General features: G+C 57.3%; 60 protein-coding genes and 1 tRNA gene (2 of these 61 cut by a window edge). 29 read left to right on the plus strand and 32 right to left on the minus strand.

Annotated elements, in window-relative coordinates:
- Positions 1–270: the 5' portion of a pyridoxal phosphate-dependent aminotransferase gene (locus tag AC2FGE_RS00275; RefSeq protein ID WP_496817223.1), read on the minus strand. The gene continues 852 nt to the left of window position 1, outside the view; the window shows 270 of its 1,122 coding nt (coding positions 1–270); its start codon is at positions 268–270; its stop codon lies off the left edge, out of view.
- A 117-nt stretch (positions 271–387) separates the two neighbouring features.
- Between AC2FGE_RS00275 and AC2FGE_RS00280 the strand changes: the two genes are divergently transcribed.
- Both AC2FGE_RS00280 and AC2FGE_RS00285 read left to right on the plus strand, forming a co-directional pair.
- Positions 388–1,170 carry a crotonase/enoyl-CoA hydratase family protein gene (locus tag AC2FGE_RS00280; protein ID WP_496817224.1) on the plus strand — a complete coding sequence of 261 codons (783 nt, stop codon included), beginning with the start codon at positions 388–390 and terminating at the stop codon, positions 1,168–1,170.
- Entirely contained in the window at positions 1,167–1,538 is a 372-nt protein-coding gene (locus AC2FGE_RS00285) for a VOC family protein (RefSeq protein ID WP_496817225.1), read from the plus strand. The genes AC2FGE_RS00280 and AC2FGE_RS00285 overlap by 4 nt, the downstream gene beginning before the upstream one ends.
- Here the strand turns inward: AC2FGE_RS00285 and AC2FGE_RS00290 are convergent.
- From AC2FGE_RS00290 to AC2FGE_RS00300, 3 genes are all read right to left on the minus strand, one after another.
- Positions 1,535–1,867, minus strand: a complete 333-nt coding sequence (locus AC2FGE_RS00290) for a DnaJ family domain-containing protein (protein WP_480546501.1) — start codon at positions 1,865–1,867, stop codon at positions 1,535–1,537. The genes AC2FGE_RS00285 and AC2FGE_RS00290 overlap by 4 nt on opposite strands.
- Positions 1,868–1,906: 39 nt before the next feature.
- Positions 1,907–3,070, minus strand: a complete 1,164-nt coding sequence (locus AC2FGE_RS00295; protein ID WP_496817226.1) for a benzoate/H(+) symporter BenE family transporter — start codon at positions 3,068–3,070, stop codon at positions 1,907–1,909.
- 140 nt (positions 3,071–3,210) lie between these two features.
- Positions 3,211–6,264: a valine--tRNA ligase gene (locus AC2FGE_RS00300; protein WP_496817227.1), complete on the minus strand. Its 3,054-nt coding sequence runs from the start codon at positions 6,262–6,264 to the stop codon at positions 3,211–3,213.
- Between the two features lie 595 nt (positions 6,265–6,859).
- On the opposite strand from AC2FGE_RS00300, the gene AC2FGE_RS00305 reads away from it, so the two are divergent.
- Positions 6,860–7,936, plus strand: coding sequence for a T6SS phospholipase effector Tle1-like catalytic domain-containing protein (locus AC2FGE_RS00305; RefSeq protein ID WP_496817228.1), 1,077 nt, complete (start codon positions 6,860–6,862; stop codon positions 7,934–7,936).
- 39 nt (positions 7,937–7,975) lie between these two features.
- Here the strand turns inward: AC2FGE_RS00305 and AC2FGE_RS00310 are convergent, their stop codons facing one another.
- Positions 7,976–8,620 (minus strand): NUDIX hydrolase, encoded by a 645-nt coding sequence (locus tag AC2FGE_RS00310; RefSeq protein ID WP_496817229.1) that lies wholly within the window; start codon positions 8,618–8,620, stop codon positions 7,976–7,978.
- A gap of 4 nt (positions 8,621–8,624) precedes the next feature.
- On the minus strand, positions 8,625–9,200 hold the full coding sequence (locus AC2FGE_RS00315; protein WP_496817230.1) for a GcrA family cell cycle regulator: 576 nt from the start codon (positions 9,198–9,200) through the stop codon (positions 8,625–8,627).
- A 125-nt stretch (positions 9,201–9,325) separates the two neighbouring features.
- On the opposite strand from AC2FGE_RS00315, the gene AC2FGE_RS00320 reads away from it, so the two are divergent.
- Positions 9,326–10,129, plus strand: coding sequence for an ABC transporter permease (locus AC2FGE_RS00320; protein WP_496817231.1), 804 nt, complete (start codon positions 9,326–9,328; stop codon positions 10,127–10,129).
- Here the strand turns inward: AC2FGE_RS00320 and AC2FGE_RS00325 are convergent.
- Positions 10,111–11,004, minus strand: coding sequence for a DMT family transporter (locus tag AC2FGE_RS00325; protein ID WP_496817232.1), 894 nt, complete (start codon positions 11,002–11,004; stop codon positions 10,111–10,113). The two genes, AC2FGE_RS00320 and AC2FGE_RS00325, sit on opposite strands and share 19 nt — an antisense overlap.
- A gap of 302 nt (positions 11,005–11,306) precedes the next feature.
- On the opposite strand from AC2FGE_RS00325, the gene AC2FGE_RS00330 reads away from it, so the two are divergent.
- Entirely contained in the window at positions 11,307–12,494 is a 1,188-nt protein-coding gene (locus AC2FGE_RS00330; RefSeq protein ID WP_496817233.1) for an aspartate aminotransferase family protein, read from the plus strand.
- A 76-nt stretch (positions 12,495–12,570) separates the two neighbouring features.
- Positions 12,571–13,497, plus strand: a complete 927-nt coding sequence (gene argF, locus AC2FGE_RS00335; RefSeq protein WP_496817234.1) for an ornithine carbamoyltransferase — start codon at positions 12,571–12,573, stop codon at positions 13,495–13,497.
- On the opposite strand, the gene AC2FGE_RS00340 is transcribed toward argF, so the two are convergent.
- Entirely contained in the window at positions 13,494–14,093 is a 600-nt protein-coding gene (locus tag AC2FGE_RS00340; RefSeq protein WP_496817235.1) for a ferric reductase-like transmembrane domain-containing protein, read from the minus strand. The genes argF and AC2FGE_RS00340 overlap by 4 nt on opposite strands.
- 5 nt (positions 14,094–14,098) lie before the next feature.
- Positions 14,099–14,575: a twin-arginine translocation pathway signal gene (locus tag AC2FGE_RS00345; protein ID WP_496817236.1), complete on the minus strand. Its 477-nt coding sequence runs from the start codon at positions 14,573–14,575 to the stop codon at positions 14,099–14,101.
- A gap of 269 nt (positions 14,576–14,844) precedes the next feature.
- On the opposite strand from AC2FGE_RS00345, the gene AC2FGE_RS00350 reads away from it, so the two are divergent.
- Together AC2FGE_RS00350 and AC2FGE_RS00355 are read left to right on the plus strand one after the other, a co-directional pair.
- Positions 14,845–15,807 (plus strand): pirin family protein, encoded by a 963-nt coding sequence (locus AC2FGE_RS00350; protein WP_496817237.1) that lies wholly within the window; start codon positions 14,845–14,847, stop codon positions 15,805–15,807.
- A gap of 74 nt (positions 15,808–15,881) precedes the next feature.
- Positions 15,882–16,856, plus strand: a complete 975-nt coding sequence (locus tag AC2FGE_RS00355) for a 2-dehydropantoate 2-reductase (RefSeq protein ID WP_496817238.1) — start codon at positions 15,882–15,884, stop codon at positions 16,854–16,856.
- Here AC2FGE_RS00355 and AC2FGE_RS00360 read toward each other — a convergent pair.
- From AC2FGE_RS00360 to AC2FGE_RS00375, 4 genes are all read right to left on the minus strand, one after another.
- Positions 16,853–18,331 carry an inorganic phosphate transporter gene (locus AC2FGE_RS00360; RefSeq protein ID WP_496817239.1) on the minus strand — a complete coding sequence of 493 codons (1,479 nt, stop codon included), beginning with the start codon at positions 18,329–18,331 and terminating at the stop codon, positions 16,853–16,855. The genes AC2FGE_RS00355 and AC2FGE_RS00360 overlap by 4 nt on opposite strands.
- A gap of 91 nt (positions 18,332–18,422) precedes the next feature.
- Positions 18,423–18,881, minus strand: coding sequence for an NUDIX hydrolase (locus AC2FGE_RS00365; RefSeq protein ID WP_496817240.1), 459 nt, complete (start codon positions 18,879–18,881; stop codon positions 18,423–18,425).
- A gap of 158 nt (positions 18,882–19,039) precedes the next feature.
- Positions 19,040–21,490, minus strand: coding sequence for an ATP-dependent helicase HrpB (gene hrpB, locus AC2FGE_RS00370; RefSeq protein WP_496817241.1), 2,451 nt, complete (start codon positions 21,488–21,490; stop codon positions 19,040–19,042).
- A gap of 42 nt (positions 21,491–21,532) precedes the next feature.
- Entirely contained in the window at positions 21,533–22,240 is a 708-nt protein-coding gene (locus tag AC2FGE_RS00375; RefSeq protein WP_496817242.1) for a DUF3108 domain-containing protein, read from the minus strand.
- Between the two features lie 84 nt (positions 22,241–22,324).
- On the opposite strand from AC2FGE_RS00375, the gene meaB reads away from it, so the two are divergent.
- The 5 genes from meaB to AC2FGE_RS00400 all read left to right on the plus strand — a co-directional run bounded on the left by meaB (position 22,325) and on the right by AC2FGE_RS00400 (position 26,315).
- Positions 22,325–23,302 (plus strand): methylmalonyl Co-A mutase-associated GTPase MeaB, encoded by a 978-nt coding sequence (meaB, locus tag AC2FGE_RS00380; protein WP_496817243.1) that lies wholly within the window; start codon positions 22,325–22,327, stop codon positions 23,300–23,302.
- A gap of 143 nt (positions 23,303–23,445) precedes the next feature.
- Positions 23,446–24,636 carry a Hint domain-containing protein gene (locus tag AC2FGE_RS00385; protein ID WP_496817244.1) on the plus strand — a complete coding sequence of 397 codons (1,191 nt, stop codon included), beginning with the start codon at positions 23,446–23,448 and terminating at the stop codon, positions 24,634–24,636.
- 119 nt (positions 24,637–24,755) lie between these two features.
- A complete protein-coding gene (gene rpmB, locus AC2FGE_RS00390) occupies positions 24,756–25,043 on the plus strand; it encodes a 50S ribosomal protein L28 (protein WP_496817245.1) in 288 nt (95 codons plus the stop codon).
- A 395-nt stretch (positions 25,044–25,438) separates the two neighbouring features.
- The gene (locus tag AC2FGE_RS00395) at positions 25,439–25,789 is read left to right on the plus strand and encodes a hypothetical protein (protein WP_496817246.1); all 351 of its coding nucleotides are present in this window, start codon (positions 25,439–25,441) and stop codon (positions 25,787–25,789) included.
- Positions 25,790–25,835: 46 nt separating this feature from the next.
- Positions 25,836–26,315, plus strand: a complete 480-nt coding sequence (locus AC2FGE_RS00400; RefSeq protein WP_496817247.1) for a copper chaperone PCu(A)C — start codon at positions 25,836–25,838, stop codon at positions 26,313–26,315.
- A 94-nt stretch (positions 26,316–26,409) separates the two neighbouring features.
- On the opposite strand, the gene AC2FGE_RS00405 is transcribed toward AC2FGE_RS00400, so the two are convergent.
- Together AC2FGE_RS00405 and AC2FGE_RS00410 are read right to left on the minus strand one after the other, a co-directional pair.
- Positions 26,410–27,018 carry an HdeD family acid-resistance protein gene (locus tag AC2FGE_RS00405; RefSeq protein ID WP_496817248.1) on the minus strand — a complete coding sequence of 203 codons (609 nt, stop codon included), beginning with the start codon at positions 27,016–27,018 and terminating at the stop codon, positions 26,410–26,412.
- Between the two features lie 51 nt (positions 27,019–27,069).
- The gene (locus tag AC2FGE_RS00410) at positions 27,070–27,762 is read right to left on the minus strand and encodes an NAD-dependent deacylase (RefSeq protein WP_496817249.1); all 693 of its coding nucleotides are present in this window, start codon (positions 27,760–27,762) and stop codon (positions 27,070–27,072) included.
- A gap of 28 nt (positions 27,763–27,790) precedes the next feature.
- Here AC2FGE_RS00410 and AC2FGE_RS00415 point away from each other — a divergent pair, with 28 nt between their 5' ends.
- Positions 27,791–28,252 (plus strand): low molecular weight protein-tyrosine-phosphatase, encoded by a 462-nt coding sequence (locus AC2FGE_RS00415; RefSeq protein ID WP_496817250.1) that lies wholly within the window; start codon positions 27,791–27,793, stop codon positions 28,250–28,252.
- Here the strand turns inward: AC2FGE_RS00415 and AC2FGE_RS00420 are convergent.
- From AC2FGE_RS00420 to AC2FGE_RS00430, 3 genes are all read right to left on the minus strand, one after another.
- Positions 28,219–29,181, minus strand: a complete 963-nt coding sequence (locus AC2FGE_RS00420; RefSeq protein WP_496817713.1) for a LysR family transcriptional regulator — start codon at positions 29,179–29,181, stop codon at positions 28,219–28,221. The genes AC2FGE_RS00415 and AC2FGE_RS00420 overlap by 34 nt on opposite strands.
- A gap of 65 nt (positions 29,182–29,246) precedes the next feature.
- Complete coding sequence (locus AC2FGE_RS00425) at positions 29,247–29,555, minus strand: hypothetical protein (protein ID WP_496817251.1); 309 nt, start codon at positions 29,553–29,555, stop codon at positions 29,247–29,249.
- Between the two features lie 119 nt (positions 29,556–29,674).
- Positions 29,675–31,150 carry a hypothetical protein gene (locus tag AC2FGE_RS00430; RefSeq protein ID WP_496817252.1) on the minus strand — a complete coding sequence of 492 codons (1,476 nt, stop codon included), beginning with the start codon at positions 31,148–31,150 and terminating at the stop codon, positions 29,675–29,677.
- Between the two features lie 84 nt (positions 31,151–31,234).
- Between AC2FGE_RS00430 and lepA the strand changes: the two genes are divergently transcribed.
- Positions 31,235–33,034 carry a translation elongation factor 4 gene (lepA, locus tag AC2FGE_RS00435; protein WP_480826715.1) on the plus strand — a complete coding sequence of 600 codons (1,800 nt, stop codon included), beginning with the start codon at positions 31,235–31,237 and terminating at the stop codon, positions 33,032–33,034.
- A gap of 99 nt (positions 33,035–33,133) precedes the next feature.
- On the opposite strand, the gene AC2FGE_RS00440 is transcribed toward lepA, so the two are convergent.
- The 3 genes from AC2FGE_RS00440 to AC2FGE_RS00450 all read right to left on the minus strand — a co-directional run bounded on the left by AC2FGE_RS00440 (position 33,134) and on the right by AC2FGE_RS00450 (position 35,702).
- Positions 33,134–33,307: a hypothetical protein gene (locus AC2FGE_RS00440; RefSeq protein ID WP_496817253.1), complete on the minus strand. Its 174-nt coding sequence runs from the start codon at positions 33,305–33,307 to the stop codon at positions 33,134–33,136.
- 364 nt (positions 33,308–33,671) lie between these two features.
- Positions 33,672–34,142, minus strand: coding sequence for a hypothetical protein (locus tag AC2FGE_RS00445; protein WP_496817254.1), 471 nt, complete (start codon positions 34,140–34,142; stop codon positions 33,672–33,674).
- A gap of 1,422 nt (positions 34,143–35,564) precedes the next feature.
- Positions 35,565–35,702, minus strand: coding sequence for an entericidin A/B family lipoprotein (locus tag AC2FGE_RS00450; protein WP_353006163.1), 138 nt, complete (start codon positions 35,700–35,702; stop codon positions 35,565–35,567).
- Between the two features lie 254 nt (positions 35,703–35,956).
- On the opposite strand from AC2FGE_RS00450, the gene AC2FGE_RS00455 reads away from it, so the two are divergent.
- The 6 genes from AC2FGE_RS00455 (at position 35,957) to AC2FGE_RS00480 (ending at position 39,720) form a co-directional block, all read left to right on the plus strand.
- Positions 35,957–36,589: an ATP-dependent Clp protease proteolytic subunit gene (locus tag AC2FGE_RS00455; protein WP_170530866.1), complete on the plus strand. Its 633-nt coding sequence runs from the start codon at positions 35,957–35,959 to the stop codon at positions 36,587–36,589.
- 134 nt (positions 36,590–36,723) lie between these two features.
- Positions 36,724–37,989: an ATP-dependent Clp protease ATP-binding subunit ClpX gene (gene clpX, locus AC2FGE_RS00460; RefSeq protein WP_496817255.1), complete on the plus strand. Its 1,266-nt coding sequence runs from the start codon at positions 36,724–36,726 to the stop codon at positions 37,987–37,989.
- A 66-nt stretch (positions 37,990–38,055) separates the two neighbouring features.
- Entirely contained in the window at positions 38,056–38,433 is a 378-nt protein-coding gene (locus tag AC2FGE_RS00465) for a RidA family protein (protein ID WP_496817256.1), read from the plus strand.
- A 73-nt stretch (positions 38,434–38,506) separates the two neighbouring features.
- Positions 38,507–38,890: an NADH:ubiquinone oxidoreductase subunit NDUFA12 gene (locus tag AC2FGE_RS00470; RefSeq protein WP_496817257.1), complete on the plus strand. Its 384-nt coding sequence runs from the start codon at positions 38,507–38,509 to the stop codon at positions 38,888–38,890.
- Between the two features lie 12 nt (positions 38,891–38,902).
- Complete coding sequence (gene mlaD, locus AC2FGE_RS00475) at positions 38,903–39,355, plus strand: outer membrane lipid asymmetry maintenance protein MlaD (RefSeq protein ID WP_496817258.1); 453 nt, start codon at positions 38,903–38,905, stop codon at positions 39,353–39,355.
- On the plus strand, positions 39,352–39,720 hold the full coding sequence (locus AC2FGE_RS00480) for a DUF2155 domain-containing protein (protein WP_496817259.1): 369 nt from the start codon (positions 39,352–39,354) through the stop codon (positions 39,718–39,720). Before mlaD ends, AC2FGE_RS00480 begins: the two co-directional genes overlap by 4 nt.
- Here the strand turns inward: AC2FGE_RS00480 and aat are convergent.
- The 4 genes from aat to AC2FGE_RS00500 all read right to left on the minus strand — a co-directional run bounded on the left by aat (position 39,675) and on the right by AC2FGE_RS00500 (position 42,894).
- On the minus strand, positions 39,675–40,307 hold the full coding sequence (gene aat, locus AC2FGE_RS00485) for a leucyl/phenylalanyl-tRNA--protein transferase (RefSeq protein WP_496817260.1): 633 nt from the start codon (positions 40,305–40,307) through the stop codon (positions 39,675–39,677). The genes AC2FGE_RS00480 and aat overlap by 46 nt on opposite strands.
- A gap of 51 nt (positions 40,308–40,358) precedes the next feature.
- A complete protein-coding gene (gene accC, locus AC2FGE_RS00490) occupies positions 40,359–41,708 on the minus strand; it encodes an acetyl-CoA carboxylase biotin carboxylase subunit (RefSeq protein ID WP_496817261.1) in 1,350 nt (449 codons plus the stop codon).
- 9 nt (positions 41,709–41,717) lie between these two features.
- Positions 41,718–42,215 carry an acetyl-CoA carboxylase biotin carboxyl carrier protein gene (gene accB / locus AC2FGE_RS00495; RefSeq protein WP_496817262.1) on the minus strand — a complete coding sequence of 166 codons (498 nt, stop codon included), beginning with the start codon at positions 42,213–42,215 and terminating at the stop codon, positions 41,718–41,720.
- A gap of 142 nt (positions 42,216–42,357) precedes the next feature.
- The gene (locus tag AC2FGE_RS00500; protein WP_496817263.1) at positions 42,358–42,894 is read right to left on the minus strand and encodes a LuxR C-terminal-related transcriptional regulator; all 537 of its coding nucleotides are present in this window, start codon (positions 42,892–42,894) and stop codon (positions 42,358–42,360) included.
- 198 nt (positions 42,895–43,092) lie between these two features.
- Here AC2FGE_RS00500 and AC2FGE_RS00505 point away from each other — a divergent pair, with 198 nt between their 5' ends.
- The 5 genes from AC2FGE_RS00505 (at position 43,093) to AC2FGE_RS00525 (ending at position 49,000) form a co-directional block, all read left to right on the plus strand.
- A complete protein-coding gene (locus AC2FGE_RS00505) occupies positions 43,093–44,382 on the plus strand; it encodes a helix-turn-helix domain-containing protein (protein WP_496817264.1) in 1,290 nt (429 codons plus the stop codon).
- A 78-nt stretch (positions 44,383–44,460) separates the two neighbouring features.
- Positions 44,461–44,841: a response regulator transcription factor gene (locus AC2FGE_RS00510; protein WP_496817265.1), complete on the plus strand. Its 381-nt coding sequence runs from the start codon at positions 44,461–44,463 to the stop codon at positions 44,839–44,841.
- The gene (locus AC2FGE_RS00515; RefSeq protein WP_496817266.1) at positions 44,838–45,146 is read left to right on the plus strand and encodes a hypothetical protein; all 309 of its coding nucleotides are present in this window, start codon (positions 44,838–44,840) and stop codon (positions 45,144–45,146) included. Before AC2FGE_RS00510 ends, AC2FGE_RS00515 begins: the two co-directional genes overlap by 4 nt.
- Entirely contained in the window at positions 45,146–47,824 is a 2,679-nt protein-coding gene (locus AC2FGE_RS00520) for an ATP-binding protein (protein WP_496817267.1), read from the plus strand. Before AC2FGE_RS00515 ends, AC2FGE_RS00520 begins: the two co-directional genes overlap by 1 nt.
- A gap of 156 nt (positions 47,825–47,980) precedes the next feature.
- Positions 47,981–49,000, plus strand: coding sequence for a FliM/FliN family flagellar motor C-terminal domain-containing protein (locus AC2FGE_RS00525; RefSeq protein ID WP_496817268.1), 1,020 nt, complete (start codon positions 47,981–47,983; stop codon positions 48,998–49,000).
- A gap of 20 nt (positions 49,001–49,020) precedes the next feature.
- Here AC2FGE_RS00525 and AC2FGE_RS00530 read toward each other — a convergent pair whose 3' ends face one another.
- From AC2FGE_RS00530 to AC2FGE_RS00545, 4 genes are read right to left on the minus strand one after another with little or no spacing between them, the layout of a single operon-like run.
- Positions 49,021–49,452, minus strand: coding sequence for a protein tyrosine phosphatase family protein (locus AC2FGE_RS00530; protein WP_496817269.1), 432 nt, complete (start codon positions 49,450–49,452; stop codon positions 49,021–49,023).
- Between the two features lie 9 nt (positions 49,453–49,461).
- Positions 49,462–49,893: a DUF6691 family protein gene (locus AC2FGE_RS00535; RefSeq protein WP_496817270.1), complete on the minus strand. Its 432-nt coding sequence runs from the start codon at positions 49,891–49,893 to the stop codon at positions 49,462–49,464.
- Positions 49,893–50,321, minus strand: coding sequence for a YeeE/YedE family protein (locus tag AC2FGE_RS00540; RefSeq protein WP_496817271.1), 429 nt, complete (start codon positions 50,319–50,321; stop codon positions 49,893–49,895). The genes AC2FGE_RS00535 and AC2FGE_RS00540 overlap by 1 nt, the downstream gene beginning before the upstream one ends.
- Before the next feature lie 33 nt (positions 50,322–50,354).
- Positions 50,355–51,218, minus strand: coding sequence for an MBL fold metallo-hydrolase (locus AC2FGE_RS00545; protein ID WP_496817272.1), 864 nt, complete (start codon positions 51,216–51,218; stop codon positions 50,355–50,357).
- Positions 51,219–51,462: 244 nt separating this feature from the next.
- Here AC2FGE_RS00545 and AC2FGE_RS00550 point away from each other — a divergent pair, with 244 nt between their 5' ends.
- The gene (locus tag AC2FGE_RS00550) at positions 51,463–51,678 is read left to right on the plus strand and encodes a hypothetical protein (RefSeq protein ID WP_496817273.1); all 216 of its coding nucleotides are present in this window, start codon (positions 51,463–51,465) and stop codon (positions 51,676–51,678) included.
- Positions 51,679–51,688: 10 nt separating this feature from the next.
- Here the strand turns inward: AC2FGE_RS00550 and AC2FGE_RS00555 are convergent, their stop codons facing one another.
- Positions 51,689–51,907 carry a hypothetical protein gene (locus tag AC2FGE_RS00555; protein WP_170530829.1) on the minus strand — a complete coding sequence of 73 codons (219 nt, stop codon included), beginning with the start codon at positions 51,905–51,907 and terminating at the stop codon, positions 51,689–51,691.
- 173 nt (positions 51,908–52,080) lie between these two features.
- On the opposite strand from AC2FGE_RS00555, the gene AC2FGE_RS00560 reads away from it, so the two are divergent.
- Positions 52,081–52,347 carry a DUF2312 domain-containing protein gene (locus AC2FGE_RS00560; RefSeq protein ID WP_496817274.1) on the plus strand — a complete coding sequence of 89 codons (267 nt, stop codon included), beginning with the start codon at positions 52,081–52,083 and terminating at the stop codon, positions 52,345–52,347.
- Between the two features lie 14 nt (positions 52,348–52,361).
- Here the strand turns inward: AC2FGE_RS00560 and AC2FGE_RS00565 are convergent, their stop codons facing one another.
- Positions 52,362–53,240, minus strand: a complete 879-nt coding sequence (locus AC2FGE_RS00565) for a hypothetical protein (protein WP_496817275.1) — start codon at positions 53,238–53,240, stop codon at positions 52,362–52,364.
- A gap of 174 nt (positions 53,241–53,414) precedes the next feature.
- Between AC2FGE_RS00565 and AC2FGE_RS00570 the strand changes: the two genes are divergently transcribed.
- Positions 53,415–53,490 (plus strand) — tRNA-Thr (locus AC2FGE_RS00570).
- A 436-nt stretch (positions 53,491–53,926) separates the two neighbouring features.
- On the opposite strand, the gene AC2FGE_RS00575 is transcribed toward AC2FGE_RS00570, so the two are convergent.
- On the minus strand, positions 53,927–54,033 hold the final stretch of the coding sequence (locus AC2FGE_RS00575; protein WP_496817276.1) for a primase-helicase family protein. Its footprint extends 235 nt past the window's final position; the window shows 107 of its 342 coding nt (coding positions 236–342); the start codon falls outside the window, past its right edge; its stop codon occupies positions 53,927–53,929.

Raw genomic sequence — 54,033 nt, forward strand, 5'->3', positions numbered from 1 at the left:
GCCAACAACGATGTTTTCGGGGGCGATCCCATGATGATCCGCCAGGGCGTTTCGCAGATCGTGGTTTTCGGGATCACCATACATCCAAATCTCTGCACCGGCCCCACGCATGGCTTCAATCGCACGGGGCGAGGGGCCGAACACGTTCTCATTTGCGCCAAGGCGCGCCGAAAACGGCGCACCGCGCTGACGTTCCTGGGTTTCAGGGCCGACAAACGGCACGGTTGCGGGCAGGGTTTGGGCAAGCGATGTGTAGCGTGGTCCAGTCATAGGCGCAGATAAACGTATGCGCACAGTCGGGGCAAGCATCTGCATTGCCCTGACGTCGCAGTGGAACTGAACCCCCATTTTGGGTCATGTTGGTCCAAACAATGTTGGGAGGCCATCATGGCACGCGTATCCGTCGAATACCGCAATCACATTGCCCATGTCACCCTGACGCGGGGCGACAAGATGAACGCGCTGGACGACGCGATGATCAAGGCCTTGTTGGGTGCCGGGCAAGAGGTCGCCACATCCGATGCACGCGCTGTTGTCCTGTCGGGCGAGGGCAAAAGTTTCTGCGCCGGACTCGACATGGCCAGTTTTGCAAGCATGGCGCATAAAGACCCAACCGAATGGCTGATGACCCGCAGCCACGAAGACGCCAATGAGATGCAGGAGCTTGCCCTGATCTGGCGCCGCGTTCCGGTTCCAGTGATCTGCGCCATTCAGGGCGTGGCCTATGGCGGCGGGCTGCAGATCGCAATGGGTGCAGATATCCGCATCGCGCATCCCGAGGCCAAACTGGCCGTGATGGAAATGAAATGGGGCATCATACCCGACATGGGCGGCATGGTCCTGCTGCCTCGGTTGGTTCGCTCTGATGTGCTGCGTCTGTTGACCTATACTGCCCGTCCCATCGGCGCGCCTCAGGCATCGGACTGGGGGTTGGTGACAAAATTGTCTGACGATCCCCTCACCGAGGCCCTCGCGATGGCTGAAAACATCGCAGGCCAAAGCCCCTCAGCAATCCGGGCCGCAAAACGGCTGATCGAGGTTGCCGAATCCAGGGGCCGTCAGGATGTTTTGTTGGCAGAATCTTCAGAGCAAGTGGACCTGATCGGAAAGCCCGACCAGATGGAGGTTGTTATGGCCCAGATGCAAGGTCGAAAGCCGGAATTCAAATGACTACCGCCACGATAGCTCGGATCATTATCTATACCAAACGCATGGATGAAATGATCCGATTTTATGAAACGTATTTTGGGTACTCGGCTCAACAAACCGCTGGGGATCGCATTGTGGAGTTGGTTCCTCCAAACACCGGGTTGCGCCTTCTCTTGCACCCTGCGGCAAAATCTGCGCGCGAAGGACAGGTCGCGATCAAATTGGTGTTCGATGTGGATGACGTCGCGGCCTTCTGTGCACGTGCCAATGAGAATGGTTTGGAATTCGGCGCTATACATCATGCGGACGGGTATGATTTTGCCAACGCAAAAGACCCTTCAAAAAATTCGATTTCTGTATCTAGTCGGGCGTTTTCTGACCAAATCTAGCGCATAAAGGCGCGTCGTGCGTCACGTGCCATATGGTAACGCATCTCGAGGTCGGCAATTTTTGCCATTGCAGATTTGCGCTCAAACGGATCCATGAGATCAGCATAGGATTTGCGTGCCGCGTCCAGTTCCTTCTTGATGTTGAACTCTTCTGGCAGCACCCCGGCCTGTGCCATGATCCGATGCCCGATCGCAATGGCGGGATCGCCTTGGGCCTCGCCTGACCGATCTGGCAAAGGCGCCCCTTCGCCTTCCAGGTCTTGCATCTGGCCTTCAGTCTGCGCCTTCTTGATCTGGTGTTCCACCAGTTTTGCCAATGATCCAAACATGTTTGCAGTCTACATGCGATAAAGCGCTGGTAAAAGTCGCTAGCGCACGCGGATTGACACAAGATACGCGATTCCACCTGCCAGCAGCCCCCAGACCGCAGCCCCCAACCCGTACACGGTGATGCCCGAGGCAGTGATAGCCAGGGTTAGAATGGCGGCCTCTCGCTCGGCGGGCACGTCCAGTGCTGCGTGCATTGAGTTGGCCATTACACCTATCAGGGCTACACCGGCCAGAGTACCCATAAGCAACGGATCTGCATGTGTGGCGAAACTGGTGATCGCCACCGCAAAGATACCGAACAGGCAGTAGATCACGCCCCCCATGATCGCGGACCAATAGCGCAGGGCAGGGTCGGGGTGACTGTCTTCGTTCGAACACATCGCAGCGGTAATTGCGGCCAGGCAGGTTGCCGGTGCGCCAAAGGGAGCAGAGAGCAGACTTGCGCCCCCAACGGCTGAGAACAACCGTCCTGCGTCTGGCTTGTAGCCAAAGCTGCGGATCACGGCGACACCTGGAATGTTCTGAGTGGCCATTGTCACGATGAAAAGCGGCACGCCTATCCCTATTGCGGACGCGACTGAAAACGTAGGCGTGGACCAGACCGGAGCGGCCACCAGTTGATCGGGCAGCAACTGGGCGTCCCCGGCATTCAACGTCACCACAATGGCCGCCGCGATCACAGCGGCAGGAACGGCGAATAGTCGATTGAAACGACCTGCAATGAACCAAGTCAGGATCACCGGTAGGGCCTGCCAAGGTATCTCCACCACTGCTTTGAAAGGCACCAGACAAAGCGGCAAAAGCACGCCAGCGAGCATCGCCTGAGCCAGCGTAGTCGGGATCGCCGCCGCCAGGCGTCCCAGCGGTTTCCAGAGCCCGGCCAGAACCGTCAGAGCCCCGGCGCATAAGAACGCTCCGATAGCGCCGGAGTAGCCCTCCACCGGCGTGGCCGAGACGGCCAGCAGCGCAGCCCCCGGCGTGGACCACGCGACGCTGATTGGCAGCTTGTAGACTGTGCTGAGAATGATGGCGGCCAACCCCATTGCGATGGCCGCGCTCATCAGGCCGGAAGCGGCCTGCGCGGGTGAGGCACCCATGGCGGCCAACCCCTGCAAGACAATCGGGAATGAGCTAAAGAACCCAACGATAGCGACCACCAACCCGGTTGAAACGGTCTGCATCGGGGGAAAGCGCTGTGTCATTGCGTCCTCAGGGGTTGCCACTTGCATTTGCTAACAATCGCAGCCTGCAGGGAACAAGGTCAAAAGCGTCAGAGAAAAGGAAAACCCCGCCAAAGCGCGTGGCGGGGTTTCTGAGTTGTGCGATTGTGAAAAGATGAAGATCAGGCGAGTTCGGCCAGACGCGCAAGCGCCTCGTTCAGCTTCGCCTCTTCTTCTTCGCGGGCGGCAAGGTTGGCTTTGGCCTCGGCCACAACCTCTTCCGGGGCCGAGGCCACGAATTTGGGGTTGTTCAGACGCCCGCGCAAACCGCCCAGTTCCTTGGCCAGCTTGCCCTTGGCTTTTTCCAGCCGTTCCTTTTCCGCACCGATGTCGATGATGTCCGCCAGCGGCAGGCCGAAGGAGGCGCCGGGGGCGGCGATGGAAATGGTGCCTTTGGGCAGTTCATCGGCTTTGGTCAGGCTATCGATCCGCGCAAGACGTTTGATCAGCGCCTCGTTTCGGTCCCATGCCGCCTGTCCATTGGCGTCGATTTCGGTTACCAGCATCGGCACGTAGAGGCCAGCTGGAACGCGCATCTGCGAACGGGCGGAGCGGGTGTTTTCGATCACCGAGATCACCCAGTTCATTTCACGATCTGCATCCGCGTCGATCAGGTCGGCGGCGGCGTAAGTCGGCCAGTCGGCGTGGACAACCATCTTGGCGCGGGTGCCGGTCAGGCCCCAGAGCTCTTCGGTGATGAAAGGCATGATCGGGTGCAGCAGGACCATGCACTGATCCAAAACCCAGCGCATGGTGGCGCGGGTTTCGGCCTGTGCCTCGGCGTCGTCGCCCTGCAGCAGGGGTTTGGACAGTTCCACGTACCAATCGCAGACCTTGCCCCAGACAAAGGCATAGAGCCCGTTGGCGGCATCGTTGAAGCGATAGCTTTCCAGCGCTGCGTCAACTTCCTCGCGCACGCGGGCGGTTTCGCCTATGATCCAGCGGTTCACCGCAGCTTTGGGTTTCAGATCAGCCACGTCCAGTTGCGGCACGGCGTCGGTGAAGACCTCGTTCATCTCGGCAAAGCGGACGGCGTTCCACAGTTTGGTGCCGAAGTTGCGATAGCCGGTGATGCGTTCGCGGGACAGCTTCAGCACACCGCCAATCGCCGCCATCGAGGCGTTGGTAAAGCGCAGCGCGTCGGCGCCGAATTCGTCCACGATTTCTAGCGGGTCGATGACGTTTCCGGTGGTCTTGGACATCTTCTTGCCCTTCTCGTCGCGAACGAGCTGGTGCAGGTAGACGGTGTGGAATGGGATCCGATCGACCACGGCCAGTTGCATCATCATCATCCGGGCGACCCAGAAGAACAGGATGTCGAAGCCGGTGATCAGAACGTCCGTGGGGAAGTAGCGCTCCAGCTCCTCGGTCTGCTCGGGCCAGCCCAGCGTGCCGATGGGCCAGAGGCCGGAGGAGAACCACGTGTCGAGAACGTCGGGGTCGCGGTAGATTGGTACATCCCGATATTGGGCGTTCTCAATGCGCGCTGGCATCGCTTTAACGTGCTTTTTGTAGACTTCCCTATCTTCAACAAAAACGTAGTCAACTGGGTAGTAGTCGACCAATAGATAGTGCAAATCCTCCTCGTTGGGAGCGCAAAATACCTCAAGTTCATCCAGTACAATTATACCTTCGACAACCTTAGGCCCATACCAAACCGGAATCTGATGTCCCCACCACAGCTGGCGCGAGATGCACCAGGGCTCGATGTTTTCCAGCCAGTGGTAATAGGTCTTCTCGCCCGATTCAGGGATGATCTTGACCGTACCGTTCTTGACCGCATCCAGCGCGGGGCCGACAACCTTTTCGGCATCCACGAACCATTGGTCGGTGAACATCGGTTCGATCACGACTTTTGAGCGGTCGCCGAAGGGCTGCATGATCGGTTTGCTCTCGACCAGCGGGACGAGTGCTGCCGGGTCGTCATCCTCGCCCAGTTTGGTGCCCAGAACCGGGTTGTCGGCGCGGGTCATCACGGCCAGACCGTCGGCGGTGATTTCCTCGACCACTTTCGCGCGCGCCTCGAACCGGTCGAGCCCGCGCAGGTGGTCGGGGATCAGGTTGATCGCGTCGATCTCGTTCTCTGTGAACTCTTTGCCGCGTGCGAATTCCTGCGCCAAATCCGCCGCCTCGGCGTAGGGCGCGCCATCAGCCCGCATCGCGCCTTTGGTGTCCATCAGGCGATACATTGGGATGCCGCCGCGCTTGGCGACCATGTTGTCGTTGAAGTCATGCGCGCCGGTGATTTTCACCGCGCCCGAGCCGAAATCAGGATCGGGGTAGTCATCGGTGATGATCGGGATCTGGCGGCGATGCTCTTTCGGACCAACCGGGATTTCGCACAGCTTGCCGACGATGGGCGCATAGCGCTCATCCGAGGGATGAACGGCAACCGCGCCGTCGCCCAGCATGGTTTCGGGCCGGGTCGTGGCGATCGAAATGTAATCGCGCTCTTCCTCAAGCACGATATTCCCGTCCTCGTCTTTCTCGACATAGGTATAGGTCTCACCACCCGCCAGCGGGTATTTGAAGTGCCACATATGGCCTGCGACTTCGATATTCTCGACCTCAAGGTCCGAGATCGCAGTTTCAAAATGCGGGTCCCAGTTGACCAAACGCTTGCCGCGATAAATCAGGCCCTTTTCGTACATATCGACGAAAACCTTGATCACGGCATCGTGGAAATTGGCCGAATTCTCATGCCCCGTTCGCGGATCGCCCGCCGCACCGGCCATGGTGAAAGCATTGCGCGACCAGTCGCAGGAGGAGCCGAGGCGCTTCAACTGCTCGATGATCGTGCCGCCATATTCGCCCTTCCACTCCCAGACTTTCTCAAGGAATTTCTCGCGACCCAGCTCACGCCGACCAGGCTGCTGCGTTGCGGCCAGCATCTTTTCAACCTGCATCTGCGTGGCGATACCCGCGTGGTCCTGACCAGGTTGCCATAGTGTGTCGAACCCACGCATCCGGTGCCAGCGGATCAGGATGTCTTGCAGCGTGTTGTTGAACGCATGGCCCACGTGCAAAGCGCCTGTCACGTTGGGCGGCGGGATCATGATGGTAAAGCTTTCGTCACGCGATTTGTTCGCGCCTGCCTTGAAGGCTCCGGCCTGTTCCCAGGCCTCGTAAATGCGGGCCTCGGCCTCGGCCGCGTTGAATGTCTTTTCCATCGCCATGGGATGCGTCCTGCGTCATCGAATTGAGGGTCAGCGCCTGCAATAGCGAAAGCTTTGCAAAAGGGGAAGGCTTTGCCGCCAATTCCCCCTGCGGCGAAGGTCATTGCGACCGTGAACCACGCCACAGACAACGGGTGATCGGATCGGTCACACTCTTACGGCGTCGACATAGGGCGATGTGGCAGGGCCAGGCGCGGCATTGCTATCAGTTTCGTGACCGGCTGACCGACGGTTTCAGGGATTTTGCAACGGTTTTGAACTTTCGTAATATCTTCAGACATATGGTGGTCGTATTAAAGCAGCGGAATGATGTGAGAGGTTTGGCCATGATGATGCCCAGATGGCTGACTAGGATCGAGATGATGGCGCAGAGGCTCACGGTTTCGTTGGGTGCCTTGCCCGGCAGGGGCAGGATGCCCATCCTTAAGTTTAACTCCATGCCGCATTTATTAGCGCGCCTTAAGCTTGACGCTCGTGGGTGTTGTGGGGGGCAGATACGGATGCAGAAGCGATTGGTGCGCCTGCGACCGGGGTCAGAGGAGGTGCGATGCTGAGGCGCGCGCGCAACCTTGCAGAGTACAGGAGTGGCTGAGATATGGATTTGTCGCGGCTGAGCAGGAAGGTTCTGGGATGGCTTGGGCGGCCATTGCGGTCCGAGCATTCTGCTGAGGCGCGGCACCGCGAGCCGATCAGCCATGTCATCATTCTGGACGGGACCATGTCTACGCTCGAACCGGGGTTTGAAACCCATGCGGGTCAGACTTTTCGGCTTTGTAGAGAGATGGGCAGTCAGGTGTCGGTGTTTTATGAGGCCGGCGTTCAATGGGAGAGCTGGAAGTCGTCACTGGACGTTATGATGGGGCGTGGGATCAACCGGCAAATCAGACGGGCCTATGGATATCTGGCGTCGCGGTACAAACCGGGAGACCGGATCTATTTCATCGGCTATTCGCGTGGTGCCTATGGGGTGCGCAGCCTGGCCGGGGTGATCGATATGATTGGTCTGCTTAAGGCCGAGCACGCGACCGAGCGCAATATCAAACAGGCCTACCGGCATTATGAGTGCAACCCTTCGGGAACGGCGGCACGGGATTTCCGGCGAAAGTTCTGCCATGACGACCTTGCCATCGAGATGATTGGCGTCTGGGATACGGTAAAGGCGCTTGGGCTGCGTCTGCCACTGGTGTGGCGCTGGGCGGAAGACAGGCACGCGTTTCACAACCATCATCTGGGTCAGGCCACGCGCCACGGCTATCATGCCATGGCCCTGGATGAAACGCGCGAGGTCTATGAGCCCGTGCTCTGGCAGTGCAAACCCGATTTCAAAGGCCATGTTGAGCAGGTCTGGTTCCGTGGCAGCCATGGAGACGTAGGTGGTCAGTTGAACGGGTTCGAACAGGCTCGACCGCTTAGCAATATCTCTTTGATCTGGTTGCTGGATAAGGCCGAGCGGCATGGGCTGCCTCTGCCAGACGGGTGGAGGGACCGGTTTCCGACAGATGCCAGCGCGCCTTCGGTTGGCACGTGGCGCGGGTGGGGCAAGATATTCCTGTTGCGCAAGCATCGCAAAGTAGGGCGGGATCGGTCCGAGCAGTTGCATGTGTCTGTGTCACCCGAGGACCTTCCGGGTTGGGTCCCGATGTCAGACGAAGCCTCTTATCCGGCGCGATAAATCCAGCCGCGCCGATCCGGTTCAGCGGCCGTACTGCGATTAATCGAATTGTAAACTCGGACTGTCCGCATCAGAAGCTTCAAAGGCGGCACCGATGTCGTTTTCGATGTTTCGAGTCAACGAGAGATCGGGCAGAGCCGTCGCCGGAAAGAACCGAGCCTCGCTGGTTTCCAGGCCGGGCTTTGGGTTCTGGGCTTGCAACACATCGCATAGGAAGAACAGTTTGTAGAAATCCCGAACATCCGGCGGATAGGGATGCCGAGCCTTGTGGCGCAACGCGTACAGATGGCGGGCCTGAACGCGCAGGCCTGCCTCTTCCCAGACTTCACGTTCGATATTCTCTGCAGGAGAGCTTCCGATATCTGCAAATCCGCCGGGCAGGGCCCATTTGCCATCGCTGCGCTCATGCACCAGCAGGATGTGCCCATCGCGGATGACGGCGCCGCGAATGTCGACGCTGGGAGTGGCATAGCCACCTGTGTGATCGACTGCCAATCCTTCGATCTTGGTCAATGGAACTTGGCTAAGATCAGCCAGCATGGAGCGAGCTATGGCTGCGATCTCGTCATAGCGTTCGCGATCAAACGGGTCTTTGGTGAAATGCTGGCCGGTTTCGGCCAGCGCTAACAGGCGTTTTGCGCGGGTGAGCCAGGTATCCTCTAACGCTGTGGAGACCTGGCGCATTGGCTTAACGCCGCCGGTCGCGGCGCGAGCTCATGGGCTGGAACGCCACACCCACATGCGCCTCGCAATAGGGTTTGCCGGGCTCAACCGGCAGACCGCAGAACCAGAAATCCTCGGTCGCCGGGTCGCCCACGGGCCATTTGCAGGTCTTTTCGGTCAGTTCCATCAGCGAGAGCTTCTTGGCCTTCTTCTCAATCTCGTTGACCTTGGCCAATGCCTCGGGGCTGATTTCATTGGCCGAAGGTTGCGGCGGCAACGGCTGACCGGCCGGGATGATCTGACGGCGGGCGGGCACGGCAGGTTTTGTCTCGGCCGCCGGGGCAGGTGCGGGGCGGGCGGGCTCCGTCTTGGGTGCAGGTTTGGGCTTGGCCTCGACCTTGGGCGCGGGGGCTGGCTTTTCCTTAGGCTCGGATTTCGCCGGAGCTGCGCCGGTTGCGCGGTTCGACAGGCCCAGACGGTGTACCTTGCCGATCACAGCATTGCGGGTTACGCCGCCCAGTTCCTTTGCGATCTGGCTGGCCGACTGGCCCTCGCCCCACATCTTTTTCAGCAGCTCTACACGCTCGTCAGTCCAGGACATCATTTGCCTTTCAAAAGCGGAAAGCGGCCCCGGATTCGGGCCGCCTTGGGAATTCGTTTCAGCACCCTATTCTAATCACTGCGGGCCGAGTTACAAGCGGTCTTCGAATCAGCTATGGGGCAGACATGCAGAATCTTGTGGATCAGGGCACGCGCCGGTTTGGTGCGGTCAATTGGATGGGGCTTTACACGCTTGCGCAGCGTGAAACCCTGCGCTTTCTGGCGGTATGGACGCAAACCCTGCTGGCCCCTCTGGTGACGGCTGGATTGTTTCTGCTGATTTTCACAATCGCCATCGGTCCCAGCAGGCCAGATGTAATGGGTGTTCCATTCCTAACCTTTCTTGCGCCGGGTATCATGATGATGACGGTGATTCAGAACGCCTTTGCCAATACCTCTTCTTCTATGGTTATCGCCAAAGTGCAGGGCAATATTGTCGATACGCTGATGCCGCCCCTGTCTCCGCTTGAGATTATGCTGGGCTATCTGGCAGGCGGGGTCGCGCGTGGCGCGTTGATCGCCTGTGTTGTCGCAGTGGCTTTTTGGGTGTTCCTGTCTATCGCGCCACAGAACGTGCTGGTCACTTTGGTCTTTGTCTTACTTGGTGGCGCTTTCATGGGCGCGTTGGGTCTGTTTGCCGGTATCTTTGCCAACAAGTTTGATCAGATGGCCGCGATCACCAATTTCATCGTCACACCTTTGGCGTTCTTGTCAGGCACCTTCTATTCCGTCGACGCCCTGCCACCGGTTTTGAACGCGATCAGCCATGTAAACCCGGTTTTCTATCTGATCGACGGGTTGCGATATGGCATGATCGGTGTGTCCGACAGTTCTCCCGTTTTGGGGGCCATTGTGTGCAGCCTCGCAACTCTGCTGGTCTGTACGATGACATGGTGGATGTTGCGCAAGGGTTACCGGCTCAAGGCCTGACGCTGCCGTGCTTCACGCCAGACCAGGATCAATGCTCCGGCAATGATGATCGACGACCCAATGATGCTGACTGTATCAGGAACGACGCGAAACACAGCAAAATCATAGATCGCAGCAAAGATCAGTGTTGCATAGCTAACTGGCGCCACGAATGAGGCATCCGCACGCGCCATACCATTCACGAAACAGGCCTGGGCGCAGGCCATCAAGACACCGATCCCAATTAGCGCAACCCATTGTGCTGGGTTAGGCATTTGCCAGACGAAGACGACAGCAACGGATGCAATGGCCAATCCCATCGAGTTGTTCACCAGTAGGATTTGGGTGGGATTTTCCTTGCCTGAGAGTTTTTTGATGAAAATCAGTTCCATCCCTATTACGGTCGCAGCCGCCAAGGCCAACAACGCCGCGGGTTGAAAGCTCTCAGGGGTTGGGCGCAGCAGGATCAACGCGCCTGTCAGCGAAACGGCAGCAGCCAACCAGCGCCACGGTCCAACACCCTCTTTCAGCAATGGAATTGCAAGCACCATGGCAAAGACCGGATTCAAGAAGGAAATTGCGGTTGCATCTGCGATTGGAATGAACGCAACCGATGCAAACATCAGCGTGATGCCAAGCCAGCCAAAGCTTGTTCGACCAATATGAAGTCCCCAATGGGGGCGCCGCAACTGCGGGCGTAGAATTCCTACCGCGCTGACAATCACCACAAACGCAAACAGAAATCGTCCATGGCTGATTTGCATTGGGTGAAGAGGCGGGCCGAGCGTTTCTGTTCCCAGCGCCTTGGCCAACAAGGTGGTTGCAGCAATAAAGGCACTGGCGACGAAAATCAGCAGCGCGGCCAGCGGCGGATTCTGATCCTTGGGTTCGAACATGGTCTACCGGTGAGGCAGCGCGCCAAGAATGGCAAGACGTAACTGCAAGGCGCAGCGATGCTGAGCAGTATTTCTCTCGCGACGCAAATTATGGGTTTCCAGAACCGCTATGGGCCGCTATACGGCCTGCATGATCAAACTTACCTATATCCTGCGTCTCCGACGCCGACGCTTTTCTGCGTAACCGCTTAGTTTGATCTCTGTGCGCCGTTCTCAACGCCGCAAACCCCACCAAATCAGTTGACGACCATGGCTCTTGTGTATCACTCACAGGGCTTAAGCTACTTGAAAAGGATGATCCGATGATCCCGTCCGTTCTGCCTACCTATAATCGTGCGCCCCTGACTTTCGTGAAGGGCGAAGGCGCCTGGCTGATCGAGGCGGATGGCCGACGTTTTCTGGATCTCGGGGCGGGTATCGCGGTAAACGCGCTGGGTCATGCACATCCGGCGCTAGTCACTGCGCTGAACGAGCAAGCGCACGCGCTCTGGCATGTCTCGAACCTCTACAACATCCCGCAGCAGCAGGCCTTGGCTGATAAGTTGGTCGAACATACATTCGCCGACACTGTGTTCTTCACGAATTCGGGCACCGAATCCTGCGAACTGGCCGTGAAAATGGCCCGCAAGTATTTCCATGACAAAGGCCATCCCGAGAAGGTCGAGATCATCACCTTCGACGGCTCGTTCCACGGCCGCTCCTCGGCTGGTATCGCTGCCGCTGGCTCCGAGAAGATGACCAAAGGCTTTGGCCCCCTGTTGCCCGGCTTCATGCATCTCACGTTCGGAGATCTGGACGGCGTAACTAATGCGATTGCCGAAGAAACAGCGGCAATCATGATCGAACCGGTTCAGGGCGAAGGCGGTATCCGGCCCGTTCCCGATGCCGAACTCAAAACCTTGCGCCAGATTTGCGACGACCATGGCCTGCTTCTGATCCTGGACGAGGTGCAATGTGGCGTGGGCCGCACCGGCAAACTGTTTGCGCATGAATGGGCAGGTATCACCCCGGATATCATGATGATCGCCAAAGGCATCGGCGGTGGGTTCCCGTTGGGTGCGGTGCTTGCCACCGAAGAGGCGGCCAGCGGAATGACTGCTGGTACTCACGGCTCGACATATGGGGGCAACCCGCTGGGCTGCGCTGTGGGGTGTGCGGTTATTGATCACGTTGCAACACCCGCCTTCCTGGAAGGCGTCAACCGCAGAGCGGGCTTGATGCGCCAGAAGCTCGAAGGCCTTGTCGCGGATCATCCGAATGTCTTCGAAGAGGTGCGCGGATCCGGCCTGATGCTGGGCCTGAAATGTAAGGTGACCAATATCGATGTCGTCAACGCGGGCTATGACAACCAGGTCATTACCGTCCCTGCTGCCGACAACGTGATCCGCCTGCTGCCGCCTCTGACGCTCAGCGAGGGTGACATTGCCGAAGCCCTGATCCGCCTCGACAAGGCCGCCGCACAGGTCGAAGGCCAACTTGCCAGCGCCTGACCCTTCTTCTGTTCAAAAATACCTCGGGGGTTCGGGGGCAGAGCCCCCGTCCGCCGACAACCAAAAGCGATACATCATGAACCACTTTCTTGATATCCACAAAACTGACACCGCATCCCTGCGGTCGATGATCGATCAGGCCAGCGCGATGAAACAGGCCCGTTTGGGCCGCGGCAAAGCCGCACCGGATGATGAACAACCGCTCAAGGGTTGCATGGTTGCGCTGATCTTTGAAAAACCATCGACCCGGACGCGCGTCTCATTTGACGTTGGCGTCCGTCAGATGGGCGGGCAGACCATGGTTCTGTCAGGGAAGGACATGCAGCTGGGTCACGGCGAAACCATCGCCGACACCGCCCGTGTTCTGTCGCGCTATGTCGATATGATCATGATCCGGACCTTTGACGAAACCATTCTGACAGAGATGGCCGAATATTCGGACGTGCCGGTGATCAACGGTCTTACCGACCGGACCCATCCCTGCCAGATCATGGCCGATGTCCTGACCTTCGAAGAACATCGTGGACCCATCAAGGGCAAAAAGGTGGTTTGGACGGGTGACGGCAATAATGTCTGCGCCTCGTTCTTGCATGCCGCCGGGCAGTTCGGGTTTGATTTCACGTTTACCGGACCCGCCCAGTTCGACCCTGAGGAAGAGTTCATGGGTTTTGCACGACAGCAGGGCTCAAAGGTCGCCGTTGAACGCGACCCATATAAGGCGGTCGAAGGGGCCGACCTCATTGTGGCGGACACTTGGGTGTCCATGCATGATTCTCAATCCGCGAAAGAACGTCGCCACAACCTGCTTCGCCCTTATCAGGTCAATGCCGAACTGATGTCCCACGCGAAACCCGATGCGCTGTTCATGCATTGCCTGCCCGCACATCGCGAAGAAGAAGCAACATCCGAAGTTATGGATGGACCAAACTCGGTCATTTTCGACGAGGCTGAAAATCGCCTGCATGCGCAAAAGGCGGTGATGCGCTGGTGTCTGGGCGTTTAAGCCTTTCGCTTCACATCCCATACCCGCAATTTGGCGAGCGCCCGCGCGCTCGCCAAAACAACCAGCACGCAGAGTGCAGTCTTGCTTATGGCTCCCATCGTGCCTTCGATCAGCATCGCATGGATCACACTGCCCAGAATGGTGATAATTGCCAGCCCGGTATGACCCAGACGCCAGATGCGAAACCGAAGGCTTAGGCGCGTTCGATAAAGGCCCAGCACGGCGGCGCCAAAAGCGGCCCACATGGCAACAACGCCCCAGGTGGAAAACGGTGTTGGTGAGACAAACAACAACGCGTCAACAACATCGGGCGGGCTGGTGATCCACAACCCTCCAACATGCAACATAATGACGATGATCAGCGCAATACCCAACCATCGATGTAGGTTTCTGCTGGTCATTGGCGGCAGGCCAGGAAGGTCTCTGGCCGCGAGCAGGGGTTGAACCAACAGCAGACATAGGCCGATGATCCCCGCAAAACCAGCCGCAATGTAGACAGGGTCGCGCCATGCCAGTAAAGGGCTGAAACCCGCGACTGCCAATGGGACGGCAAGCGCGACCAACAGGCTTGCCCAGATTGCGATTTTGCGGTTCACGAAGGTCAGATTGGTTGCAACACGAAATGTGCAGCCAGTGTTTTGTCCTTCGAACTGGACATCACTGGGCGTAGGAACACAGTCTCGTATGTGCCACTGTCATAGGCCAGGTGACCATGCGGTTGACCAAAGGCGGGAACGATTTGTGGCATTTCCAGCCGGAACTCACCATTTGCATCCGTTAGGGTCGCGCCGTGGCTTTGGGGATCGCGCTCGTGCCCTTCGGTGGTATGCGCCCAGATCTGGATGCGTTGATCGGGCAGGGGCGCTCCGTCGCCCGCGCGACGCACCGTGCCTGTCATCCAGAAGCCACCACCACCGATCCGTTCAACGATCGGAGCGCCCGGACGATAGTTGTTGGACCCGCCGCGCATCGATGGCGTAGGATCAACCCCGGCCGCCAGCGCCGGTGTAAATCCGCCTGCCAACGCGGCTGTTCCGGTAGCGATCAGGTTCCGGCGCGTGATCAGTAAATGGGTCATGGATGCTCTCCTATCGAACCTGATGCAGTCCTGCGTTCAATGGCCTCAATATCCAAAGATAGCACATGCGCGAGCGATTCCGAGGTCGCGTCGATTGGAATCGCTGGGTTTCGCCTCACGCCTCTGTGAGGGTCAGCGCTTGTCGCCAACACTGACATCTCTCCGCACCGAAACTGTGCATTGATGCGCCTTTCTTGTACCACTTTGGCTATACATTCACATCTGCGAACGCAACCCGGCCCGCAGGCCGCCTGACTGGGAGAAAAGGAATGAGTTGGAACCCGACCCACAATCCCGAATGCCTTTCCGAAAACCCGGCATTGGACACTTTGATCATCCCGCGCGCACGCGACTTGGGAGGGTTCGAAGTGCGCCGAGCTTTGCCTTCGGTTCAGCGGCAACTTGTGGGGCCCTTCATTTTCTTCGACCAAATGGGCCCGGCTGAATTCATCACCGAAGGCGGGATTGACGTGCGCCCGCACCCCCATATCGGACTGGGGACTGTGACATATCTTTATCAGGGTGAGTTCGAGCACCGCGACAGTCTGGGAACCCACCAGATGATCTATCCGGGTGAGGTCAACTGGATGGTTGCCGGGCGCGGCGTGACCCATTCAGAACGCACCAGCGATGAGACCCGAGGCAAGCGAAACAGTCTGTTCGGTATCCAGACCTGGATCGCACTGCCAGAACAACATGAGGACATGGCCCCTGATTTCGAGCACCACAAACAGGCTGCATTGCCTCATATTCAGGATGCCGGGGTCAGCGCGCGGCTGATCCTGGGTTCAGCCTATGGTGAGACAAGCCCGGTGACCATGCTGTCTGAAACCTTCTATCTGGATGTAGAGATCGACCCCGGCGCATCGTTCCCGCTGCCCGACGATCATGAAGATCGGGGCGTTTATGTCACCGAAGGTCAGGTTGAGATCGCCGGAGATAGGTTCGACGCGGGGCGCATGATGGTTTTCCGTCCCGGAGACAAGCTTTCGGTCACGGCGGGGCCTCTTGGCGCGCGGCTCATGCTGTTGGGCGGGGCGACACTGAATGAGGAGCGGTATATCTGGTGGAACTTTGTGTCCTCATCGAAAGAGAAGATCGAAACCGCAACACGCGAATGGAAAACCGCAGATTGGGCCAATGGCGCATTCCATCTGCCGCCCGGGGATGATCAGGAGTTCATTCCGATTTCAGAGGAATTGGGACGCACCAAACCCCGCCTGGCACGGTGAACGCGACGTCATTGGGCGATGGGCTTGTCCCAGGCTGAGAACCCGGTGATCCTTTCCAGAGCGGAGGGACCACCATGAAGATTGTCATCGCTGGGGCTGGCAGTATCGGATGCTATTGCGGCGCGTTGCTGGCTGAAGCCGGTCATGAGGTCACATTGCTTGGGCGTGCCCGGGTACTGAATCCGATTCGGGAACAGGGCCTGACGGTCACCAACTATGCGGGGCTGCATCGCCATCTGCCCGCACAGAAGCTTAGTCTGAGCGATGATCCCGCGTGCCTCGGTCGTGCCGAAGCTATCATCGTGACGGTAAAATCAGGGGCCACGCCTGAAATGGCAGATCTGATTGCTGCCCATGCGACACAAGAGGTGCCCGTTCTATCTTGGCAAAATGGGATGCAGAATGCCCGAACCCTCAGCGCAGCTTTGCCGGGCTACGATGTGCGCGCGGGCATGGTGCCCTTTAACGTGGTGCCGACTGAACGCGCAACTTACCACTGTGCGACATCCGGTGACATCGTAGTTCAGACCGGCCCCGGAAACCTGGCTGAACACCTGAACAGCCCTAATCTGCCAATCTCGGCAAGCGATCAGATCGAGGCGGTTCAATGGGGCAAACTGGTCATCAATCTGAACAATGCGCTGAACGCCCTGTCGGGGCTGACATTGGTGGATCAGCTAAAAAATCGGGAATGGCGCCGCCTGATGGCCGATCAGATGGCCGAGGCATTGGCGGCGTTAAAAACCGCCGGTAAGCCGGTCGCATCGACGACACCGTTGCCAGCCAGCCTGACACCTTTCATCCTGCGCCTTCCGACGCCGATCTTCATGCGTGTTGCATCAAAAATGCTGACAATTGATCCAACCGCGCGCACCTCAATGGCCTATGACTTGATGCAGGGCCGTAAAACGGAAATTGATAGCCTTCAGGGTGAGATCATGCGCCTCGCGCAACAAACGGGAACGCCGACACCAATTTGCAATCGCGTGTCCGATTTGATCAAACAGTGGCCCAAGTCACCCATGCGGCCACAGGACATACGGCCCTAGGCAAAGGCGGTCAGAAGCAGGTAGATCAGTCCCGACATGGTTGCGGCTGCAGGCACCGTCACGACCCAAGCGGCGATGATGGTCATGAAGTGCGACCGCCGGACCAGCTTGCGCCTTTGGCGTTCTTCCCGCGCCAGTCGCGTTTCACGGGGGCGTTGACGGTTTGAGCTTTTCCAACGCCGGTCCAGATGCCATTCGCGATAAAACCCAACCCCAAACACGGCGCCGACCGCAATATGGGTTGAGCTGACAGGCAATCCCAGCGAGCTTGCAAGGATGACGGTTGTTGCCGTGGCAAGGGCCACGCAAAACGCACGCATCGGATTCAGCTTTGTAATCTGACTGCCGACCATCCGGATCAGCCGGGGGCCGAACAGGAACAGACCAAAGGAGATGCCGAACGCTCCGATGAACATCACCCAAATAGGGATCGAGACGCTGTCTGCGAAACTGGCAAATTCGGCTGCGTAAACGATTGCCGCAAGTGGGCCCACAGCGTTGGCCACGTCATTGGCCCCATGCGCAAAGCTGAGGAATGTGGCCGAGATGGCCAGCGGCAATCCAAACAGGGATTTCAGAGACCTTGTGCGGTTTTCCATGCCTTCGGATTTGCGGCGCACCCAGGGCACGGTGATCACCCAGACCAGCACGCCAATCGCTAGGCCCATCACAAGCGCCAATCTCAGATCGATCTGCACGACCCTGTCGACTGCTTTCACGGCCAGATAGGTGGTAAACGCCCCGGCCATAATCGCGACCAGTATGGGTACCCAGCGCCTGGCGGCCTCGATCTTGTCGTCCTGATACTGAATTGTGACCTTGATGAGCGCAAGAAACCCGGCGGCAATCGCGCCGCTGAGGAGCGGAGAAACCACCCAGCTGCTGGCAATGGCACTCATCGTGCTCCAGTTGACGGCGGCCAGGCCGGCGGCGGCAATACCTGCCCCCATGACGCCGCCCACGACCGAATGGGTTGTGGAGACCGGCGCGCCGATCCAGGTGGACAGATTGACCCAAAGTGCGGCCGAGATCAGGGCAGCCATCATGGCCCAAATCAGGGCCGAGGCGCTGTGCAGGGCATCTGGATCAATAATGTTCTGTGAAACGGTGGTAACAACATCGCCCCCTGCCAACAGGGCGCCCGCGCTTTCGGCGATGGCGGCGATTGTAATCGCACCTCCCATGGTCAGTGCGCTGGCCCCCACGGCTGGCCCCATGTTGTTGGCCACATCGTTGGCGCCGATATTGATTGCCATATAGGCCCCGAAAATCGCCGCCGCGACAACGACCAACGCGCCGTCTGCCTTGCCGAAAAACACCGCGGCGGTCAGCCCTGCCAAGGCCATGAACGCCAGTGCAACGCCGGGCGCCAATAGCCGTCGCGCAACATGAGAGTTTGCAGTCTCAACGCGCGATATCCGGTGCAGGTCGCTATCCAGCGCCTGCCAGCGTGTTTTGGGGCTAGGCTCGGGCATCAACTCGGTTTCAGTCTTGGGTTGGTCGCACAGGGCTAGCGATTTCCCATTGTGGGGGCAACCTGTTCGGACTGACTTCGCCGGGTCTGTGTTAAATTTTCAGCAGCAGGGCCTGCAATTCGGGTTCTCTGACAAGTGTGGCCGCCGTTTTAGGTGCAAACCAATCGCGCTCTCGCTGGCCAATTTCGGGGAAGTCATCCGCCAATGCGTCAACCGAAATCTGGAAGACGCTGGCCAAAACCGGTTGCGCGGAACCATCTTTGAGGATCTTGTCATAGCTGAACTGGCCAACAGGGGTCTTGTCGACCTTGTCCGCCCGAACGCCAGCCTCTTCCCATGCTTCCTGAGCCGCAGTTTCCGCGCCATCCAACCCGTCGATCGGCCAACCTTTAGGGATCACCCAACGCCCAGTATCGCGGCTGGTGATCAACAAAACCTCAGGGCCCGCATCGGTTTGCCGCGTGCACAGGGCTGCGAACTGCACCCGGCGGGGGCGCAGAAACAGGGGTCTTGCGACCTCTTCCCATATGTTGCGAAACCAATTTGACATAGTCAGATTTTCAGGTTCTTTTTCACTATTCTAGTCCGCTCAGGTAACCATTGGACCAAGAGTTTTCAACAAATCTGTGACCAAAAGACTAAGTTTTGGTCTGTTTTTAAGGAAATTTGTGTCTTTTTGTGGGATTTTGGCAATGCCTGACATCCGGTTCAGCTTGTTCTGCGTTTAGCACGTAGGGTTGGGTCAGCTTGGGTCGGATCTTCGGGCCAGGGATGTTTTGGATACTGCGCCCGCATATCCTTGCGTACATCCGCGTATGACCCGGCCCAGAACCCGGGCAGATCCCGCGTGATCTGAATAGGGCGCTGCGCGGGAGACAATAAGGTGATCTTAAGCGGAGCGCCCGCGACAAGGGGATGTTGCGCAACCCCGAAAAGCTCCTGTAGGCGAACAGCGATTTCGGGTACGTCACTGCCATAGTCAATCGGCACCTTGCGTCCCAATGGCGTGGTGAAAGACCCCGGCGCGCGCTTGTTCAACTCTTGTATCTGCACCCAATCCAGCCGCGCCCGGAGCGCGGGTAGTAGGTCAAAGCGTTTCCAGTCTTCGGCGCTGCGCACGCCGGACAGCATGGGCAATAACCAATCTTCGAGAGAGGAGATCAGCCCATCGATTGAAAAATCCGGCAGATCAACTCCATCGGCGCGTACCAGTTCGACCCGTGCCGCAAAACGCGCGGCGGCGCCTTCCAGACGCAACCCCAGATCGCGCACGCCGTCCAGCATGGCCTGTGCAGCGATGTCATCGGGAACGTCTTTCCAAAGGCGGTCGCTCAGGGTGATGGCGCCAAGCCGTTCCTGCTGTCGGGCGATCACGCGCCGTTCGCGCTTGGACCAGGCGCAGGTATCAACCCAACACAGTTGGTCGGCGAACTGGTCGCGGATGTCGCGTTCGGTAATTTGCACAGCCATCCGCACGCGGGCTTCGCGCGGGTTCCCATCGGTGTCGAGCACAACAAGATAGGGCGCAGCGGCCAAAGTATCGTCGTTTTCCAGCACCACGCCTTTGCCACCCGACAGGACATAGCGCGGCGCATCCCCTTTGCGTCTTTGTCCGATCCGGTCGGGATAGGCGAGCGCCGCCATCGCGGCGGCGCTGTGCTTGCCGTTCTGAGGTTCGATCATCGGGCGCAGACGTTTCGTTTCACCCTTGATCCGATCCACAACGCTTGGGTTGAGCTGCCAGGGCTTATCCCTTTGAAAGCCCCGCGTATCGCGTATCGCAGCCATCCTGAGGGTCAGATCGGTCGGGGCGCCCTTGAGCGGGTCTCGTTCGGCCAGCAACGCGGCCAGCGGGGCTGCCTGTGTCCCGGCACGAGCCAGCATATGGCCCAGACGCGGGTGCAGAGGCAGGGTGGCCAAACGCCGCCCGTGATCTGTGATACGTCCTTTGTCATCCAGCGCGCCCAGCATCCGCAACAGGGATCGCGCCTCGGACAACGCGCCATCAGGCGGAGGGGTCAGAAACGCAAGATCGCTTGCATCTGCGCCCCATAAGGCAAGTTCCAGCGCCATTCCGGTCAGATCCGCGGCCTCGATTTCTGCGGGAGGATAGGCACGCAAGGCACCTTCCTCGCCCTTTGACCACAACCGATAGCAGACCCCTTCGGCGACACGGCCCGCACGACCAGCCCGCTGCGTCGCCTCGGCCCTTGTAACGCGTTCGGTTACCAGCCGCGACATGCCAGAGCCCGGATCGAACCGCGCCCGCCGTGCCTGACCCATATCCACAACCACGCGGATGTCGGGAATGGTCAGCGAGGTTTCGGCAATCGACGTTGCCAACACCACTTTGCGGCCAGCCTCAACCGGCGCTATGGCCGCGCTCTGGGCAGCAAAGGGCAGGGCGCCGAACAACGGGCGCAGAGTGCAATTCTTCGGCAGACGCTGGTTCAGCGCGGCTTCGGCCCGTCGGATTTCACCTTCACCGGGCAGGAAAACCAGAACGCCGCCACCAATCGCCTGTGTTTCGGACACAGCCGTTTCAACCAGATCAATCAGCGCATCCAACCGTCTGGCCTGTGGGCCGAGCGGACGGTTCAGCCAGCGGGTTTCAACCGGATAGCTGCGCCCTTCCGAGGTCACAAGAGGGGCCTCCATCAACCGCCCGACCGGCTCAGCATCCAGCGTGGCCGACATTGCCACGAGGATAAGGTCATCGCGCAGCGCCCCGGCGACCTCAAGGCACAGCGCCAGACCCAGATCAGCATTCAGGGATCGTTCGTGAAACTCATCAAAAATCACGGCCCCAACCCCTGGAAGATCAGGATCAGATTGGAGCATCCGGGTCAGGATACCCTCGGTCACGACCTCAATCCGTGTGGTGTTCGAGGTTTTGGCATCACCGCGAACCCGGTACCCTACGGTTTGCCCCGCGCGTTCACCCAGCGTTTCCGCCATGCGTTCAGCCGCTGCGCGGGCTGCCAGACGGCGCGGTTCCAGCATGATGATCTTGCCGGTGCACAACCCGGCCTTGAGCATTGCCAGGGGGACACGCGTGGTCTTGCCCGCGCCGGGCGGGGCCTGAAGAACAGCCCGTCGCTGGTTTGTTAGGGCGTCCAGCATCTCGGGAATAGCATCGTCAATCGGCAGTGTCGTCATGCGGGCTTTATCCGCGATGTCTTTGCAGAGGTCCAGTTCCCGCTATTTTCTCAGAATGACGGCGGCACCATATATCGTCTGCGCCTCGACCCTCACAGCTCGCATAATGGAGCCGACGCGTGCATAAGTCACCGTTATGGGAAACCGGCTGCCCTGCCGCAGATCGCCCGGCGCGTACCCGGCAATGCGCCTAAACGCTCCGCTGCATCTGACGTGACCGGCACTATCGTTGCGCTGCGTCAGCGAAATCTCGGTCAGCCTTTCTCCGTCATAGATCTTCTGGCGCAAGGTGCACAGGTCCTCGGGGTCCTGATCCCGCAGCACCACGAAAATACCGGTCAGAGGATCAACCGCGCCGCGTTGTTGCGTGTCGGTTACCGCGTGAGGGCTGCGGTTCTCAATCTCGGGCCCGCTGGCCCGCGCTACACCGCCATTGTATTCAAGCCGGACGCGCGATTCGCGTTGGCCGGTATCCATGTCCTCGACATACAGGGCGGGCATGAACCTGCTGCCTTCGCGTCTTCCCTGCGTTTCAAGTATGAAGCGAATGCGCTTCAGGGTGCCGACTAATCCGGTGGTCGACAGCTGGCCGGTCACGGCGTAACGGCTTTGCGTTACATCTGAGGCCAACACCATCTCGCCCACCTTCACCCCAAGCGCGCGCAGGGCAAAGCGGCTTTGCTCGGCCGCCGCCGAAACCGGCAGACAGAGCAGGATCAAAAGTAGCAGTCTCTTTCGAACAATCGTCATCGGACAAAATTCCTGAAGGGTCCGGGCTGGACAAATCGCCATAGGCCGCGGCAAGTAGAGATGCCGCAAAAGATCGGGGTCAAGATGGACATAAACAGCCTAGGTGACAGCATTTTGAACGGGGAACGGCGTGCGCTTGCCCGGGCAATCACGCTGGTCGAAAGCATCCGTGCAGATCATCGGGAACAGGCTTCGGAATTGCTGAACTATCTGGCGCAATCTGGCCGGCAATCGCTGCGCATTGGCCTGTCGGGGACACCGGGCGTGGGGAAATCCACCTTCATCGAAAGCTTTGGCATGATGTTGACGGGTCAGGGGCTGCGCGTTGCTGTTCTTGCGGTCGATCCAAGCTCGGCCCGGTCAGGGGGATCGATCCTGGGTGACAAGACCCGGATGGAACGTCTGAGCCGTGACCCAAATGCCTTTATCCGACCCTCGCCCAGCCAAAGCCAGCTGGGGGGCGTTGCCCGTCGCACGCGCGAAGCCATCGCGCTGTGCGAGGCGGCAGGATATGATGTCGTGCTGATCGAAACCGTGGGCGTTGGCCAGTCGGAAACCGTGGTGTCTGAACTCTCCGATCTGTTCCTGCTGTTGTTGGCTCCGGCGGGCGGGGATGAGTTGCAGGGCGTAAAACGCGGTATCATGGAGATGGCGGATATCATCCTGATCAACAAGGCAGATGGCGACCTGAAGGCGACGGCAACGCGCACCTGCGCGGATTATGCCGGTGCCCTGCGTCTGTTGCGCAAACGCCCACAGGACCCGGATGGGTTTCCCAAAGCGATGACAGTATCAGCCATAGAAGAACATGGCCTTGATCAAGCCTGGTCAGAGATACAGTCGCTCAGCCAATGGCGACGGGACAACGGGTTTTGGACGACAAACCGGGCTGCGCAGGCCCGCTACTGGTTCGATCAAGAGGTTCGGCATGCCCTGCTGGCCCGCCTGGACACGCCCGAGGCACGCCAGGAAATGGATGAGCTGAGCACGGAGGTGGGCCAAGGTACGCTCAGCCCCACGGTCGCCGCGCGGCATATGTTGTCAAAACTCTCCGCCACCTGATCAGTGTTCGGGCGTTTTGACCTGGACCTTGATGCGCGCGGCGTCTCATCGCACTATGGGTGTGTATTGTATCCGATCATGCCGATCTGGTCGTGTAAATGGTTGCTATCTTAGACCTGCCTGTTGCTTGGGAATAGAGGACCATGCCCAATATAAGGGGTACCAACGGCAATGACATAATCGACGTTACCGGTGACAACGGGACGTTGAATGGAACGCCTCAGGGTACGCCGATCGATAATATTCGCGGCCGTGGTGGCAGCGACCAGATCACCGTCACGAACAGCACGGTTGTCGGAGTTGTACGTGGCAACGGGGGTGGTGACGACATCACCATCACCGGCAGCACAGTTGGAACACTGAATGCCGGAGGGGGCGCGGATACCGTCGTTGTGCGTGGGTCCGACATCAGCAGTATCGCATTGGGGAATGGCAACGATACGCTGGATTTCCAAAGCACCAATGTGTCAGGTACAGTCGACGGCGGGGGGGGTACCGATACGCTGAACCTGCCTGAAGGTACCGTGATCACCGACAGCACGTTTGGCACAATCACGGTCGAGGCAGGCACCAGTTATTCGCTGTCCAGCGGGTCGTTTACCCTGCCGTCCGGAACGACGGTCACGTATACAGGGTTCGAAAATGGTGCCGGGTTTCCGTGCTTTACCCGCGATACTCTGATCGCGACGGATTGCGGGCTTTGCCCTATTCAGAACATCGAGGCCGGGGATCGGGTTCGGACGGTCGGTCTGGGGTCACAAACTGTGCGTTGGGCCGGACAGCGGGCGTTCACAACCCATGACCTTGAGCAGGACCCTAAATTACGCCCGGTGCGCATCGTGGCGGGTGCTCTGGGACAGGGGGTGCCAAACCGCGATTTGCTGGTCTCGCGCCAGCATCGGATGCTGGTTCAATCCAAAATCGCGCAACGCATGTTTGGCGCGACTGAAGTTCTGATTCCGGCGATCAAACTGACCTCTTTGCCGGGTATCTACGTTGATCACGACGTGCAATCAGTCGAGTATTTTCACCTGCTGTTTGACCGTCACGAGGTTATCTATGCCGAAGGCGCCCCGAGCGAGAGCCTGTATACTGGGCCTGAGGCGTTGAAATCGCTCAGCACCGCCGCGCGGCGTGAGATATTCAAGATATTTCCAGAACTGGCGGATCACGATCACAGCCCCGACCCGGCGCGGCTGATCCCGCGTGGCAAGTTGCAGGCCAAGCTGGTTTCGCGTCATTTGAAGAACAACAAACCGCTGTTGCATGCGCCGGGCGCGCCTGCGTTCGGGGAAGATACAGGGGGTGCAAATATTCCGCCTAACCTGTCTTGACCCTACCTGCGATTCCCACTACACGCATCCAACCAGTTTTCGGGCGCGACTTCGGGTTGCGCCCCTTGTGATTTGGCCGCAGGCGTTTTGCCCGGCCTCCAGAAACAAAGGAAGAAACCATGTCGCGCCGTTGCGAACTGACCGGAAAAGGCCCGATGACTGGCAACAATGTCAGCCACGCCAAAAACAGAACTCGTCGTCGTTTTCTGCCGAATCTGAACGACGTCACCCTGCAGTCCGAAACTCTGGGTCGTGGCGTTAAGCTGCGTATCTCGGCGGCTGCGCTGCGTTCTGTCGACCACCGTGGTGGTCTGGACGCGTTCCTGGCCAAAGCCAAGGACGAGGATCTGTCTACGAACGCATTGAAAGTGAAAAAGGAAATCGTCAAGGCGCAAGCGTCGGCGTAACCTTCTCATTACCTACGGTTTGAATGACCCCGTACCCGATTGGTGCGGGGTTTTTCATTTTGCGATTCTGCTTGGGGTGAAAAAATTGAAATAAATTGTAACAACCGTGAAATAGTTCACATACGCGCGAGGACACAATGCGTATTTTGATTGCATTCTTTGGGCGGGGGCCGAGTGATGTCGTTAAAGAGTTTCTATATTTTCCTGTTGCTTTCGACCGTTTTCAAAAAATCTATTTTGGCCTGCACGCGCATTCAGCGTCAGGTGAATCGCTCCCATACCAGTCTGACCAAAGGGGCCGTTAAACGGCCTGGGCTGGATTACTAAGAGACGCTTCAAGCGCGACTGTTTGGCGCTTGAAGCGTTTCATCTGTCTGGCCTATATGCGGGTCACGATGAGATCTACGTTACATAAGTTTCTGCCGATAATTGTGTCTCTGCTGCTGGTTCTGACCGGGCAGAGCCTTGCGGTGTCGCGCGGCGTAGATATGGCCACAGGCCAGATGGTCCTGTGTACCGGAAACGGCCCCGTTGTTGTTTATGTTGACGCCAACGGACAGCCAACAGCCCCACCACATTACTGTCCCGACTATGCGCTGACCTTGTTGGGGGCGGTCGCAGATGCGCAACCCGCGCAACCCGATGCTTCGGTTCAACGGCCTCCCGCGCCATCGCGCGATAAGGGCAATCTTATTGCCCCTCCCGTCCCGGACACACCTGCGCGCGCGCCTCCCGTCTTGGTCTGACCCCACGATAGTTTTTCAGACCACCAAACAGATAAGGAGAGGCGCAATGTCCCTCAAAACAACCCTGTTCGCCACTTTTGCAACTGTCCTTCTGGCCGTTCCGGTCCTTGCTGACAGCCAGATCGTGGTTGACGATGCCTACGCCCGTTCATCCGGCAAAACTGCCAAGGCAGGGGCGGCGTTTATGATGATCGAGAACCAGGGCGATACGGATGATCGGTTGATCAGCGCAACATCAGATGCCGCAGCCCGGGTAGAATTGCACACGCATAAGATCAACGATGATGGCGTGGCGCAGATGGTCCATGTTGAGGAAGGTTTTGCCATCCCGGCAGGCGAGACCTACATGCTCAAGCGCGGTGGTGCGCATGTAATGCTGATGGGATTGAAAGCCCCGTTCGAGCACGGTGCAACAGTGCCTGTTACGCTGGTGTTTGAGCAGGCCGGAGAGATCGTGCTGGACGTTCCGGTGGATCTGGAGCGCCAGGACAAGCATGGCCACGATCACGGATCCCATTCGAACTAGCAGCAACGCCTGTCTTCGGGCCGCTTTGCGGCCGTCATCCATGCGTCAGGCCGGGCAATGCCCGGCCTGCTTGCAGTGTAGCTCGTGTTAGTTCCTAGCGATGAATGGTCTTCATGCCGACCCGGTCGTTGGCGCTGCGCAGACGATTTGCCAGCCAGAACATGACAACTGCAATGGCAAGCGCTGAAAAGGCAATCGCCCATCCTAGCGCGTCCAGAGCAATGGCGGGCCAGATCATAAGCACGAGGCCCACGATCAGCGCCGCAATCCCAGAGCCGCGCATCGAGCGGCGTTGCGGATCGCGCTCATTCATTTGCTGTGACGCGGCCAGAGAGCCAATGCCGATGATCAACGCCCAGGCCCCCAACAGGAAGAAGGCCAGCTTTACTGTGCCCTCGGGCCAAATCAGCAAAATCAGGCCGATCAACACCGCGCCGATCGCTGCGCCGCCCAACAGGCCTCTGCGGCCGACCCCCAGCAGCGTCAACCCGCCATCAATGATCAGCAAAGCACCAACCAAGCGCAGCAGCAAAGCAATGCTGCCAGAGGGCCAGAACAGCGCGGCAATGCCAACAGCACCGGCCAAAACACTGCGAACCAAGAAGGTCCACCAAAGACTGGACAGCTGAGCGCTGAGCCGGTCGCGATTGGCCATGCTGCCATCGTCGAGAATTTCACCGATTCTTGGGTCTTGATCTGTCATGGTGTGGTTTCCCCTGAATGAGGTGATGCATGTGTTAGTGCGATTTGCCTCTTATGTCTTTGTCATCAGCAACCGATCAACCCATTTTGGCACGGTTTCGGTTGCTTTGCCCAGCAGGCGGTCATCGAAACCACCGCCTGTCGACTCCAGATTGATCTCAACGGTATGCGCCCCGGCTGCGTGTGCTTCGTGTACAAAAGCGGCGGCGGGGTAGACCTGACCAGACGTGCCGATTGCGGCAAAGATCGAAGCGGTGGCGAGATGATCGAAAATCTGGTCCATATGATACGGCATCTCACCGAACCAGACGATATCGGGCCGCCCGGATGGGGCATTGCAGGCCGGGCAGGGCTCATCAGGGGCCATTTCTGGCGGTGCTGTCCACCGATGGCCACAATCCCCACACAATGCACCAGACAGGATACCATGCATGTGGATCACCCCTGAAGCGCCGCCAGCCTCGTGAAGACTGTCTACGTTTTGTGTGACGATGACCACATCGCCGGACCAATCCTGTTGCAACCGGGCAAGGGCCTTATGCGCGGCATTGGGGTGGACCTGAACAGCCTGAACCCTGCGGGCATTGTAGAACCCCTGAACCAAAGCCGGATTCCGGGTAAACGCCTCGGGCGTCGCGACGTCTTCGATCCTGTGTTGTGCCCAAAGCCCGCCTTCATCCCGAAAGGTGCTGAGCCCGCTTTCGGCGGAAATGCCTGCTCCGGTGAGAATGACGATCTTTTCCATGTGCCCTCTGCGCGGTAGAAGATTGCTTATGACACAGCGTATCCTCTTTGTGTGTTTGGGCAATATCTGTCGGTCACCTGCGGCCGAAGGCGTGTTTCGCGCCAACGCCCCACATCATACAACCGACAGTGCCGGAACCGCGGGCTGGCATATTGGCAGCCCGCCCTATGGTCCCATGCTATCTGCGGCTCGCGCCCGCGATGTCGAACTGGGTGATCTTCGCGCAAGGCAGTTTGTGGCTAAGGATTTTAATCAGTTCGATCTGATCATAGGAATGGATGCCGACAATATCGCGAATATCGAGGCCCTTAGGCCGGATGGAAACAACACGCCCGTTCGGCTGCTGACAGAGTTCGCTCCTCAGGCCGGTGCAGATCACGTACCAGATCCTTACTATACGCGGGATTTTGACGGGGCGTTGGACTTGATCGAGATCGCCGTCGCTGGGCTTGCCGATCACCTGGATGGATCGTCCAGCACCTTCAATTGATCACTGAGCCAGGGCAGTTTCGCCGTCGCCGGGTCAATGATCTGGCTTTGCATCAGCCGCCGCATCATGCCTGCCACCTCTTGCGGCACCTGATCTGACCAGTCCGTGCGGGTGAACAATGAAATGGTCCGGGCAAATGCGCCAAACGGACAGGGATGGACCTGCATCTCTTCGTGAAACCGCGCCGCGCGCATATAGCCCAGCGGCGTTGTGATCGCCCAGCCCAGACCGCGCGCAACCATCGCCATCAACGCCAGGTGTGAGCCGATCTCGAACCGTTCTTCGTATTCAACTTGCTGGCGTGCCAGGTGGCCTTCGATCTGGCGACTGATCAGCTGCTCGCGCGCATAGCGCAGAAAAGGCAGGTCCTGCACGACGGTCTGCGCATCACCCGCGCCAGCCGGGGCGACCAGTATAAATGGATCCTGCACCAACGGATATTCAATAACACCTTCCAGCACTTCGCCGCTATGGGCGGAAACGGCCAGATGCAGGCGCTGTGCGTCCAACTCGGCAAACAGGTCCAGACTGGGCAGGGTGATCAGCTTGAATTTTGATCGGGTCAGGCTGTCAGCCAGCAGTGTCGCAAGCCGAGGTGTTAGGTCATTGTCGAAATCGTCGATCAGACCGATGGACAAGGTGGTGAGATGCCCCAGATCCATTACCGTCAGCTCGCTCTGTGCCATCTGCAATTCACCCAGCACTGCCTGCGCGCGGGTCAGAAAGCTGCGCCCGGCTTGGGTCAGCCGCATCGGCCGCCGCCCGTGATCGACCAGATCGGTGCCCAAGGCCTTTTCCAGATTGCGCAATTGCTGGGAAACCGAGGGCTGGCTGAGCCCCGTGATCTTGGCCGCCTGCGCCACCGATCCGGTCCGCGCAAGAGCCTCAAACACCTCTAGGCCCCGCAGGGTCAGCCCTTTCATCACCATCGCACATACCTTTCGCTGCGCCATTTCTGGGGCGCAGCGTGCATCAGGTCAAGGACTGACAGGGGTTAGCTGCAGATCGCCTGCGCCATCTGGCCGAAGTTCTGATACCGATCCCACAGCGCATCATCGCGCGCGGTCTGCGACATCTTCAACTGCTGCGCCTGATGGGGGTCTTCGAACCATTTCGACACGGTCTTCTGATCACTGCGCGTCAACGCCTGATCGGCTACACGCTGAATGCAACTGCAACGATCACGTGTCGCCGCCTGACGGTCTGAGGCCAGACACGCCCGTTTGATCTGCGACGCGTCTGCCGCCGGTGCCACCGCCGTCAGCGATGCCGCACAGAATGCGATGAGGAGGAACTGTTTCATACTCGAGCCTCGTTTTTTGCCTGCCCGGACGGGTCTTATGCCCCTCTCGGTCTGCGGCAGAGTATGAATCATTCGAGGATGTGGATCAATTCACAAAAATTGCATCAGTTGATTTCTTTTCAGAGGACACCAAAAATTTTCAAACCGAGTTGCACGACCGCATACAACATTCCCGTCGCGCCGCCGGCTTGCATCGCGAGTCGTACTGTCTTGTTGCCCTTGCTATCATGAAATTCCGCCGCCTTATCTATCAGGAGACTCATTTTCGACGCTCGATTAAAAACCCGTATTGCTGCGTCAGCACCGTGCAGAGGTGGTGCACCAACCGGCAACGGGAGTAGACTATCGTTGACTAGAGATGGAATATCCTCAGCAAAATCATCTGCCAAATCTCCTTCACTCAAATCGATCAACACAGGTTTTGCTTTTTGCAACAAGCTTTTCGCGTCATCGTCGAGTTCTGAAAACGTCTGCAGCGCTAACTGTTCACGATTGGCCAATACTTCCGGGTGATTTGCCCGAATACCACGCACACCTTCCTCAACCGCTTCAAGAAGCGCGAGATTGTCTTCACTGTCGGGCAACTCGTTGCTTACATGTATTTGTCGCCTTAGCCCCTTGGCAACTAAGGTTAGCGTCAATTCTGCTTGCTGCGGATTGTTGCTGTAACGGGTGACAGCTCGCGTAATCTTGCGGTGCTCGCTTGATCTTTCAGAAATTCCGTTGGCCCCTTGCAGGGCATCGTCCAGTGCATCCGAAACATTAGCTAACAGTGATGTAACAAGCGGTTCGTTTAAAACAGGTATTGGGACTGCGCGAAACTTATTAGTTGTCGGATTCAGCTCAACGTTCTCTGCTTGAGGCAGGCTCTTCGAGAGAGCCATCGCCATAATCTGTCGAATTTCTATGGCTATTGCTTCGGGGCCACGCTTCCAAACTACATTGTCGATCATCGCAATACTGAATTGAATGTCCCAGTTGATTGGGGCTCCATCGAGCAAGCTGAGGTACCAATTGCTCCAAAATTCAGCAGTGTCGTAGTCGGCTGACCGGGTCAGTAAGGGTTCAAAATGGGTCAACTTGCTGGCTTGGTCGCGCCAAAGTGGAGAATAAATTACTCCGTCGGCCCTGCCTCCTTGTGATAGTTGAACATAGTCTTCTGTAAGCTCCGCTAGGTGGGCAGCCCTTCGGTGACGTTCGTCTGCTACATTAGCTCCCATGTCGGTAATGTATGTTGAATAATACTGTCGATCCTGCTCGATTATTCGCAGCAAATTGGGGCTGGGAGTGATCGCTGCTCTCAATGCATAATTAGACATTACATGCACGAGACGATCTAATCCGGTTGGTGATATCTTTGGTCGAACGCTGCTGCCCAAGTTCGTAATTTTATCCCTTAAGACACGGTCGCGTGTAGCTGCATAGGCTACAACCGTTAGAATCCTTCTAAGCGAGAACAAGTTGGTTTTATTTAAAGACCACGTTTTGGCATCTGCAGTATCAAAAGTTCTCAGGATTGAACGAATTGCAAGCACTAGTCTTTGCTCTTCGGTCAACGATGCTGAAAGTTCTCCAATTTCTTCAAAACTGTCCATTTACTAACTTCAATATTATGAACATCAAGATACCAATTGTTGCCACCTTGACCAACCCACGATTCCTCTACATATCCCCAACTCATGACAGACCTCGCTCATATCCGCAATTTCTCCATCGTCGCGCATATCGACCATGGCAAATCCACCCTTGCTGACCGGCTCATCCAAGAGACCGGAACGGTCAAGGATCGCGACATGAAGGAACAGCTGCTCGACAGCATGGATATCGAGCGGGAGCGTGGCATCACCATCAAAGCCAACACGGTTCGCATCGACTATACCGCCGACAATGGCGAGGCATACGTGCTGAACCTGATCGACACCCCCGGCCACGTGGATTTTGCCTACGAGGTCAGCCGGTCCATGCGCGCGGTCGAGGGCTCGCTGCTGGTCGTTGACTCGACCCAAGGGGTCGAGGCGCAGACGCTGGCGAACGTGTATCAGGCCATCGACGCCGATCATGAGATCGTGCCGGTTCTGAACAAGATCGACCTGCCTGCCTCCGATTGTGACCGCGTGGCGGAACAGATCGAGGACGTGATCGGCATCGACGCGACCGACGCAATTCAGGTCAGCGCCAAGACCGGGCAGGGCATTCATGAGACGCTCGAAGCCATCGTCCAGCAACTGCCCGCACCGCAAGGCAATCTCGACGCGCCGCTCAAGGCGATGCTGGTGGATTCGTGGTACGACGCCTATCTCGGCGTGATCGTTCTGGTCCGCATTATGGACGGCACGCTGAAAAAGGGCATGCGGGTCAAGTTCATGTCGAACGGCACCCTGCATCATGTCGACCGCGTCGGCGTTTTCCGCCCCGAGATGGAGATGGTTGACAGCCTCGGCCCCGGTGAGATCGGCTTCCTGACCGCCTCGATCAAACAGGTCCGCGACACCCGCGTCGGTGACACGATCACCAATGACCGCAACGGGACTGAAATCGCGCTGGACGGGTTCAAACCCGCGCAGCCGGTGGTGTTCTGCGGTCTCTTCCCCGTGGACTCGGCCGAATTCGAAGACCTGCGCGATGCGATCGACAAACTGGCGCTGAACGACGCCAGCTTCAGCTTTGAAATGGAAACTTCGGCCGCACTTGGCTTTGGCTTCCGCTGCGGCTTCCTCGGCCTTCTGCACCTTGAGGTCATCCGCGACCGCATCGAACGCGAATATGATATCGAGCTCATCACCACCGCACCCTCGGTGATCTATCACGTCTACATGAAAGACGGCGAAATGATCGAGCTGCACAACCCCGCCGACATGCCCGACCCTTCAAAGGTCGACCATATCGAAGAGCCGCGCATCAAGGCGACCATCCTGGTTCCGGATGAATACCTCGGCGACGTGCTGAAACTGTGTCAGGACCGCCGCGGCATCCAGTTGGACCTGACCTATGCGGGCAGCCGCGCCATGGTCGTCTATGACCTGCCGCTGAACGAGGTTGTCTTTGACTTCTACGACCGCCTGAAATCAGTGACCAAGGGCTATGCCAGCTTCGACTACCAGATGACCGGTTATACCGAGGACGCGCTGGTCAAGATGTCGGTGCTGGTGAATGACGAACCGGTCGACGCGCTGTCGACCATGGTTCACCGCGACCGGGCCGAGATGCGGGGCCGGGCGATGTGCGAAAAGCTCAAGGACCTGATCCCGCGCCACATGTTCAAAATCCCGATCCAGGCCGCCATCGGAGGCAAGGTCATCGCCCGCGAGACCCTCTCGGCGCTGCGCAAGGACGTGACCGCCAAATGCTACGGAGGCGACGCCACGCGGAAACGCAAACTGCTGGACAAGCAGAAGGCGGGTAAGAAGAAGATGCGCCAGTTCGGGAAGGTCGATATCCCGCAGGAGGCGTTTATTTCCGCTTTGAAGATGGACAGTTAACAGCTGGCCATTTTTGCGGCGGGTGGGCGAAAGCGGTTGGCGCAGCCAACTGCGTGCCCACACGGTGGGTTGGGGGAGCGACCGCCGTCGCTCAACCCACTACTTTTCCTTCCGAACACCCTTGAAGGGTTTCTTGTCGGAGGTTTTGACGTCCATGAAGCGACCATTTGAGGTGTCGCGCTTCACATAGTGGCCGGATGGCGTTTTGGTTTGAGAGCGGCCTTTGACCATTCCCTTTCGACGCCCGTCACCTGATGGCGGGTTAGTAGCCATGATTTTCTCCTTAGCTGGTGTGGCAAGCGGGGCTGCAATAGTAGCAACCGTTAACTTGACTGTAGTAGTGGCGTGCAGCTGCTACGGCCGGACCACATGTGGCGAACTCGCCAAGGTAAATCCGATTTTCAGGCTGCGGCATCCAGCTGCATCCGGTTTTATGGACTTCATGGTCGCCATTCGCTTGCTGATTTTTGTTCACGTAGTAACGTGCCATCCCTCAATCCTTTCATGATTGGCGGCAGTTGAAATTTAGGCGAAAATCAGCGAAGCTTGAATTGCTAGATCGACTTCGAGAGATTCTCGCCAGTTGATAGGATTGGTCAGCCTTTTGGCTGGCCTTTTCTATTTGTGAGTCTGTTTCTTACTTCCTCCTTGGGTAGCTCTGATACCGTGGTCTGTAGTCTTGCATTTCTTTTTCCAAATTGGCTCTAGATCTCTCCAAAAGCGCACGTTGGGATAGTGCCATAACTGGATCCGTTAAACTCCACTTTCCTGTACCTTCGTCCAAGCTAACCTCTGCGTCTGCTTTTAGGCGCGATAGTTGTGGAGACAGGCTAGTGCGAGCGACTTCGGCGTTGTGCATTTGACTTATCCAATGGATGATCTGATCCGAAGTTCCCCCTTCGGGATTGCGGGCGAGGACGTTGCGTATCATCTCTTTGATTGTCAGTTTTTCACGCTGATCTTCATCGTCTTTGGAGCGCTGAGTGTTTTCCAAGTTCGCGCGCATTTTGCGAAGCGCTTCTAGTTCAACTAGTAGCTCTTTGCGCTTGCGAACGATCATTTCTTCGCGTTGCTCTAAGTATTGCCAAAGATCAAGTTCATTACTCATCATCAAATCCTCTTGAGACTAGATTAGACTTCGACGCCAAGAATGGCAACGGGTAAAGTCTCTGTGGATAAAATTGGGGACTCAAGATATATATATGGTAAATAATATCGAGTCCAATCAATATATAGTGTCAAATAGAATACATGGACTTTATCTGAATTTCTGTTTTCCATCGTTTTTGTTCGACTAATGTTCAACTTGATTCTCTGGTGAAGTCACATTGGCTAGGAGCTTAAGTTTCATCCACCCGCCCGGCGGCACCGCCGGGCCGCGCCGACCCGCCCCCATGGGGCGGCGCGTTTGCGCCTCCCCTCGGGTCGGTCGCGGCCCTCAGTTCTGATGATCGACCGCTGTCAGCGACTAAAGCCGCGCTGAAGCGCAGATGAAGCTTTCCTTAGAAAAGTTGTAACCGGCAGGTGCCCTTCCAATCTGTTTAACAGGGCAGCGGGGATTTACGCCGTAGCCTGCGGATCAGAACGACCTACAGCACTGTTCTGGACTGACAGGCGAACCGGAGCGTCTCCGGCCTGATCGAGAGTAGGGGGTACCAGCTGCCTAAGCGGGCAGCGTTTAGTAGGTATTTATGATCAGGTCGGGACGCTTCTCAGAGCGCCAATCCGCAGGGCTGGGCGCTTTTCGATTCGGGCTCAACCAAAGCGGGATTCGTCGGTTTGCGATTGAACATGGCCTTCGCAGGTGCAGCATTGCCTGAAATTTGCGCGTTTTCGATCTGTTCGGAGTTTTCCACGCGCAAGCAGGCCAGTTTGCAAAACTTCTCGATTTATCCACATCGTCCTCCCGGCGGATATCAACAGGTTATCCCCGTCTAATTTTCATGCTGCAGTGCTATTTTCTTGCCGGTATTGGGCGTCAATGTAACAGTAAGGTTACCGCAGCACTTCCTCGGAACAGGCAGCGGGGCGCAAGGGCCAGGGGCCAACGCAGGATCGGGTGGATTTTAGGATTTACGCGGATTTGCAGGGGTTTACCGGTTGCTGGACAGTCGAGTTGGGTGTCAGATCCCGGGTTGATAGATCAGCTTCTCAAAATGGATCTTGTGCGCTGTGACGGCCTTCGGGTCGAAACGGCAGTCGCAGCTTCGAAAGGGGCTGAGGCAACTGGATCAGGGTGCCCTTCGGGGTGTGCTGACCCGGCAAGGCGTCAGGAGTGTCCGCAAGGATACATGCAAAGACCGCGTCTGCGCACCTGACGCCTTTTCCTATTCTGGTTCCATACAGGCATCATTCAAGACCCCTTCGAATGGAAACGGGGTTCCTTCGTGCGAACGAAAGAACCCCGTCTTTGCGTCAGATGATGCAATGCCGCGTCTATGCACCTGTAGCGCAAGACTAGTGGCTTTGGATCAGGAGATCAACAATATGTTGATGAATTTTGGGGCGGCTCCGCAATATACTGGGCCGGTCAGATGTTCTCTTGAACCTCAGTGGCCGCATTCTGGATTGCATCCCCGGCGTTTTCGATATCTTTGCCCGCGCCTTTGGCGGTTTCGCAGGCGGTCAGGGCAAACAGGCTCAGGCCAATCAGGATTGCTCGGATCATACTCGTCTCCTTGGTGGTCGATCATGATTTCGGTAGCACCTTTTCACAAGCGGGACCAGCATCAGCAACGCTGTTCGTAACAAAAGCGGCAAGCCCGGTTGAATATGGCCTGAGGCAACGCCAGCGATCAACAATCTCACAATCGACCTGCGAAGTGAGGCGCACCCCTTGCAGCCCCCCAAAGGCAACACTAAGACTCGGGTAACACTTGTTGGGATACTCTCCCGATCCATAGCAAAGCAGGCAGGTTAAGAATGTTCGATCCCGTAGACACCTATATGAATACGCTTGTCCCCATGGTTGTCGAGCAGACCAGCCGCGGTGAGCGCGCCTATGACATTTTCTCGCGTCTGCTGAAAGAGCGGATCATTTTCATCAACGGTCCGATCCATGACGGGATGAGCCATCTTGTGGTGGCGCAGCTGCTGCATCTTGAGGCGGAAAACCCGAACAAGGAAATCTCGATTTACATCAATTCGCCCGGTGGCGTGGTGACCAGCGGTTTGTCGATTTACGACACAATGCAGTACATCAAGCCGAAATGTTCGACATTGGTGATCGGTCAGGCGGCCTCGATGGGGTCGGTGTTGCTGGCCGGTGGTGAGAAGGGAATGCGCTTTTCGCTGCCCAACAGCCGCATCATGGTGCACCAGCCCAGCGGCGGCTATCAGGGTCAGGCCAGCGACATCATGATCCACGCGGCCGAGACGCAGAAACTGAAAGATCGCCTGTATGATATCTATGTGCGCCATACAGGGCAGACAAAAAAGGCGGTTGAAAAAGCGCTGGATCGTGACAATTTTATGAGCCCGGAAGAGGCGAAAGATTGGGGCCATATCGACGAGATCGTCGAGAACCGCGCCAAGATGGACACGGAAGAAGCCTAAGAAACATGCCTGGCGCCATCGGCGTCGGGCGCATTTTTGAGATTGTAGCCGCCACAGTGCTGGCCTAAGCTGCATGAACATGCGCAAGCGCGACCTCAGGATGGGGCGTGTGGACGAAGCCCGAAAGGTAGATCATGGCGACGAATTCAGGCGGTGACAGCAAGAACACGCTCTACTGTAGCTTTTGTGGAAAAAGCCAGCATGAGGTGCGCAAGCTGATCGCAGGCCCGACCGTTTTCATTTGCGATGAGTGTGTCGAGCTTTGCATGGACATCATTCGGGAAGAGACCAAAGCCAGCGGGCTGAAATCTTCTGATGGGGTGCCGACGCCCAAGGACATTTGTGAGGTGCTGGACGACTACGTCATCGGTCAGGCCACGGCAAAGCGCGTTCTCTCAGTTGCGGTCCACAATCACTACAAGCGTCTGAACCACGCACAGAAGGCTGGCGGTGATATTGAACTCGCCAAATCCAACATCCTGCTGATCGGCCCTACGGGCTGCGGCAAGACATTGCTGGCCCAGACGCTGGCGCGCATTCTGGATGTGCCCTTCACCATGGCAGATGCAACCACGCTGACCGAGGCAGGTTATGTGGGTGAAGATGTCGAGAACATCATCCTCAAACTGCTGCAGGCCAGCGAGTATAATGTTGAACGCGCACAGCGCGGGATCGTCTATATTGACGAGGTTGACAAGATCACGCGCAAATCAGAAAACCCTTCGATCACGCGTGACGTGTCAGGTGAGGGTGTGCAGCAAGCACTGCTGAAACTGATGGAAGGCACCGTGGCCAGTGTGCCGCCCCAGGGGGGGCGCAAACACCCGCAACAGGAGTTCCTGCAGGTGGACACGACCAACATCTTGTTTATCTGCGGCGGCGCTTTTGCGGGGTTGGACAAGATTATTGCACAGCGTGGCAAGGGCTCGGCCATGGGCTTTGGTGCTGATGTGCGCGACAACGATGATCGCGGCGTGGGTGAGATATTCAAGGAGTTGGAACCCGAGGATCTACTGAAATTCGGCCTGATCCCGGAATTTGTTGGCCGCTTGCCGGTTCTGGCAACTTTGGAAGACTTGGACGAAGACGCACTTGTCACCATTCTGACCAAGCCCAAGAATGCTTTGGTCAAGCAATATCAACGCCTCTTCGAACTCGAAGACGCCGAGTTGGCCTTTACCGATGATGCGCTGAAGGCGATTGCCAAAAGGGCAATCGAACGCAAGACCGGCGCGCGCGGGTTGCGGTCGATCCTCGAAGATATCTTGCTGGACACGATGTTCGAATTACCAGGCATGAAGAACGTGACCGAGGTGGTCGTGAACGAAGAAGCTGTGACCTCTGTTGCGCAACCTTTGATCATCTACGCCGAGGCGGCAGAATCTGCGTCAGCTGGCTGAACAGTTCGACCGAATTGATGCAACGGCACGGCAAACCCGTGCCGTTTTTCAGTGTAGGAGGGTTAAATGATTAGAAGAATTCATTCTGGCGGAGAGTATGAAGAGAAGGTTGGGTACTGCCGAGCGGTGGTAGCGAATGGCTTCGTATTTGTGGCAGGGACGTGTGCGCAAGGTGAAAAAATCCCGAAAGATATCGCTTCTCAATGCAAATCGTCATTGCACGCTATCGAAAAAGCTCTGGCTGAGGCGGGCGCAGGTTTTAAAGACGTTGTGCGCGTAAACTATTACCTGCCTGATATGTCAGAATTTGAACAATGCTGGCCTCTCCTAAAAGAGGCCTTTGGCGTCAACCCTCCAGCAGCGACAGTCATTGAATGCAATCTGATTACGCCACAGGATCGTATTGAAATCGAAGTAACGGCCGCGTTGCCGGAAAAACGCTGATGATTTCTGTAGTACTGGACCTTAGCGCGCCTTTGGTCCATACCATTGCCGAGCACTTTGCCGGAGGCACCTGATGGGCATTCTGAACACTCTTTTGCGGGCCGTGACCTGGTGGAATGGAGCAACCTTGAACACCCAGATTTATACCGCGCGAAAAGGTGTGAAAGTTGGTGAGGATAACGAAGGCAACGTCTTCTATCGCAACGCAGATGACAGCAAACGCTGGGTGATCTTCAATGGTGAGGCCGAAGCCAGCCGCGTTGATCCCGATTGGCATGGCTGGTTGCATCGCACTTGGGATGAACCTCCAACCGATAAGCCGCTGCCTCATAAGTCCTGGGAAAAACCGCATCAGGAAAACCTGACAGGGACAGTTTTGGCCTATACCCCGGCAGGGTCGCTGCGCCGGCCCGACCCGGTGGAGCGCAAAGACTACGAGGCCTGGAGCCCCGAATAACAGAGGCGAGTAATGTCGACCCACAATTGGACCGAAGTCATCGTCGGTGGTGCCGTTCTGGCTGTTGCCATTTCATTTGGCGTTTATGCCAGCCAGTCAACGGGCCTGTCGCAAAGCAGCGCGGGTTATGAGCTGGGGGCCTCCTTCCGGTCGCTTGAAGGGGTTGGCGTGGGTACCGATGTGCGCTTGGCCGGGGTCAAGATCGGCACCGTCACAGACGTCAATCTGAACCCGGATACCTATCGCGCCGATACGACTTTTACGATTGCGGATGGGATTCTTGTGCCTGATGACAGTGCTATCGTGATCTCGTCTGAAGGACTTTTGGGCGGCAACTTTGTCGAGGTTATGCCGGGCGGCTCACCGTTCTTTTTTGAGCCCGGTGATGAGATCGAAGATACCCAAGGCGCGGTCAGCCTGATTTCGCTACTTGTCAAATTCGTGGCCGGAGACAGCGGCGAATGAAGTATTTGGCGCTAATGGCGATGGCGTTTTGCGCAACGGCTGCATCTGCGCAGCAGAAGGTCGAATCTGGTCCTGGCGCCATGTTGCGGGGCCTGGACAAAGTAAACGGCCAGACCGTTGATATCGAAATGCAAAACGGCGACACCCAGCCCGTGTTTGGATTGGATGTAGCCTTGGGGGATTGCAGGTACCCGGCGGACAACCCCACAGGTGATGCGTTTGCCTATCTGACGATCTGGGAAGAAGGCAAGGCAGACCAGCTGTTTGACGGTTGGATGATTGCGACATCACCAGCGCTGAATGCTTTGGATCATGCGCGCTATGACGTCTGGGTGATCCGCTGTATCACACCATCCGCTGACTGAGGAATATCAGCGGAAAAATCGGCGCTTGCGTTGATCGCTTCCTCAAGTGCTTCACGATATGTACCGCGTGGAATTTCGATGGCGCCAAGTGACGCAAGGTGAGTTGTCAGGAACTGTGTATCAAACAGCTTGAAACCCGTTTGTCTAAGCCGGTCGACCAGATAGGTGAGGGCGATTTTTGAAGCATCTGTGCGCCGCGAAAACATGCTTTCCCCAAAGAAAGCGGCCCCCAACACGACGCCATAGACACCGCCAACCAGTTGGTCGTTGTCCCAAACCTCTAGTGAATGGGCGTGACCTCTCATATGTAATTGATCGTAGAGGCGCCGCAACTCGGTATTGATCCAGGTATCTGCGCGGTCTGCGCAACCATCAACAACGCCGTTGAAATCCTGATTGATCGAAATGTCAAAGCCGGATCTGCGCAGGCTCCGGGCCAGACTGCGCGAGATATGAAACCCGTCCAGAGGGAACACACCTCTGTATTTCGGATCGACCCAGAACAACTCAGGGTCATCCCGATGTTCAGCCATGGGAAAAATGCCGATGGAGTAACCATGCAGCAAAAGCTCCGCAGTCAGGCTCATGAGAAAAACCCCAAGGCCGGAGGAGTGGTTCCATCCGGCCTTCCAGACAGGTTAGTCTGCCATATTCTCCGCAAGCCAGTGCTCCAGCCAGTGGATGTTGTATTCGCCGCTATGCAGGTCGGGTTCCTGCAGTAGGGCGTGGAACAGCGGAACGGTGGTGTCGATGCCGTCAACGATCAACTCTCCCAAAGCGCGCTCCAAACGGGCCAGTGCCTCGGTCCGATCGCGCCCTTGTACGATCAGCTTTGCGATCAGCGAATCGTAGTAGGGTGGGATCGAATACCCGTCATAAAGCGCCGAATCCATCCGTACGCCCAGACCGCCGGGCGCATGATACGCCGTGATCTTACCGGGGCAGGGGGAGAAGTTGGGCAGCTTCTCAGCATTGATCCGAACCTCGATGGCGTGGCCTTCGATTTGCAGATCATCCTGAGTGAATGACATCGGCAGGCCCGAGGCGACGCGGATTTGTTCGCGCACAAGATCGACGCCGAAAATGCCTTCGGTTACCGGGTGTTCCACCTGCAGGCGGGTGTTCATTTCAATGAAATAGAACTCACCGTTTTCATACAAGAACTCGATGGTGCCGGCGCCGATATAGTTGATCTTCGCCACAGCGTCAGCGCAGATCTTACCGATCCTGGCCCGTTCTTCGGGGGTGATGCTGGGGCCGGGGGCCTCTTCAAACACTTTCTGATGGCGGCGCTGAAGCGAACAATCGCGTTCACCCAAATGCACGGCCTTGCCTTTGCCATCGCCGAAGACCTGAATCTCAATGTGGCGCGGCGTGGTCAGGTATTTTTCGATATAGACCTCATCGTTGCCAAAGGCAGCTTTACCCTCGGCACGTGCGGTCATGAAGGCGCTTTCCATCTCATCCGCTCTCATCGCGACTTTCATGCCGCGTCCGCCACCCCCGGCGGTTGCTTTGATGATCACGGGATAGCCGAATTCCTCACCAATGCGCTTGGCGTCTTCCAACGTGGGAACGCCACCGTCGGAACCGGGAACACACGGCACACCCAGCGCCTTCATTGTGTCCTTGGCAGTAATCTTGTCGCCCATCACGCGGATATGTTCGGCGGTGGGGCCGATGAAGGTGATGTCGTGGTCTTCGACGATCTGCACGAATTCGGCGTTCTCGGACAAAAAACCATAGCCGGGATGGATCGCCTGCGCGCCGGTGATCTCACAGGCCGAGATAATGGCGGGGACGGACAGATAACTTTGCGGGCTGGGCGGGGGACCGATGCAGACCGATTCGTCCGCCATGCGCACATGCATCGCGTCGCTATCGGCGGTGGAGTGGACGGCGACCGTCTTAATCCCCATCTCGCGAGCGGCGCGGATGACGCGCAGGGCGATCTCGCCTCGGTTGGCAATCAGGATCTTGTCGAACATGGGCCCGCCTTACTCGATGATGACCAGAGGGGTGCCGAATTCCACAGCATCGCCGTCGCCAACCAAAATGCGTTTGACGGTACCCGATTTGGGCGCGTGGATGTGGTTCATGGTCTTCATCGCCTCGACGATCAGCAGCGTGTCGCCTTCGGACACCGCTCCGCCGACGGAAATGAACGACGGCGCGCCAGGTTCGGCCTGCATGTAAACAGTGCCAACCATGGGCGAGGTGACCGCGCCAGGATGGCTGGCCGGGTCATCTTGTGGGGCTTCGGTCGCAGCGGCAGCAGGGGCTGGTGCGGCGGCGGGGGCTGCCGGGGCAGCGGCAGGAACAGCGACCTGAACCGGAGCAGCGGCAGCCTGCGTCATGCGGCTGACGCGCACATTCAGGCTGTCTTCTTCGCCATACTCGCGTTTCACCTGCAATTCAGTTAGGTCGTTGTCGCGCAGCAATTCGGCCAGTGCCTTGATGAATGCTACATCCGCTTCGTGTTTGGTATCTGTCATGAGTGTCCTCGACGGTTCCCCTAGTGGCCCATCTAAACCTGCGGGCTTTGGTCTGATTACGCAGCGTTATAAGCTAAGCGCCGGGCCATGAAAAGCGCAGTCTGAAGTCGTGATTCAAGGAATTTGTGCGGGCAAAGCGCAGTTAGAGCGGCATGCCCGAAAGTTTCGCCACGAGCTCCGATAATTTACGCGCGCCGAACTTTTCCAGCAGGCGTGCGCGGTAGGCTTCGATCGTGCGATAGCTGAGGCCGAGTTCGGCACCGATTTCCTTGGCCGAGAGGCCGCGGCAGGACAGGATCGCCACCTCGCGTTCCCGCACAGTCAGTTCGACCACGGGGCGTTCTTCCGAGATGTCTGAAAAGCTCCAGATCCCGTGACGGAACGGATCATCCGGTGTCAGCGACCTGCCGCGCGCGCGACACCAGAATAAATCGCCATTGCGTCGCCGCATCACCCGTTCATCGGTGTAATAGCCGGTATCCCGCATCACCTGTAAGCTACGCGCGCCGATCCTTTCCCAATCCGCGACGGAGGGGTAAAGGTGCAGCAGCGGCATGTTGCGATAGTCGCTCTCACCCCCTCCGAAGGTCCGGGCAAATTGCAGATTGCAACGCCGGATGATCCGGTTTTCCAGTTCAACCAGCCCAATTGGGGCATATTCGAAGGCGGGGTCACTCATCGTTGTATCGTGCCGGGAATTGGTTGGAAATAGAAGAGGTCATGAGAATTTGCTGTGGATTTGAAGTGGATGATTTGCTGTTGCTTTTGTTAATCTTGTAAATCTCGCCTGAAAACTCTGCCTTAACTGCATTGATTAAATAAGATATCTTGAAAACACTTAATTGTGATTCAAAGCTTGGCGAGGGAGAAGCCATTGATGCGCGATACGCTTACCGGCAGCCGGATCCGTGAACGCCGTCAGATCTCGGGCCTCAGGCAATCCGAGCTTGCAAAGCGTGTTGGAATTTCGCCGTCATATCTGAACTTGATTGAACATAACCGCCGCAGGATCGGTGGAAAGCTTTTGGTCGATATTGCCGATGCCTTGGATGTGGAGCCCTCGCTGCTGACCCAGGGTATAGAGGCGACGCTGATTTCTGCACTGCGAGAGGCGGCGGCAGATGCAGTCGGACAACGGGCCGAGGTTGACGGGCTGGAGGAATTTGCCGGTCGCTTTCCCGGCTGGGCCGAGGTTCTGGCGCAAATGCATCAGCGCGTCGTGTCATTGGAACGCACGGTCGAGACGCTATCGGACCGGTTAACGCATGACCCGCATCTGGCCGCGTCGATGCACGAGGTTTTGTCGACCGCCGCTGCAATACGATCTACCGCATCGATTTTGGCGGACACACAGGATATCGAAGCCGAATGGCAGGACCGGTTTCACAAGAACCTGCATCAGGATGCTGAACGTCTGGCCGAAAGCTCTAAGGCGCTGGTGTCTTATCTGGATGAAAGCGACGCGACCAAGACCCCGCGCAGTGTTCCGCTGGAAGAGGTTGAGAGCTTCTTTGCCGCCCAAAACTACAGTTTCCCCGAACTCGAAGCGGGGGTAGGGGTTGAGAGCATTGCCCTAGACGGGCTGAACACCGCCACCGCCCGTTCTGTCGCCCTAGAGATTTTGCGATGGTGTGCACGGGATGCGGTGGCGATGCCGCTTGCCGAGCTAAAGCAAGTTCTGGCCAAGGGCGAACCTGACCCCATCACGTTGGCGCAGCGTTTCGCGGTCGACATCCCCACGGTTTTGCGGCGTCTGGCCTTTGTGCCAGAGCAGGATTTGATGCGCCCGGCAGGACTTGCCTTGTGCGATGCATCGGGCAGCCTGCTGTTTCTGAAACCGCTTCCCGGTTTCGTGATGCCGCGCCATGGCGAGGCTTGTCCGTTATGGCCATTGTTCACTGCCCTAAGTCGCCCTCTGGTGCCGGTTCGCAGACAAATCGCTCAGTTGGGGCGCAGTGCGGCTGAGTTCGAATGTCACGCCTATGCTTGGCCTCATGCGGTGCCAGGCTATGATCAGGACCCGGCTTATCGGTCGGTTATGCTGGTGCGACCGGTTGGGGAAGAAGGGGCATCGGCTTTGACCCAGGTCGGGGCCAATTGCCGGGTCTGCCCCAGCCGAGATTGCACATCGCGGCGCGAGCCTTCGATTCTGAGCGAAGGTTTTTGACAGGTCGATGACTGACCGCTTAATCTGGCGGTGGCAGCGGGCCTAGAGCGCGATCTGCCATGGGGAGGAATTGAAAATATGAGCCGTAAGGTTCTGTTGATCGAGGATGAGCCGAACATCGCTGAGGCCATCCGCTTTTTGCTGACACGCGAAGGCTGGCAGGTTGAAACGCATTCGGAAGGTTCTGATGCGGTTCAGGTGATTCAGGCTGCGGCCCCGGATCTTGTCATCCTTGATGTCATGCTTCCGGGAAAGAACGGCATGGATATTCTGCGTGACCTGCGCGAATTGGACGGGATGCAACGCCTGCCTGTCCTGATGCTGACGGCACGCGGACAATCCCGTGATCGGGAAATGGCCGAAAATGCAGGGGTCAGCCGGTTCATGACAAAACCGTTTTCAAATGCCGAGGTCTTGACTGCGGTGCGCGATCTACACGCGCAGGCCTCACGGGCATGAACTCTGATAGTGACATAGACCGGATACCAAAGGGCAAACGGTCCTCACTATTCCTTGGGCGGCAAAGCTACCGCCGCCGCAGGCTGGCTGATGCGGCCCGGCTGTTGCCGTTTCTGGGTGCGGCGCTTTTGGCACTGCCGCTGCTGTGGCCTGATCAGAACGGGGGCGACAACGCTGTGCCGCTTTCATCGGCTATGCTGTACATCTTTGTGTGCTGGGGCGTGCTGATCGCGACTGGCCTGATCTTTGGCCTGACGGCCAGAGGGTTGGGGGTTCGCGACGATATAGGTGCGGACACTGAGTGATGGCGACGCCGAATATTCTGATATTGGTCAGCCTGGGCTATGTGGTTCTGCTGTTTGGTGTGGCTTTCGCCGCTGAAAGAATGGCCGAGGCGGGGCGTGGGAAATGGCTGCGGTCGCCCCTAATCTACACGCTTTCCTTGTCGATCTATTGTACCGCCTGGACCTTTTATGGCGCGGTTGGCAATGCCGCGCGATCCGGGCTGGAATACGTCACGATCTATCTGGGGCCAACGCTGGTTATGGTCAGCTGGTGGTGGGGGCTACGTAAGCTGGTCCGGGTTGCACGCAGCCAAAGGGTGACCTCGATCGCCGACCTGTTGTCGTCTCGCTACGGAAAGTCCAACACGCTTGCCGTGTGCGTCACTATTTTGGCGGTTCTTGCCGGTACGCCGTATATAGCCCTGCAACTTCAGTCGATCACCCTGTCATTTTCGATTTTTGTCGAGGCTGCTCCATCTGGCCTTTACCCAAGCGGATCAAACGTGTTTTGGGTTGCCGCCGGGCTGGCTGTCTTCGCTATTCTGTTCGGCACGCGAAATCTGGATGTGAACGAGCGTCATCATGGCGTGGTCACAGCGATTGCGGTGGAATCGGTGGTGAAATTGTTCGCCCTGATCGCCGTTGGCGTGTTCGTCGTGTGGGGGATTGCTGGCGGGATTGGTCCGATGATGGATCAGATTGATGCCTCGGAGATCGGCCAATGGAACATCGACGCAGGTCGTTGGACCGTGTTCATCTTTCTATCCGCCGCCGCCTTTGTCTGTCTGCCGCGCATGTTTCAAGTTATGGTTGTTGAAAACGACGATGAGGGCCATCTGAGCACCGCGGCCTGGGCTTTCCCGTTGTACCTGCTGCTGATGAGCCTGTTTGTTGTTCCTATCGCGGTGGTTGGTTTAGACCTTTTGCCACCTGGCTCGAACCCTGATCTTTTCGTGCTGACGGTGCCGCTGTCACAGGGCAATGACTGGCTTGCCATGCTGTCCTTTATCGGTGGTTTTTCGTCGGCAACCTCGATGGTGATCATCACCGCGATGGCACTTTCGACGATGGTGTCGAACCAGATTGTCATGCCGATCTGGCTGAATACGCATGAACGCGTGGGCTCGGCCCCCGGTGATGTGCGGACCATCGTTTTGATGGCACGCCGAGTGTCGATCGCGGTCATCATGATGCTTGGGTATTTCTATTACAGCCTGATTGGTGACGGCGCGGCGCTGGCTTCCATCGGGTTGATCGCCTTTGCGGGGGTCTCGCAGATGCTGCCCGCTCTGGTGGGCGGATTGTTCTGGCGCGGCGCCACGCGCATCGGTGCCTTGGCCGGGCTGACGGTGGGTTTTGCACTTTGGTGCTATACGCTGCTCTTGCCGGGAATGGGCGGGCTTTGGATGCCTCAATCGGTGATCGAGCAGGGCCCTTTCGGGATAGGTTGGCTGCGCCCTCAGGCCCTGTTCGGAATCGAGGGGATGGACCCGATGGTCCACACAGTGATGTGGTCGATATCTTTGAACACAATCGTCTTCTGCGTCGCGTCGCTTCTTAGCTTCCCGAGCCCATTGGAGCGTTTGCAGGGGGCCCAGTTTGTGAATGTCTTTGACCATTCCGTTGCGCCGCGCGGCTGGTCGGGGTCGGTGGCGCAAAGCGAAGATTTGATGATCATGACCCAGCGCATTCTAGGCACCGGCCCCGCACAGGCGTTCTTTCAGGCCGAAGCCGAGCATCAAGGCGGACGGTCACATCTGCCCGAGCCTACGCCGGGCTTCCTGAACCGGCTTGAACGCGAGCTTAGCGGTTCGGTAGGTGCGGCCACGGCCCATGCCATGATTGGCCAGATCGTGGGAGGTGCCTCAATTTCGGTCGAGGATTTGTTGGCTGTGGCGGACGAATCCGCTCAGTTGCTGGAATACTCCAGCCAGCTGGAGGTCAAGTCGGCTGAACTAAGCCGGACCGCGCGGCAGCTGCGCGAAGCCAATACCAAGCTGACCCTTATGTCGGAACAAAAAGACAGCTTCTTAAGCCAGGTCAGCCATGAGCTGCGCACCCCGATGACCTCGATCCGGGCGTTTTCCGAAATCCTGCGCGATACCACGGGGCTCAGCGCTGAGGAACAGACCCGCTTTGCCGCAACCATTCACGATGAAGCCTTGCGTCTGACGCGGTTGCTGGACGATCTGTTGGACTTGAGCGTGCTGGAAAATGGTCAGGTCAGCCTGAACATGAGCGATGGTAGCCTGCGTTCAATACTGGATCGTGCGGTCTCAACCGCGTTGGCCGGAGCATCGAAACCTCTGACAATCCGCCGAACACGCGCTGCGGAGCGTATTCCGCTACATACCGACCTGGACCGTTTCGGACAGGTCGTCATCAACCTGATTTCCAACGCTCAGAAATACTGCGATGCGGATGAGCCCGTTTTGACGATTTCGGCCCATGATATCGGGGGTCGCGTGGTGATTGATTTCGTTGACAATGGCAGTGGCATCCCGGTTGATGCCCAGTCGATGGTGTTTGAAAAATTTGCGCGGATCGGGATCGATAAGGCCGGCGGCGCGGGGCTGGGGCTGGCGATCTGCCGTGAGATCATGCAGCGGCTTGGGGGCGAGATCAGTTATCTGCCGGGGCAGGGCGGGGCTGCGTTCCGTGTCAGCCTTCCTTTGGCCTATCAACAAGCGGCCCAATGACGTGCGGGTAAAGAACTTCGTAACACTCACCGGGTTACATCAAGGGTCAGAGGCTCGAACAATTGGTGAGTTTTGGTCATGTCAGAGGCAGGGAACACCGCGCTGTTGCGAAAGCTTTCAGCGGGGCGCGAGAATTTGAAGAACCGGCCGCGCTCAGTGCTGCGCGCACTGCGCCTGGGATTCGCGCGGGCAGCGGCGGATCGGTTGAACCTGCCCCTTGCTGTGATTGGTGCGAAGCAATCGCTGCAGCCTGCCAATGATCTGGTCGATGTGGTTGGGAATGACTGGCTGCTGCTGTTCCTGAAAGGGCCAGATGGAATTGCAGCCGCCTGCCTGGATCCAAATGCGGTGTCGGCGATTTTGCAAACCCAGACTATTGGTCAGGTCACCGAAACTGCGCCAGAGGCGCGCGCGTTCACAAATACGGATGCTGCTATGACGGCGCCGCTGCTGGAAGCTGCGCTGGCCAAGGCGGCTGAGCTGGCCGAAAATGCATCAGATGATGTTGGGCTGATCGGCTATGAATACATGTCCCGTGCGCAGGAATTGCGATCCGTTTGCCTGACATTGGTTGAAGATCTGTATTGTGGGTTCGAACTGACGGTCGATCTGGCAGGTGGCGTTCGGCAGGGTCATGTCTGTATTTTGTTGCCTCAACAGTCATCCCCGGAAGAGGATTGCCTGATCCCCGAAACGGATGAGGGCCCCAGCCTGGAGCAATCCTCTGGCGTTGTCCGGGCCGAATTGAATGCCGTTTTGTGCCGCATGAACGTGCCACTGTCTGACCTTTCAGGGCTAAGCGTCGGGGATATTCTGCCGCTGCAACATGCGCGCATTGACCGGACGGAAATTCTGGCCATTGATCGGTCGCGGACTGCGGTTGGCCGGCTTGGCCAATGTGGCGGACTGCGCGCGGTGCGGATTAACGAACAGGCCCCTTTGGCTGCTCTGTCAGATGTTGAGACGCAGGAGTTTATTGAAAGCCGGGCAGCCTCGGCCAGCCAAAACGCACCTGATATGCCTCTGGGCGCCCAAGCCGTCGATGTTACGGATTATGATGCTGATCCAGACACCCTAGAGGCACAAGACGGTGATCTGAGTTTTGAAAACTCTGAACAAATGGTGGCTGAGATATCGCAACTAGCGGGGCTGGACGGCCCCGAAGACGCGAGTTAGTCGCCCGAGATCCCGAAACATTAGTCGACAGCCTTGCGCATGTGATCCAATGCCGGGCGCAGGTTTTCCAACTGGTACCCTGCATGTGTTGTGGCACTTAGAATGTCATCGGTGCTCATCCGGTCGCATTGACCAAGGGCCCAGACGACCGAACACCGTGTGCCAGATGCACAATATGCCAAAACCGGTCCGCCACAAGCTTCGGCCATATCCCTCTGACGTGCCACGTTTTCGGGCGTCATGGTCTGGTGGGTCAGTTCCAGAACCTCATACTCCAACCCGGCTGCGCGCACTGCCTCGCCGATGGTGTCGGATTGCATGTCTGAGGGAACCTCGTCATTGGGACGGTTGCAAATCACCTTGACGAACCCGGCTTGGGCGATGGCGGGCACATCCTCAACCGAGATCTGCGGTGAGACGGCGTAGCGGGGGGTAATTGGGCGAATCTCCATGCCAAATCCTTAGGTTGGGTTTGCAGCCCTGTCTAGCTGTGCGCCAAGGCCAGGTGCGATGAACATTCCAGTGATCATCGCCAACACAAACAGCAGCCCGCCAAGGCCCCCGAAACTTAGCGAAGCCATCGCAGGCCCGGGGCAGAGCCCAACAAGCCCCCAGCCCATGCCAAACAGCGCAGAGCCGATGATTAGGCGACGGTCCAGTTCGGGGCGTGGAGGTGCTGGAAATTGGCCGCCAACGATAGGTTGCCGTCCGTTGGTCATCCGCCAGGCGATCAGCATAGGCAGGATGGCCCCACCCATGACAAAGGCAAGCGTCGGGTCCCAGGCGCCGAACAGGTCCAACCAACCTTGAACCTTGGTCGTGTCAGTCATGCCCGAAACCAGCAGGCCGGTGCCAAACAAGGCCCCTGCGAATAAAGCGATCAGGATGCGCATCAGATGACCCCCAGAATGTGCCGCAGGGCCAAAACGGTCAGCGCACCGGATGCGATGTAAATCAGTGTTGCCACGATACCCCGCAGCGAGAATCGAGAGATGCCGCACACCCCGTGGCCAGAGGTACAGCCATTTGCGATGCGGGTTCCGACACCCACCAGCAGCCCTGCGACCACGACCAGCAGCAGATTTTCGGTCAGATGCGTTTCGGATTGTGGTGCGATCAATGGGCGCATCAGTAGGGGCATTCCGATTAAGCCGGCAATAAATGCCAGACGCTCGGCGCTTTCGTTGCGCGCGCTGCCATCGACCAGCCCGCCCAATATCCCGCTGGCGCCCATGACGCGGCCATTGCCCAGCAGATACACCGCACCGCCTAGGCCAATCAGCAGCCCGCCCAAAAGGCCCATCACCCAAGATGCATCCATATCTGTTTCGTCCTTACTGTTGATGTCGAAGGGTCAGAGCTTGTTGATCGGCAACTTCAGCATCACATCGCCCTGCTCATCCGCCGGGGGCATCTGACCCGCGCGCATATTGACCTGCAAAGACGGCAGGATCAGGCGCGGCATCGCCAGCGTTGCATCCCGTGCATCGCGCATTTCCACGAACTCTTCGATGCTGCGCCCCTGTCCGATATGAATGTTGAGCGCTTTTTGTTCGCCGACTGTCGTCTCCCAGGCGTACTGATCCCGGCCTGGGGCCTTGTAGTCATGCCCTACGTAGATCCGTGTTTCGTCGGGCAAGGCGAGGATTTTTTGGATAGATTCATAAAGCGTGGAGGACGATCCACCAGGAAAGTCGCATCGCGCGGTGCCAAAATCCGGCATGAACAACGTGTCTCCTACGAAAGCCGCGTCGCCGATGACATAGGTCAGACAGGCTGGGGTATGACCGGGCGTATGCAACACATCCCCGCGCATCTGACCGATATGAAAGCTGTCGCCTTGCTTGAACAGGGCATCGAACTGGCTGCCATCGCGTTGGAATTCAGTGCCTTCGTTGAACACTTTGCCAAAGGTGTCCTGCACCGTCACGATCTGATCGCCGATCCCGATTTTACCACCCAGCTTTTCCTGAATATAAGGCGCGGCCGACAGATGATCGGCGTGGACATGGCTTTCGAGGATCCACTCGACCTTCAGATTGTTTGACTTGACATAGTCAACGATCGCGTCGGCGGCCTGCGTCCCGGTGCGGCCCGACGCATGATCAAAATCCAGAACGCTGTCGACAATGGCGCAGGCCCGACCTTCGGGTTCGTGCACGACATAGGAAACTGTGAAGGTTTGATCATCAAAAAAAGCTTGCACTTTGGGGGTCATATCATCCTCCGTCCCGGTTCAATTTACATATATTGACTATGGAATGTGTTTCAACAGCCGATTTGGCAATTGATGTCTGTCAAGGCAGCCATACCAATATTGGATTAAACTTTAGTCGAACTGGGAAAGATTGCCGAAGCCGCCGAATTACCCGGCAAGATTCCGCACAACCTGAGGTTAGATTGTTCTGGTCTTAATCCCGTTACCTATATCGGAGATACTAGCACCATCTGGGAGGAGCGAAATGAAACAGAACACCCTGTATTCCGAATTTTCAGAGATTGAACAAAAGCTCGAGAATGCCTGTCTCGATACGCGCTTGGCCCTGCAGCCGAGTGTCAGCAAGATCGTTGACCGCATGCGCCGTCAGGGCATGCATGTTCCATCTCGGTTGCGCCGTCTGGATTCGGCCTTGTGCGAAGATGCAATGGAAGCGCAGTTTGACAATATGCCTGTCTAAATCCGCGAGGTCATCCAAAGGAAATCCCGAGGATGACCAGCATCAGGCCAATCACCGACAGGAAAAGTGATCCGAGATTCCAGGGTAGAACGCCCTGCACAACCGCGCGCAGTTCATCATCTGACAGTCCGGCCTTGCGCGCTTTCATCACGCGAAGAATACACCAGACCAGCCCGGCAAGCCCGGCAACGGACAGGGCAGCCCCGCCCCAGGTGATGAATTCAAACATGGTTCCCCGCAAAGCTGCCTGATCCACACCCGCGCTTAAAGGATCGGGACAATTCGCACAAGCGTGCTTTGGGCTCGGTTCAGGATTGGGTGCTTGCGACCGGCGCGGCTGCACTGTATCCGGCGTCTTGCCAATGTCGCAGCATCAGATTCTAGCCTAGGGGAGAGACGCCTATGGAAGACATGACCGAAGATCAGGCAGCCGCCAATTACCGTGTGACCGCAGGTGAGCTGCGCCAGTTCATCGAACGATTTGAACGGCTGGATGCTGAAAAGAAGGACCTGGCTGAGCAGCAAAAAGAGGTCATGGCCGAGGCCAAAGCTCGGGGTTACGACACCAAGGTCATGCGGAAGGTTGTTGCCCTGCGCAAGCGCGACAAGGACGACATCGCCGAAGAAGAAGCAGTGCTGGAAATGTACAAAGAAGCATTGGGAATGTAGAGCGTCTGACTGGTTCAGACCTCTAGTATTCGAACATTTGGCATCGCTCGGATTTTTGCCATGTCTTGTGCATACAGCTCGGAAAACGCACTGACTATTTCAGTGCTCCAGCCGGGCAGGTCCAATTCCTCCTCAACCCGGTCGGGTTGAGCATGGGCCTCAAGTAGCCCTGCCAGTTCGTCGCGCGATGCAAGCCGCGCTCCGGATTGCTCCTGCTGGATCAGCGGCAAAAGCTTATGCTTACCCTGTTCGGTCAGTAAAGAAGCGAGCAGGGTATGTTCTCCAGGGATCGCAATGCTGTCGGGCAAACCGGCCATGGCGCGCAGGATATCTCCCCATATCAGTGGCGAATCCTCGTTCTCCCAAAGGGTGATTTTGACATCTGGAACCAGATCGCCCAGGTCTTCGATCATGGTGACCCAGCTGAGGCAGCTCAGGTCTGTCGTATCCAGTATTGATCTGGTGCGCGCCGGGTCCAGTGCCGTCAGAACCCTTGGGATAAAGAGGCCGGGGTTCATCAAACCGGCAAATATCTCGATCTGCGCGCCGTTCAGCAGGTCCTGCGTATACGCGGCCCGCTTCCCTGCGAATGGATAGATTTGCCCATGTTGCAAGGCCGCGCGCATCGGCCCAAAGAACTTTTCGCTTGAGACAACGATGCGTTGAATATCCGCAGCATCAGGCAGCACGCCCTTCATCTGTTCGCGCGCTTCGGCAACGGGCAATCCGCTCGCCAAGGCGTCAGACATGACTTTGACGAATTGCCTGCACCGGCGCGGCCCTAAGGGCAGGGTCCCTGCCTTGTACAAAGCGCCTTTGTGTGCCGCGAGCGTTGCCAACAATTGGCCCGCATCCGTAAAGGGGACTCCGGCGTGAATGACTACCTGCATCATGCTCCCTGCGCCCGACTGTCTTGCCGAGCCATTTTGGCTTTGGTTCATTGTTATCAAGACTGGGCATTTCGTTGCGAGTGATTTCACACTTTCTCAGGAAATTCGACAATCCCTCACTCGATGATAAATTTCTGGCTTGAAGTCTTTGACCGGAGACATTAATCGACGGTCAACGCCCCTATAGCTCAGCTGGTAGAGCAACTGATTTGTAATCAGTAGGTCCGCGGTTCGAGTCCGTGTGGGGGCACCATTTTTGCAATAAAAAACAATGCGTTGCGCGACGTCTGGACGCGCGAGTTTACTGCTCATTGCGCAGTCAGACATATAGCAGACATTCTGCGATTCAGGCCCCGCGTGCCTTGCGCCACATCAGTCTGACATGTTCAATACGTTCTAGTAGACTGGGAGACAGTTCTCGTACCCGATTTTTGTGTTTATTTTCAGTGTTTTGATACGTTTTGATATGATAATACGTTGTTTTCTGAGAATTCAAATTTCAACGTAGGAAGTGGGTGCAATAAATGGCGAACGAAGTCATGTAAGAAGCTCTGCATTCCCGTAATTTGATATCAAGCCTTTGATAATAAATGATTTAGAGGATCGACACTTTCGTGTGGTCGGAGTGCCTACTATCGAACTTAGTCAGAGTGAAGTATGCTGTCTGATAAGCATTCAAAGATGTGTAGCTAAATACTAATCCCCTTTGCATTGTAGGTCATGGTTTTGTTGGTGATGAGCGCCTTAACCTTGCTTTCCACAGCCCTATCATTTGGAGCAACAGCCTCTTCAAAAT

Source organism: Ruegeria sp. YTSA075, from assembly GCF_059610245.1.

What these genes read in the sequence shown, in the direction of transcription:
- AC2FGE_RS00280 (WP_496817224.1), top strand. Translation starts at nt 388, where the DNA reads ATGGCACGCGTATCCGTCGAATACCGCAATCACATTGCCCATGTCACC.
- AC2FGE_RS00285 (WP_496817225.1), top strand. Translation starts at nt 1,167, where the DNA reads ATGACTACCGCCACGATAGCTCGGATCATTATCTATACCAAACGCATG.
- AC2FGE_RS00290 (WP_480546501.1), bottom strand. Translation starts at nt 1,867, where the DNA reads ATGTTTGGATCATTGGCAAAACTGGTGGAACACCAGATCAAGAAGGCG.
- AC2FGE_RS00295 (WP_496817226.1), bottom strand. Translation starts at nt 3,070, where the DNA reads ATGACACAGCGCTTTCCCCCGATGCAGACCGTTTCAACCGGGTTGGTG.
- AC2FGE_RS00300 (WP_496817227.1), bottom strand. Translation starts at nt 6,264, where the DNA reads ATGGCGATGGAAAAGACATTCAACGCGGCCGAGGCCGAGGCCCGCATT.
- AC2FGE_RS00305 (WP_496817228.1), top strand. Translation starts at nt 6,860, where the DNA reads ATGGATTTGTCGCGGCTGAGCAGGAAGGTTCTGGGATGGCTTGGGCGG.
- AC2FGE_RS00310 (WP_496817229.1), bottom strand. Translation starts at nt 8,620, where the DNA reads ATGCGCCAGGTCTCCACAGCGTTAGAGGATACCTGGCTCACCCGCGCA.
- AC2FGE_RS00315 (WP_496817230.1), bottom strand. Translation starts at nt 9,200, where the DNA reads ATGTCCTGGACTGACGAGCGTGTAGAGCTGCTGAAAAAGATGTGGGGC.
- AC2FGE_RS00320 (WP_496817231.1), top strand. Translation starts at nt 9,326, where the DNA reads ATGCAGAATCTTGTGGATCAGGGCACGCGCCGGTTTGGTGCGGTCAAT.
- AC2FGE_RS00325 (WP_496817232.1), bottom strand. Translation starts at nt 11,004, where the DNA reads ATGTTCGAACCCAAGGATCAGAATCCGCCGCTGGCCGCGCTGCTGATT.
- AC2FGE_RS00330 (WP_496817233.1), top strand. Translation starts at nt 11,307, where the DNA reads ATGATCCCGTCCGTTCTGCCTACCTATAATCGTGCGCCCCTGACTTTC.
- argF (WP_496817234.1), top strand. Translation starts at nt 12,571, where the DNA reads ATGAACCACTTTCTTGATATCCACAAAACTGACACCGCATCCCTGCGG.
- AC2FGE_RS00345 (WP_496817236.1), bottom strand. Translation starts at nt 14,575, where the DNA reads ATGACCCATTTACTGATCACGCGCCGGAACCTGATCGCTACCGGAACA.
- AC2FGE_RS00350 (WP_496817237.1), top strand. Translation starts at nt 14,845, where the DNA reads ATGAGTTGGAACCCGACCCACAATCCCGAATGCCTTTCCGAAAACCCG.
- AC2FGE_RS00355 (WP_496817238.1), top strand. Translation starts at nt 15,882, where the DNA reads ATGAAGATTGTCATCGCTGGGGCTGGCAGTATCGGATGCTATTGCGGC.
- AC2FGE_RS00360 (WP_496817239.1), bottom strand. Translation starts at nt 18,331, where the DNA reads ATGCCCGAGCCTAGCCCCAAAACACGCTGGCAGGCGCTGGATAGCGAC.
- AC2FGE_RS00365 (WP_496817240.1), bottom strand. Translation starts at nt 18,881, where the DNA reads ATGTCAAATTGGTTTCGCAACATATGGGAAGAGGTCGCAAGACCCCTG.
- hrpB (WP_496817241.1), bottom strand. Translation starts at nt 21,490, where the DNA reads ATGACGACACTGCCGATTGACGATGCTATTCCCGAGATGCTGGACGCC.
- AC2FGE_RS00375 (WP_496817242.1), bottom strand. Translation starts at nt 22,240, where the DNA reads ATGACGATTGTTCGAAAGAGACTGCTACTTTTGATCCTGCTCTGTCTG.
- meaB (WP_496817243.1), top strand. Translation starts at nt 22,325, where the DNA reads ATGGACATAAACAGCCTAGGTGACAGCATTTTGAACGGGGAACGGCGT.
- AC2FGE_RS00385 (WP_496817244.1), top strand. Translation starts at nt 23,446, where the DNA reads ATGCCCAATATAAGGGGTACCAACGGCAATGACATAATCGACGTTACC.
- rpmB (WP_496817245.1), top strand. Translation starts at nt 24,756, where the DNA reads ATGTCGCGCCGTTGCGAACTGACCGGAAAAGGCCCGATGACTGGCAAC.
- AC2FGE_RS00395 (WP_496817246.1), top strand. Translation starts at nt 25,439, where the DNA reads ATGAGATCTACGTTACATAAGTTTCTGCCGATAATTGTGTCTCTGCTG.
- AC2FGE_RS00400 (WP_496817247.1), top strand. Translation starts at nt 25,836, where the DNA reads ATGTCCCTCAAAACAACCCTGTTCGCCACTTTTGCAACTGTCCTTCTG.
- AC2FGE_RS00405 (WP_496817248.1), bottom strand. Translation starts at nt 27,018, where the DNA reads ATGACAGATCAAGACCCAAGAATCGGTGAAATTCTCGACGATGGCAGC.
- AC2FGE_RS00410 (WP_496817249.1), bottom strand. Translation starts at nt 27,762, where the DNA reads ATGGAAAAGATCGTCATTCTCACCGGAGCAGGCATTTCCGCCGAAAGC.
- AC2FGE_RS00415 (WP_496817250.1), top strand. Translation starts at nt 27,791, where the DNA reads ATGACACAGCGTATCCTCTTTGTGTGTTTGGGCAATATCTGTCGGTCA.
- AC2FGE_RS00420 (WP_496817713.1), bottom strand. Translation starts at nt 29,181, where the DNA reads ATGGTGATGAAAGGGCTGACCCTGCGGGGCCTAGAGGTGTTTGAGGCT.
- AC2FGE_RS00425 (WP_496817251.1), bottom strand. Translation starts at nt 29,555, where the DNA reads ATGAAACAGTTCCTCCTCATCGCATTCTGTGCGGCATCGCTGACGGCG.
- AC2FGE_RS00430 (WP_496817252.1), bottom strand. Translation starts at nt 31,150, where the DNA reads ATGGACAGTTTTGAAGAAATTGGAGAACTTTCAGCATCGTTGACCGAA.
- lepA (WP_480826715.1), top strand. Translation starts at nt 31,235, where the DNA reads ATGACAGACCTCGCTCATATCCGCAATTTCTCCATCGTCGCGCATATC.
- AC2FGE_RS00440 (WP_496817253.1), bottom strand. Translation starts at nt 33,307, where the DNA reads ATGGCTACTAACCCGCCATCAGGTGACGGGCGTCGAAAGGGAATGGTC.
- AC2FGE_RS00445 (WP_496817254.1), bottom strand. Translation starts at nt 34,142, where the DNA reads ATGAGTAATGAACTTGATCTTTGGCAATACTTAGAGCAACGCGAAGAA.
- AC2FGE_RS00450 (WP_353006163.1), bottom strand. Translation starts at nt 35,702, where the DNA reads ATGATCCGAGCAATCCTGATTGGCCTGAGCCTGTTTGCCCTGACCGCC.
- AC2FGE_RS00455 (WP_170530866.1), top strand. Translation starts at nt 35,957, where the DNA reads ATGTTCGATCCCGTAGACACCTATATGAATACGCTTGTCCCCATGGTT.
- clpX (WP_496817255.1), top strand. Translation starts at nt 36,724, where the DNA reads ATGGCGACGAATTCAGGCGGTGACAGCAAGAACACGCTCTACTGTAGC.
- AC2FGE_RS00465 (WP_496817256.1), top strand. Translation starts at nt 38,056, where the DNA reads ATGATTAGAAGAATTCATTCTGGCGGAGAGTATGAAGAGAAGGTTGGG.
- AC2FGE_RS00470 (WP_496817257.1), top strand. Translation starts at nt 38,507, where the DNA reads ATGGGCATTCTGAACACTCTTTTGCGGGCCGTGACCTGGTGGAATGGA.
- mlaD (WP_496817258.1), top strand. Translation starts at nt 38,903, where the DNA reads ATGTCGACCCACAATTGGACCGAAGTCATCGTCGGTGGTGCCGTTCTG.
- AC2FGE_RS00480 (WP_496817259.1), top strand. Translation starts at nt 39,352, where the DNA reads ATGAAGTATTTGGCGCTAATGGCGATGGCGTTTTGCGCAACGGCTGCA.
- aat (WP_496817260.1), bottom strand. Translation starts at nt 40,307, where the DNA reads ATGAGCCTGACTGCGGAGCTTTTGCTGCATGGTTACTCCATCGGCATT.
- accC (WP_496817261.1), bottom strand. Translation starts at nt 41,708, where the DNA reads ATGTTCGACAAGATCCTGATTGCCAACCGAGGCGAGATCGCCCTGCGC.
- accB (WP_496817262.1), bottom strand. Translation starts at nt 42,215, where the DNA reads ATGACAGATACCAAACACGAAGCGGATGTAGCATTCATCAAGGCACTG.
- AC2FGE_RS00500 (WP_496817263.1), bottom strand. Translation starts at nt 42,894, where the DNA reads ATGAGTGACCCCGCCTTCGAATATGCCCCAATTGGGCTGGTTGAACTG.
- AC2FGE_RS00505 (WP_496817264.1), top strand. Translation starts at nt 43,093, where the DNA reads ATGCGCGATACGCTTACCGGCAGCCGGATCCGTGAACGCCGTCAGATC.
- AC2FGE_RS00510 (WP_496817265.1), top strand. Translation starts at nt 44,461, where the DNA reads ATGAGCCGTAAGGTTCTGTTGATCGAGGATGAGCCGAACATCGCTGAG.
- AC2FGE_RS00515 (WP_496817266.1), top strand. Translation starts at nt 44,838, where the DNA reads ATGAACTCTGATAGTGACATAGACCGGATACCAAAGGGCAAACGGTCC.
- AC2FGE_RS00520 (WP_496817267.1), top strand. Translation starts at nt 45,146, where the DNA reads ATGGCGACGCCGAATATTCTGATATTGGTCAGCCTGGGCTATGTGGTT.
- AC2FGE_RS00530 (WP_496817269.1), bottom strand. Translation starts at nt 49,452, where the DNA reads ATGGAGATTCGCCCAATTACCCCCCGCTACGCCGTCTCACCGCAGATC.
- AC2FGE_RS00535 (WP_496817270.1), bottom strand. Translation starts at nt 49,893, where the DNA reads ATGCGCATCCTGATCGCTTTATTCGCAGGGGCCTTGTTTGGCACCGGC.
- AC2FGE_RS00540 (WP_496817271.1), bottom strand. Translation starts at nt 50,321, where the DNA reads ATGGATGCATCTTGGGTGATGGGCCTTTTGGGCGGGCTGCTGATTGGC.
- AC2FGE_RS00545 (WP_496817272.1), bottom strand. Translation starts at nt 51,218, where the DNA reads ATGACCCCCAAAGTGCAAGCTTTTTTTGATGATCAAACCTTCACAGTT.
- AC2FGE_RS00550 (WP_496817273.1), top strand. Translation starts at nt 51,463, where the DNA reads ATGAAACAGAACACCCTGTATTCCGAATTTTCAGAGATTGAACAAAAG.
- AC2FGE_RS00555 (WP_170530829.1), bottom strand. Translation starts at nt 51,907, where the DNA reads ATGTTTGAATTCATCACCTGGGGCGGGGCTGCCCTGTCCGTTGCCGGG.
- AC2FGE_RS00560 (WP_496817274.1), top strand. Translation starts at nt 52,081, where the DNA reads ATGGAAGACATGACCGAAGATCAGGCAGCCGCCAATTACCGTGTGACC.
- AC2FGE_RS00565 (WP_496817275.1), bottom strand. Translation starts at nt 53,240, where the DNA reads ATGATGCAGGTAGTCATTCACGCCGGAGTCCCCTTTACGGATGCGGGC.